Here is a 57,671-nt window from a genome sequence, read left to right as displayed (position 1 = left end):
CAGCAGGCAACCATACGTGATTTGAAAAACGCACCCAAGCCTGCCGCCGATTATAACGCACTTGACCGACGCCAACTGGAGGACATCGTTAAGCAACTGGAGTATAGCGTCCGCCAGCTAAAGGTGCGAGTACGCCCTGAAAATGACTATTTTCCGGAGTAAGGTGCAGTAAGCGCTGTGTCGGTGCCTCTCATTGTGGTATGATGGGACTATGCATATGTACACAAACATTTAATGAGGCACACATATAAAGGTGGTTAACATGAGTACCCATTTTTCCGTTAGTATCCATTGTCTGCTTTTTCTGGCTGAAGGAGCGCCGGAGCGGATGACTTCGACACTTGTCGCTTCCAGTATCAATACGAATCCGGTGGTTGTGAGAAGAATCATGAGCAGACTCAAGCAAGCTGGTTTGGTTGATTCCTCACCAGGAGCACGCGGCTTTCGTCTGAGCATGTCCAGTTCCAATATTAATCTTAAAATGATATATGAAGCGACCAAAGACGACGGCCCGCTGTTCGCTATCCATAGTGACAGCAATCATAATTGCGAGGTAGGCAAGAACATCGACGCTTTGCTGGACGGATTATATACCTTGGCAGAGCAGAAAATACAGGCGTTTTTCGAGACAGTAACGCTGCGGGATCTGGAGCAGGCGCTTCAGCAGCGGGTTGGGCAGCAGAGTTCATCCGTGTAAAGACGCCGGTAAGGAGAATTGCAATGAAAATCATCGTACTTTCAGATACTCATATGCCGCACCGAGGCAAAGCGCTTCCTGGTCGGCTTGTACAGGAGCTCAAAGGCAGTGACCTCATTCTCCATGCCGGAGACTGGACGGACTGGTTCGTGTATGAAAGGCTGTCCGAATTTGCACCTGTGCAAGGGATTGCCGGAAACAATGATGGAGTAGACATCGTAGAGCGTCTGGGCTATCAAAGAATCGTTGAAGTCGAGGGCAAACGGATCGGCATGGTCCACGGTCACGGCTGGCGCGGCTCGACAGAGAATATCGCGCTGAATACGTTTAAGGGAGAAATGCTGGATTGCCTGATTTACGGACATTCGCATATTCCGGTTGTCAAAAAGTTGGACGACCTGCTTGTCCTCAATCCCGGATCTCCGACAGACAAGCGCGGCGAGGACGAATATTCATTTATCGTGCTGACGATTGAAGCCGGGCAGATGGAAGCACAGCTTGTTCTTTATCCAGATAAGCATGAATAAACCAACAACCGTTGATTAAAGGGGAAGCTATGGCTATTTTTGAATTGGAACCGATGAAGCATCATGTGTTGATCTGTAATGGAGGCACGTGTATGCGGCATGAAGGTGAAGAAGTTACACAAGCAATTCGGGATGAAATCCGTGAACAAAACGCAGAAGCTTATATTCATACGACCAGAACTCGTTGTAATGGCCGTTGTCACGATGCTGCGGTTGTTATCGTATACCCTCAAGGGGACTGGTATGGTCAGATGACACCTGCTGCGGGCACAGAACTAGTGCAGAAGCTTGTTGCAGGAGAGAAGCTGAAACCACATCTTTTTCATGAGTGTACAGGGGAATCCAGTTCATAATAATTCAACAACAAACTATAAACAAGACGTGAGTAGAGAAAATCTTTGCGGAGATTTTCTTTTTTTTTTGCGTTTAATCCCTGACCTGAAAGGTAAAAATATACTGTGGACACCAATCCGACAGGGAGGGAAGCGAAATGACCTCATTTGACGATGACCTGCACCATCAGGATGAGAAGAAGGGACAAGCGGGAAAAGGACAAACGGCGCATGACGATCAGGAACAACCCGTAAATCGGGATCACGCTGAGCAGTATCCGACGGAGCAGGAGAGCTTGTTCGACCGATTTGAAAGTGAACAGACGGTAGACGCCATTCCCGTAGAGGATTTGAAGATGGAACGTCAGGAGGAAAAAGATAAGGATGTCACTAAGCATACCTCTTCCAGTGAGAAAAAATACAATGGCGGCCCATCATGAATCAAGGAACTGGTAATATTTAAAAATAAATCTCTTGACTTTAAGACAAATACAATATATATTTAGTTACGAAAAGTAATTAATTTTTCTCAGGAGGTAACAAAAATGGCTAAAGATTTCTTCACAGCTCTGAAAGAAAGACGCTCCTATTACGGTATTAGCAAAGAACAAGTAATTTCCGACCAACGGATTCAAGAGATTGTAGAGGAAGCTGTTAAATATACACCTACCTCTTTCAACTCTCAAACTTCACGTGCAGTTGTACTGCTCGGAGAGCATCACGACAAACTGTGGAATATTACAGAAGATATTTTGCGCGAAGTTGTAGGCAATGAAGAGCAATTTAAATCTACTGCTGAGAAAATGAACGGCTTCCGTAGCGGCTACGGTACTGTATTGTTCTTTGAAGACAACAATGTAGTGGCTGGATTGCAACAACAATTTGAAGCTTATGCGGACAACTTCCCAATCTGGTCTAACCAATCCAACGGAATGCTGCAATTGGTTGTATGGACAGCTTTGGAGCAAGAAGGACTGGGCGCATCCCTTCAGCATTACAATCCTTTGATCGACGAAAAAGTGAAAAATGAATGGAACATTCCTGAGCATTGGAAACTGATTGCTGAATTGCCATTCGGTAAACCGACATTCCAACCAGGTGAAAAAGAATTCCAACCTGTTGAAGAACGCGTAAAAACTTTTAAATAAGCCAGACAATGCAACGACGATTCAGGTTTGGCCTGAACAGAGCACTGTGGATATCCACAGTGTTTTTTCATTCCATTTTTAAGGTGTGAGCTTCTGGATATGCTTTTTTCTTTTTTGTGAACGGGATGGTTCAGGGGTTAATTCAGGCGTAAGCGGGTGATGCTACGTTTAGATTTGCATGAGAGGGTTACATAGGTGTTATTGCTGCTTTACGCGCTTGTTTGGGATGGGTAAGTATGGATGAGGGAGGATAAAACATATGACATTCGATTGCATTATTATTGGCGGAGGGATTGCCGGGCTGCAAGCAGCTATTCAATTGGGAAGATACAGTAGCCATCGGGTTCTGGTGATAGATTCGGGCTATGGTCGATCCACGTTGTGCCATCAGTATCATAATATTTTGGGCTTTCCTGACGGGATTTCAGGTGAAGAGCTGCGACGGCTTGGACGTAGTGAGGCCACGAAGCTAGGCACTGAATTTGTTCAAGGTAAGGCGGTAAAAGCCACCAAAAAAGATGAGCTTTTTGACATTCAAGTGGAAGAGGGGAAGGTGTATTCCTCAAAGACGCTGCTGCTGGCAACGGGGCTGACCGATCGCTTACCAAAGCTGGACGGGCTTCTGGCCTGCTTGGGCAATAGCGTGTATATCTGCCCGGACTGTGACGGATACGAGATTCAGGATCGCAGTACGGTCGTGATGGGGGCGGGAAAAGCCGGAGCTTCTATGGCTCTGATATTATCAGCGCGTACTGACCACCTGGTTTATGTGAACCATGAGCGTTCAGAGGTGCCGGACGAGCTGATGGTGAAGCTGTGCGAGAAAGGAATTGGATACAGGGAAGAATCCATTTCCAGAATCCTGACCGCGGAACCGGGACATTTTGAAGGAGTCCGATTGGCTAATGGAGAGGTTGTTGTGGCGGAGCGGGGCTTTGTGGCCTTTGGAGGCAACCATGTCCATTCAGAGCTGGCGGAGCAGTTGGGCGTGCATTTGCTGGATAACAAGCATATTGAAACTCACCCCCGCAGCAAAATGACAAATGTAGAAAATGTATGGGTAGCCGGAGATTTGGGGGCCCATGCCGAGCAAGCGACTGTCGCGATGGGAGAAGGATCGATGTCAGCGATTTGGATACACAAAGTATTATCCGGTATGAAAACAAAAGTACCGCAGCTCTAGGAGCTGCGGTTTAAAATGGTGGACGTGTGCCCGTGTGAAGATGAAGGCCGAAGCGTTCAAATTGCTCGCTCATGCCGTACTTGCGCAAAATTTCCGTTTGTTTGTTGCCGATCAGGTCAAAATGGGGATAGGGCTGACGCTGGTGAATATATTGGGGGTTCAATCCATTATTGCTGCACCATAAACGCAGCTTTTCCAAATTGGAACACCCCACCTTGGTTACGGTTGTAATACCTGGAAAGCGATCATCCAGCCAGTAATGCGTCAGAAAAGCAATTTCACCGCGACTGACCTCTCTTTTCCAGGCTGAAAGCTCCTGCCGGGTAATGCCAAATGCCATCGGTCTCATCCTTTCTTGGTTCGCTCCGAAATCATGATCTGCCGGTAGGCGTACCATTATTTTCACATTATAGCCTGTATTACGATTCCTAAAGGGTAACACAATAACAGGAGACCGTGTATGACGATCTCCTGTTAGCGGTTAGAGCCATCTTTCGGCCCAGCTCTCTACGCCATTCAATGCATCACCGAGCTCTTTACCCTTGCGTGTCAGCGAATACTCGGTACGCACAGGCCGCTCTGTAATGACATTGCGAAGGATCAGGCCGCTATGCTCCAGCTCCTTAATGCGTTCGTTCAGCATACGTTTGCTAAGATCAGGTATGGAAACATGAATTTCACTGAATCGTTTGGGATGTTCCATCAAAGTATGAATGATGAGAGCGGTCCATTTTTTGCTGATGATCTGAAAGGACTGTTCCACCTTGCCGCACAAAAGCTTAGGCTGCCTGTCGTCGCTCATCGGAATCCCCTCAATTTCATTGGTTGTTTTAAACAGTATACTAAAAGTAACTCTGTATACCAATAGTAACTATCTTGGTTTGTGTCAACTGTGACATTTTTAACAGTTTTTCCTCATTCCTTGCGTCAATCATACCACAGAAAACGTTATCATTACAGGAAATATCGAATGTTCACGATTTTGCTAAAATTTGATTGACTTGCCCCTTATTTTGGGTGTATTATAGGTTACGTTAATTCCTCAGGTAACTTTTAATAACCTCATCTTTTATAATGGGAAGAAGGAATAATTCATGGATTCAATGACTTTTGTCTTATTTGGAGCGACAGGGGATTTGGCTAAACGTAAAATCTACCCTGCCTTGTATAATTTGTTTGTAGAAGGTAAAATTCCGGCTTCCTTTTCTGTAATTGGTATGGGGCGTCGTGAAGTGGCTGACGAACAGTTTCAAAGTAACGTAGAACAATCCATTAAGGATTTTTCCAGACACGTGAATAATGACCGTGCACAGATGGATCAGTTCTTGAGCGCTTTCCGCTACAGTGCATTGAACGTCAATCACCCTGAAGATTATAAAAAGCTGTTACAGCTTGCTGAGCAACGTGAAAATGACTTGGGAATTCCGGGGAACCGCATGTTTTACTTATCGGTGGCACCGGAATTTTTTGATGTGATTGCCCTCAACATTCGGGAAAGCGGTTTGGCTGAAACGAAGGGCTGGAAACGGCTTATTATCGAAAAACCATTCGGACATGATCTGGAATCGGCACGTGAGCTGAATGATCGCTTAAGCAGAACGTTTGCCGAGGATGAAATTTATCGTATTGACCATTACCTGGGTAAGCCGATGGTGCAAAACCTTGAAGCCTTGAAATTTGCTAATCCATTGCTTCAGGGTGTGTGGAACAATCAATTCATTGCCAATGTTCAAATTACCGCTTCCGAAACTGTAGGCGTCGAGGAACGCGCAGGATATTATGATCACTCCGGAGCTATTCGGGACATGGTGCAGAATCACATGCTGCAAGTGCTGATGATGGCGGCTATGAATAAGCCGGGACATGTAACGGCAGATCAGGTGCGTGACGAAAAAAGCAAGGTTATGGAGGCGTTGCGTGCGCTTGATCCTTCCGATATTGCTTCCAGCGTGGTGAGAGGCCAATACACGAATGGTGAGATTAACGGAAAAGCAGTCCCTTCCTATAAAGAAGAGCCGGACATTGGACCGGACTCACAAAATGATACTTTCATTTCAGCTCGTCTGTGGATTGACAATGAGCAATGGTCAGGTGTGCCGTTCTATATTCGCACAGGCAAACGCATGAAGGAAAAATCTACACGTATCGTCGTGGAATTTAAAAAGGATAGCACAGACCCGTATGCGGCTCAAGGACAGCCTTCCGAGCCGAACTTGCTTACGATTCATGTGAATCCGGATGAAAAAGTAACACTGCGTCTGAACAGTAAGGACCCACTGAATAACGGTCAACTGGAGACGGTGCTGATGAATTACACATCAGAGGCCAAGGATGTACCGGAAGCTTATGAGCGCCTCATCTTTGATGCGCTGCGCGGCGACTCCACCTATTTCGCTCACTGGAATGAAGTTGAGCTTTCATGGATGTGGGTACAGCCAGTGCTGGAAGCTTTTGCTCGCGGCGAAGTTCCGCTTCATACGTATGCGGCAGGCTCCTACGGTCCAGAGGCTTCTGACCAATTGTTGGAGGAACAGGGCTTTACATGGTGGCTGGATCAAAAGTCAGAACGTTCTGAAAAAGCGGTTGTTCGTTCGTAAACATGTACACACCACTACGTTGAGAATATATTTTTGCTACGGCAGGAGGCCTTTACAATGCAAGTTGGATTAATCGGTTTGGGAAAAATGGGCTTGAATCTCGGAAAAAACTTGATCGATCACAAGCATGAAGTTGTCGCTTACGACGTCAATGCAGCGGCGATTCAAGAAATGAAGGATTACGGTGCTACAGGTGCTTCCACACTGGAAGAACTTGTGCAGGCAACCCAATCCCCGAGAGTACTGTGGATTATGGTTCCCCATCAAATTGTTGATTCCGTACTGGATCAGCTTCAACCGATTTTGTCCAAAGGGGACATTATTATTGAAGGTGGTAACTCTCATTACAAAGAGTCGATTGCCCGTCATGCTCGTCTGAAGGAATACGGCATCAGCTTCATGGATGCCGGAACCTCCGGAGGTATGGAAGGTGCCCGTAGTGGCGCTTGTTACATGATCGGCGGCGACCCGGAAGCATGGGCGTTTGTTGAGCCTATTTTCCGCGATACAGCGGTGGAAAATGGTTATCTCTATGCAGGTAAATCCGGTAGCGGACATTTTCTCAAAATGGTTCACAACGGTGTGGAATATGGCATGATGGCCTCCATTGGTGAAGGCTTTGAAGTGCTGGAGAAAAGCAGCTTTGACTTCGATTATGAGCAAGTGGCACGTGTTTGGAACAACGGTTCGGTTATTCGCTCTTGGTTGATGGGCTTGACCGAACGTGCATTTTCCAAGGATGCAAATCTGGATGAAATCCGCGGGGTTATGCACTCTTCCGGCGAAGGTAAATGGACGGTTGAGGAGGCATTGGACATTCAGGCGGCTACTCCGGTTATTGCGTTGTCCCTGCTAATGCGTTACCGTTCTCTGGATGCAGATACGTTCAACGGGAAAGTCGTTGCCGCGCTGCGCAATGAATTTGGCGGTCATGCAGTAGAAAAGAAATAGATATAACTTAGCATCGATCCCCGCAGCTTCAAAATTGCGGGGATATTGCTATATGTTCTTGCCATGCGCTTTTTTGCTTTATGCATATTTTTCCTTGTATAACCGCACAATAGATGAAAAAGAAGGCGGAAGGATGAATAGCATATGTGCAGAAGGTTTTCGTTATCGGCTGATTTGGACGAGGTAAGGGATCATTTTGGCATACAACGGGTGATGTATTATTATAAAACGCGTTACAATATGAGCCCTACCCAGCATGTTCCCATCGTGCTGCATCAGGAGGGGGAACGGGTGCTAGATGAATTTCGCTGGGGATTTATCCCCTACTGGGGCAAGGATTGCGTCAATGCTGATTTGAATACGGTCCGAGTAAATCCGAGCTATCGCAAAATGGCCGAAACCCGGCGCTGTGTCATTCCTTGCAACGGTTTTTATTATTGGCGAAAGCTCGGTAAACGTATGTGCGCAGTGCGGGTGGTGCTGCCGGGACAGAAAATGTTTGCGGTCGCGGGTTTGTATGAGGTATGGCAGGATAGCCGTAAGGAGCCGCTACGTACCTGTACGATGATGACGGTGCAGGCCAATTCGGATATTCGTGAATTTGACAGCCGTATGCCCGCCATTTTGGAATCCTCGAATATGGATTCATGGCTGGACCCGTCCATTAAGAACATCGATGAGTTGCTACCGTTGCTGTGCACGTATGAACAGGGCGATATGAGCATCTATCCGGTGACCCCGCTGGTCGCCAATGATGAACACGATAACCGCGAATGCATTCAGGAAATGGATTTGCAATGGTCCTGGATCAAGCCTTAAATGAATATGGAGAATTTTCATTCACTAAAGATCATAAGCTTCCCGCCGCCTGCATAGGTATGTATTGGGGAACAAGCGTCATGATCCGGGGAGAGGGGAAACGGCCGAAGGAGTATCTCATATGGGATGGAGGCGATTGGAATGAGCAACGATACACTCATCCAACTGCTGGTGCTCATGGTGACGATCATCGGCCTGGTCCAAAACCGGTAAGTGGCAGGTTCCAGAAGGCGGGAGAATTGCCCTAGGCAATCTTCCGCTTTTTTTCGTTTTCCTTTCAAGAGCGGCAACAAGAGATTTTTTTACTTTAAAATGCTCGCAGATGAAGGGAGCTTGCGGTACAATAGATGCTAAGCTACAGGTGACAAGACACCTGAATATACGGCTATATATGATGCATTTTTAAGGGAGAGCGAATCATGAGTGAATTGACTTCATTACCACCATCCAAAAAGCGAAAGCTGCTGTTTAGCGCAGGACTCAGTTGGCTGTTTGATGCCATGGACGTGGGGCTGCTTTCGTTCATAGCCGCAGCGCTGGCTAAGGAGTGGCATTTGGGTTCAGAGCAGATTGGTCTGCTGACTGCGATGAATTCAATAGGGATGGTGTTTGGGGCCGCTTTAGCGGGGATTTTGGCTGATCGCTATGGCAGGCGTGCGATATTAGTGTGGACGCTGTTGATCTTTTCCGTTGCAAGTGGTTTGTCGGCTTTGGCGACCGGGCTTGGTGTACTACTGGTGTTGCGTTTTATTGCAGGCGTAGGCTTGGGAGGGGAACTGCCTGTGGCTTCGACGCTGGTGTCGGAATCGGTGCCGGTTCAGGAACGGGGAAAAGCGGTCGTTCTGTTGGAAAGCTTCTGGGCGGCGGGATGGATTCTTTCTGCGCTTATTGCCTATTTTGTTATTCCAAAGTACGGCTGGCAGATGGCCTTTATTCTCGGCGCAGTACCAGCCCTGTACGCTCTTTATTTACGCAAAGCGGTAGAGGATTCACCGCGATACAAGCAGCAGAGTGTCAAGCTTCCACTGCGTGCAAGACTGGCTTCCATTTGGTCAGGGTCGAACCGCAAGTCCACGTTAATGCTGTGGATTTTATGGTTTACGGTTGTATTTTCCTATTACGGAATGTTTCTGTGGCTGCCAAGCATTATGTTTATGAAGGGTTTTGAGCTGGTTAAAAGCTTTGAGTATGTCCTGATCATGACGCTGGCACAATTGCCAGGTTATTTTACTGCCGCATATCTGATTGAAAAGCTGGGCCGCAAATTCGTGCTGATCGTCTATTTACTGCTAACGGCGGTGTCCGCTATTTGGTTCGGTACCTCGGAAACGGCAGGAATGCTGCTGGCTGCTGGTATCTGCTTGTCCTTTTTCAATCTCGGCGCGTGGGGAGCCATGTATGCCTATACCCCGGAATTGTACCCGACATCCGTCCGTTCTACCGGAGTGGGTATGGCGGCTGCGTTTGGCCGTATTGGTGGCGTAATCGGGCCTTTTCTGGTCGGAATGCTGGTCGGACAGGGCATGGCGATACAATCTATCTTTGTGATTTTCTTCGTAGCGATCCTGATTGGAGCGGCGGCGGTATGGTTGCTGGGTACCGAAACGAAAAATCGGGAGATCGACTAACCTTTACATTCACCTGTGTAAAGATTCATAATACAAGAGAGAGGAGTGACCTGAAATGGAGCATACCTTTCTGCTCAAGGCAGACTGGAACGGGGGGCGCAACAGCGACGGTCATATTGAGGCCGGACAGCTGCGGACAGCGATTTCGATCCCGGCGGAGATGGGTGGTCCCGGTGTGGGCACCAATCCGGATGAAATGCTGCTAGGCGCTGCCGCGACCTGCTATTTGATTACATTGGCGGCGATGATGGAGCGCGCTGGTCTTCCGGTGGCTTCACTGGCGCTGGAATCCGAAGGCATTGTCGATGTAACGAACAATATTTTTACATATCGTAAAATTATACATCGTCCGCGAGTTCATTTGGCCGCCGATGCGACAGAATCGCAGATCGAACAGGCCTTGCGGCTGGCAGAGCAGGCAGAGAGCTCTTGCATGATCTCGCGTGCCGTAGCGGGAAATGTGGCTTTGTCTACAGAGCCCGTCGTGCAACGCGCCTCTTAGCGCTATTTGAACCAGGAGCAATCATTCCAATTGCCCATTATTTTTCTAATTCGAGGAGGACACAACCATGACAGCACAACAAAAATTGCTCGTATTCGCAGGCTCTTACGCCGAATTGGAAGGCAGCGGAGTTTATGCGTACACTTTTAATGAAGAAACAGGGGTTCTTACATTACAGGATGAGTTCTCCGGATTGAAAAATCCAACCTTCCTGAACGTAGACGTGAAGAACCGGAAGCTGTATTCCATTGGGGAAACGACTTCTGCTACTGGAGCGAAGGTGGGCGAAGCTGCTGCTTTTGAAATTGATCCGGTCAAAGGGACATTTACTTTGCTTAACCGGGCGGAAAACGTTGGCGCAACAACCTGTCACATTCAGCGTGATCCATCCGATCGCTACCTGATCGTAGTCAGCTACCACGGAGGTATGGTGGGACTGGTGTCTCTAACCGAGGATGGTCGTATCGGCGAGTTGCTGGATGTTAAACAGCATGAGGGCAAGGGAGCGCATCCTGAGCGTCAGGATCGTCCGCATCCACACTCCAGTTTCTTTAGCCCTGACGGGCGTTTCCTGTTCGTACAGGATCTCGGTCTGGATCTGATCCGTGTCTATACTATTGATGACAGCAAAGGACAACTGGTGCTTCATGGCGAAACGAAAACCCATGCAGGTGCAGGTCCACGTCACTTGACGTTCCACCCGAACGGTAAGTTTGCTTTTGTCATTAATGAGGTGGATTCTTCCATTACTTCTTTTGCGTATGACGCAGAAGCAGGCAAGCTTACTGAGCTTGAGAGCGTGCCTACATTGCCGTCTGATTTTACGGGCGAAAATACAACCGCTGAGATTGCTATTTCGGAGGATGGTGCTTATGTGTACGGTTCTAACCGTGGGCATGACAGCATCGTAGTGTTCGCTGTAGACGCTGCAACAGGCAAGCTGAGCCTGGTAGAGCATGTATCTGCTGAAGGCGAGCATCCGCGCCATTTTGCTCTGACTCCAAACGGTGAGCACCTGCTCGTGGCAAACCGCGATACGAATAACATCGTTACATTTAAAGTGGACAAGGCTAGTGGACGACTGACCTACACGGGACAACAAGTAACTGTGTCCAAGCCGGTATGCGTGCAACCTTTTTACTTTTCTGTATAATAAGGGCGTTACGTCCTATTAAGATGCTGGATGACTGAGTAACGGTATGCGGTTAATGGCCGCTACGAGGACGGATCATTCTTCCGATCGCTGTTGCCCCCGGATTTCCTGATTATATGTTCAAGGGTAGAAATCCGGGGACAAAGGCGAACGCTGCGCTTCTTCAGAACGATTCCATCCTCTCCGCTGCTTTTGTGCTTCTGGGCAACTGTTCATAGAAAATTCTTGAGAATTACGGTCTGTAGGTTAAACCTGCGGCCCGTTTTTCTTTTTATAGCTGGCTATTTTTATAGAAATCATTTTCTATTTCATATGAATATATAACAATATGGATATATTGTAATATATAAACATAATTTGTTGAATTATGTTGAAAAGCGCAGAAAAACCTAGTATAATCATCATGAAAATCTTACATACATCCTTAGATCGCTCAAATACACCCTTAGAACTTCAGAATAAATTGTTTAGGTTGAACTGCTGGCCAGCATTCAATATACTCATTAATTATTCTAGGAGGCTACTGGACTATGAGAAAAAATCTTTTGACTTGTGCTTTATCTGCAATACTTTTATCTTCATTCGTAGTTGCACCTATCTCGGCTTTAGCTTCTCCTGTAGAAGCTTCCATAAGTGTTGTCGAACCTACTCAAACAGGGGAACAAGTTGTAGAGCCGCAGGCAAAAGCGAAGATAGCAGCTAAGGCTATTGAAGCATTAGCAGATAAACTTGATTCTAGCTATATAGATAATATAATTGACTATATACCTAGTCAGAAAGCAAAGGATGCCCTACTAGAAGGTCGTCACCATGTTGTAAATGAGCTTAGATTTTTATCTTCGTTAGGTGACGCTGTGGAGGACACGGTTAAAGACGTAATTGTACAAGCGCTAATGCAAGTACCTTGGGTAAGTAGCTCTGTAGCAAATACAGTGGCTAATATTCTGGTTTTTGTATTCTTATAAAATAAACAGAGAAGGTGGTCGATATCATGAGTGAAACCCTTCAGGAAAAGGTCGATCGCCTTGAACTGTATGTGGATTTGTTGAGACAGATTGCTGTAAATCCCGAAGAAAATGTAATATGGGATTGGGTGATTTCTAAAGGGCTCAACCGTGAACAGTACAACAATTTAAACTCTGTTTTAAAAGAAAACACCAGGATTCTTTTAAAACAAAAAGAGGGGGGGAATCCCACTGTTTTAAGCTTTCAGGAGTTCTCTAGTCAAGTCATCGGAGCTTTAGGCTTAAATGATGACGAAGTGGGCAAGAAAGCAGTTGCTCAAGTGTTAAGGAGTGCTGTTAGGATGCCTGCTTTTGCTATACTTAATCATTACGTAAACTTAATTGATAAATAGAAGCTTGATAGTTTAGGACTCACTTATGTGGGTCCCTTTCTTATTTTAATTAGACTAGGGGAGACTCTAACGAAAGAATAGAGCAAGCAAAGGAATTCTCCATGAAAAATAACAAATCATATGTATAAAATTTTAAGGTTACAAATAAGAAACGAATAATCTCGACAGGAAAAGGGTACATATGTTATAAGCGGGACAAGAATCCCTTGGGCGAATTTACGATGAGTACTGTAAGATCAACATAAGTTTTAGAAGGGAGAAACCATCTGTTCGCGTAGTGGGCCACACAGAGCAACAGCCATGAATTACACACATTTTACACAAGGAGGAGGAAGCGATATGAAAATTATTATTACACAAAAGGAAGCTGCCGACAAAGGAATCTGGACGGAAATCATGGGAATGTTCGCTGTAACCAAAGAGGACGAGGTATGGCAAAATGAAGAGTTTATTCTCACCGAAGAACAGGCACGTCAGGTCGGATTGATCAAATAGTGAGGCGTAAATAGGATATGTAAGCAAGTTTTAAGACCAAGTCTTAAAAAATCGTAACTTCTTTTTACGTATCTGATACACTTTTTAACCTTACAACGTTTATAGTAAGTGTATAAGGGTAATGAAGCTTACAGACACCGTGTACATACCCTAACGGTAAGGAGAGATCAGACATGATGAAACTAGCTTCGAAATGGACCGTATTGGCTTTAATGATGATGCTGATTACGACGGCAGGGGCAACAGCACAAGGCTACACGCCAGTAGCACCTGCTGAAAATCAGGAGACCGTTTATATAAACCAAATGGAGATTCGTAACGGACAAATCTATTTGTCGGCTGACCCGATTGAATGGTATGAAGGTGCGGCAGCAGATAAGGCATTTTTGGAGCATGAAGGAAACACAGGGTTGGACGGAGCACCGGATGGCTACTATATCGTGAATAATTCCGTGCAAAATGACGTGTACCAGGTTGCGCCAGATGCTTCGGTAGAGGTGCAAATTTATGATCATACAGGTCGTATAGAAGATACAGATGTAAAATGGAATGAATCGATACCTTTGGCACAGTTTGAAAAAGATTTTGCCAAAAAAGATGTATTGGATCTCAGCCAATTTCCATACCATGTGACGTTGCGTGACGGTAAGGTCGTTAAAATCGTGCAGCAGTTCATTCCTTAACATACAAGGTATTGCATAACAAACACGTGCTTTTCACTTGATTCATATCAGGGAAGCACGTGTTTTTTCATACGCTATAACAAAAAAGAGGATATCCATCCCAAATAGGGGCGGATATCCTCTTTTGTTCATATATATGGATTTAGAAGGATTTTGCAGCTTCTGTTGCACTTTGTACAGCAGCTTCAACAATGGCTTGTGCTTGATCTGGAGCTTGGTTATGTCCTTCCAGTACAACCTTCACGATGTCTTTCACACCGAAGAAGGATAAGATGTTGCTCATGAAGTTCAAAGACATTTCGGCAGCAGCAGCAGGGCCTTCGGAGTATACGCCGCCTCTTGCATTCAACAGGGCTACTTTAGTTTCAGTTACGAGACCAACTGGGCCCTCAGCAGTGTATTTGAATGTTTTACCAGCTTGGTTCAAGTAGTCAATGTACGTATGCAGTACAGCTGGAATCGTCATGTTCCAAAGCGGGAAAGCGAATACGACTTTGTCTGCTGCCAGGAATTGATCCAGATATCCGTTAGCAATATTTGCTAAGCGAGCTTCTTCTGCGTTCAACTCCAAGCCTCTAGCGGATTTGAACGTGCCGTTAATCATGTTGGCGTTCAAATAAGGAAGCTCGACGGAGAACAAATCCAGTTCAGTGATTTCATCAGATGGATGGGAAGCTTTGTAGCTTTCCACGAAGGCGTTATACAATTTAACGGTTGCGGATTCTTCGGCTGTACGATCATTAGCTTTGACAAATAATACTTTAGACATGATTTATTTCCCCCTAAGTAAGTTCAGTAAGTAAGTTACTTCGTAATATTACAATATAAAGATAATATCTGTCAACACTTCTATATTAAATTTACTTTAAAAAGCTACTTTATTTTTTACACTGTAAAATTTATGTGTTTCTTTTGCAAAATATCTGTTTTGCGGTAAAATTTAAATATGAGCCGATTAGAAGAATGGATTCAATAGGCGAAAAATGAAATTACCATGTAGTCAGCAGAATAGGTACAACAGATGAACGAAAAAAGGTGAGTAGCTTGAAGATTGGTTTTTTTGATTCAGGATTGGGTGGAATTACGGTATTATCTGAGGCCTTACGACGGCTGCCAAACGAAAATTTTGTATACTTGGCGGATACGCTTCATGTTCCTTACGGGACGAAAACACCGCAAGAGGTATGCGGATACGTCAAGGCTTCGGTACAAACTATTTTAAAAGAGGACGTTAAAGCGCTGGTCATTGCCTGCAATACAGCCACGAGTATCGCGGTTGCGGAGCTGAGAAACGAATACCAGATTCCGATCATTGGCATGGAGCCGGCCGTGAAGCCTGCGGTAGAGATGAATCGAGCGAATGGTAAAAGAGTGCTAGTGTTAGCCACGCCGTTGACGTTAAAGCAATCCGGTTATGCAGCACTGGTGTCCAGAGTTGATGATCATGGAAGTGTGGATTCGTTGCCTTTGCCTGAGCTGGTGCATTATTGTGAGCAGTTAAATTTTGACCGGACAGAAATGGCCGAATATTTTAACTGTAAGCTGGCTGCGTTCGATCTGGACTTATACGGTACGGTCGTTTTGGGATGTACCCACTATCCTTTTTATAAAGAGATCTTGAAGGGGCTGCTTCCTTCCCATATTCAGCTAATCGACGGAAGTCAGGGAACAGTCAGACGGCTAAAACAGGTGTTGTCTGATCGCAATTTGCTGGCATCTCCGGCAAAAGCAGGTCAATCGCAGGAGGGACACATTACGTTCCTGTGTACTAGTCAGGATGCGGACTATGTCCATAAAATGGAGCGTGCGCTTGAAATTTATGCGGAGCATGAGAAGATTTCTTTTTAAAGTAGATGCGGCTGGCGAACGGATTGAATCATAGCTATGAATTCCAGCGCCAGTCGCGTAGCAGATTAAAGACATGGAGGGGGCTTTTGATGGACGTTCAACTGATCCTAAAGGAGCTTCATGAAGTAGGTGTACTTGAAGGTCATATGCAAGAATTTAAGCCCTTGACTGGAGGAACTTCAAGCGAAGTGATTGCCGTCATGGACGGAGCCAAGCCACGATATGTGATCAAACAGAATGATCCGGTTATTGTAGAAGCGGAAGCGGAATTTTTACATACCTATTCACAGATTGAAAAATTAACGCGTCTGGTTTATGTTGATCCGCTGCATCGTTATTTGGTGTACATGTTCAAGCCAGGGCTGACCCGCTATCATGGAGGGAACAAGAGCTACCTTCTGCTCAATCTGGCGACGGAGCTGATCGCACAATACAAGCCTTTGGGAGAGAAACGTCATTATGGTTATCCAGACCATCCGTTTGTGGATTGGAGAGATTTTCTGCTGCACAGGACGAAGGAATCCGGAAAGATCATACAGGACGTTTTATCTCCAGAGGATCATCGGATTGTTCATGCACTTGTGGCAGGAATGCCTCAACGGAATCTTAAATATTTGCTCCATGGCGACTGTGGGATACATAATTTCGTGTTTGCCGAAAATGGTACTTTAACGGGCATTATTGATCCTGATCCGGTGGTAGGAGAACCGTTATATGATCTGATATACGCCTTTTGCTCTTCACCGGACATGCTGACTGTCGATACGATTTTGCCAGCGGTAGAGAAGCTTGAGCCAGGAATGACAGGGAGTTACGAGCTGAACACGGAGGTGCTACAGGGATTATATTTTCGAATAGCTACCTGCATTCGGCATCATCCAGAAAATCTCGATCAATATACAGAAGCGTGGACTTATTGGCTAAACAGGGTTTGCTGAAAGGAATAGGGAATATGAGTATACAAGGATGGAATCATATTTGCTTTTCAGTGTCAGATTTGGAGAAGTCGGTACATTTTTATCAAAATGTATTAGATGGAAAGCTGCTCGTCAAAGGACGTAAGCTGGCTTATCTGGACTGCCTGGGCATGTGGCTGGCTCTCAATGTGGAGGAGGATATCCCGAGAAATGAAATTCATCATTCCTATTCGCATATTGCATTTTCGGTAGCGGAAGCGGATTTTGAGGATATGCTTAACAAGCTGAGAGCTTTCAATGTCACAATTTTGCCCGGACGAGAGCGGAATGAACAGGACAAAAGGTCAGTCTATTTTACAGATCCGGACGGACATAAGTTTGAATTCCACACAGGACAATTGCAGGATCGCCTGGAATATTATAAAAATGAGAAAAAGCACATGACTTTTTATGATTGAGTAAGCGGTATCCATAATAATGTCTGAGTATATACAGGGTTCTCATCTGGGAGGAATACAGAAGTATGTCACTTTCGCAGGAAAGCGGCTCCAAGCAAGCACAAGTCGTGAGAACGATGACAGTTTTTGCAATCACTTGGCCGATCTTTATAGAAATGCTGTTTCATATTTTGATGGGCAGTGTGGATACATTCATGCTGAGTCATGTGTCGGACGAGGTTGTGTCGGCTGTAGGTGTGTCGAGACAGTTGATTGAATTTACGATTATTTTGTTCAATCTGCTTGGTCTTGGAGTCGGTGTCATCATCGCTCAACTATTGGGTGCACAAAAGCATGTGGATGCGAGCCGTGTTACGGCCTCGGCCCTGACCTTTAATCTGGTATTTGGTCTGGCGCTGAGTTTGATGTTTATCGTGAGTCGGGATTTGCTGCTGTCTTTTTACCATATTACCCCGACGATTAAGGAAAATGCCGAGATCTATATGATGCTGACAGGGGGCTCGCTGTTTCTGGAAGCGCTAATGCTAACCGCAGGTCCGGTTATTCGTTCTCATGGTTTTACCAAAGACACGATGATCGTGGGCATTGGTATGAACATTTTGCATATTGTGGGGAATGCGCTGCTGATTTACGGCTGGTTGGGTCTGCCGCAAATGGGCGTGGCAGGAGCAGCAATTTCAACGGTGATTAGTCGTGTTGTAGCCTGTGTCTGGATTTTTATTCTGTTATACAAACGTGTAAGTGCGCCGATCCGTATCAAGTATTATGTACGGCTTCAATGGAGCAAGTTGGTGGCCATCCTGAAAATCGGCATTCCGGCGGGTCTGGAATGGTTGTCTTATCAGCTCAGCCAAATGATGGTGACCCGGTTTGTCAGCTTCATGGGGACAACGGCGATTGCTACTCATTTTTATACGAATACGATTGTGTACTTTTTTATGGTGTTCGGAATGGCAGTGGGTGAGGGGACGGAAATTATTGTTGCTCGCCTGATAGGTGCAGGAGATAAGGAAAAGGCTTATCACCAACTACTGCGCAGCCTGAAATGGTCGCTGGTCATTACGATTGCGGTGATCGTGGTGGTATCCTTTTTCCGGTATGAAGTGATGGCGATCTTTACGGATGAGCCGGCGATTATTCAACTGGGAGCAGCGATTTTGCTGTTCTGTATATTGCTGGAGCCGGGCCGTGTGTTCAATCACGTCGTTATTAACTCCTTGCGGGCAGCGGGGGATGTACAGTTTCCGTTGATGATGGCGATCATCTCGATGTGGGGGATCAAAATTCCATTGGCATATGTGCTGGGTATTCATCTGGGATATGGTGTGCTTGGAGTGTGGATTGCGCATGCCTGCGATGAGTGGGTACGAGGCATTTTCCACTACCTGCGCTGGAAAGGTCGGAAGTGGCAGCACAAGTCGCTGTTGTCCAAGGCTGAACTTCAAGCGGATTCGTTGTCAGGCTGACACTTGAAGTTGTAGTTTCTCAGGCACCTCTATACATAGGCATTCTCCATGGATATGGGGGGATGTCTATTTTTTTACAAAAATAAGCAAAAGGGGGATGTTCAAACTTTTCAAAAATTGCTAGAATATAGTAACCTCGAAAGAGAGTTTCAGTAGAGGTTTTCAAAGTTTCGGTTTTGAAAGTTTTGGTTTTTGAAAGTTTCAAAGACGGATGGTTTCCGATTGAATCCATGAAGGAGGGAATAGGATGGAACGTAAAGTGCATATCATTCCTTACCAAGTGATCAAGCAGGAGCAACAGGTGAATGAAATACCGCGAGGGGTGGAGCTGATTCAGGCCCCTGCGGTGTGGAATCGAACCCGAGGCCAGGGAGTGAAGGTGGCTGTGCTGGATACGGGCTGTGATGCGGACCATCCTGATTTGAAGGAACGCATTATTGGTGGCCGGAACTTCACAGATGATGATGACAGTGATCCGAATATTTTCACGGATTACAACGGTCACGGTACGCATGTAGCAGGCACAATCGCGGCAGCAGAAAATGAGGATGGTGTGGTGGGTGTCGCCCCCGAGGCGGATTTGCTCATTATCAAGGTGCTGAACAAGCAAGGCTCCGGTCAATACGACTGGATCATTCAGGGCATTCATTATGCGATTGAGCAAAAGGCAGACATCATTTCAATGTCGCTTGGTGGTCCCGAGGATGTGGCTGAGCTGCATGAAGCGGTGCAGAAGGCAGTGGCAAGTCAAATTTTGGTCGTCTGCGCAGCAGGTAATGAAGGAGACGGTGACGACAGAACGGAGGAGCTGGGATATCCCGGCTGCTATAATGAGGTGATCAGCGTAGGTGCTGTGAACTTTGACAGACATGCTTCCGATTTCAGCAACTCCAATAATGAGGTAGATTTGGTTGCGCCGGGGGAAGATATTTTGTCTACTGTTCCGGGCGGCAAATATGCGACCTTCAGCGGTACTTCAATGGCTACCCCGCATGTAGCTGGGGCTTTGGCGCTGATTAAGCAGTTGGCGAACGCGAGCTTTGAACGGAATCTCACCGAGCCGGAGCTATACGCCCAACTGATCAAGCGCACCATTCCACTCGGCCATTCTGCTAAGCGGGAAGGGAACGGTCTGTTGTACTTGACGGCGGTTGAGGAGCTTTCCCGTATTTTCGACACTCAGCGTGTGGCAGGGATATTGAGTACAGGATCATTACATGTTAAATAAGCCGTAACTACGGTTATATAGCGGTTCTCCTGAAGGGGGAGCTGCTTTTTTTGTGTTTCAGAATTAGATAAACCTTATTTACAGCGTGTTCAAATGTCGGGTAAGATATATCTCAAAAATATGGGATGGATTATAAGCGGAGGAACTGATATGAACGATATTATTGCAAAAGCCAGCGAGCTAAGGCGCACAGGGCAGGCGGAGGAAGCTCGGAAGCTGTTATTGAAGGCATTGGAGCAGGAGCAGAATGATGCTGAGCTGTGGTATCAGACGGCTTGGACACATGATGCATTAGGATTGGAGAGGGAAGCAGTACCCTTTTACGAAAAAGGTCTGGGTATGGCGTTATCGGCAGAATCGAGGAAAGGGTCGATCCTGGGATTAAGCAGCACGTACCGTGTATTGGGAGAGTATGACAAGGCGAAAGCGTGGCTGGAAACAGGCATGAACGAGTTTTCGGATTACAGGCCGTTTCGCGTATTTTATGCGATGGTGTTATACAATCTTGGAGAACATGGGAAGGCCATGCAGGGCCTGTTAACGGAGCTGGCTGAAACGACCTCGGACTCACCAACACAAGCGTACTCACACGCGATTCAATATTATGCAGATAAGCTGGATCAGATTGAGACGTAAGTATGAAATGATGAGAAAAACAATAGATAATCATTATCGCGCATTTATTCGGAAGTGCATACTAAAAAAGATCGTAGCCGGAGAGCATCAAGTATCTCTTCCGGGCTGCGATCTTTGGTTTTTACTTGGGGTTGGCGGAGTGGCACGTCATGTACATTTCCAGTTCAATTTATATAGACTGTATCTTGTTGAATCATACACCGCGCTTATTGCGCACCCTCGGTAATGGCGATTTCCTTCTCCAGATTTTCTCTGGACAGGTTGGCGGTCAAATAATCCGGTGTTTCGGGTAGGACGAGGTGCAGATTGGATTTTTGACAAACACGAATCGTGCACTTGTCGACAACAAAATCAAAGACATGCCCGCCTCCGGTGCGTTCGTCGTTAATAAAGTGCAAATGAAACCCGGCCACTCCAATTCCTTGAGCATACGCAGGTGTCCAAAACCCGGTAATCACGCCGGAAGCGTCGTTAAAGGAGAACGTGGGCTGTGATTTGGTCGCTTCGATAAAAGGCTTGTAAGGCTTCACCTGGTGAGGCACGGTGCGTGTCTTCACTTCACGAAAAGTCCCGTCCATACGGAAGGCATAGAACAGATTACGGCTTGGAAACAGCTTTAGCAGCAGGGCTTCCAGCTCTTCACGATGCATGGGACGATCAATAGTATATGTGAAATCTTCACGGAAAAAGGTGACTGTGGAAAAGGGAGTTGTCTCTTCCGGTTTTACACGATGGGCCGTACCGTCTGGAAGCAAGTGATAAAACTCACCATCGAACGCAATCATCTCTCCATTCAGTTGATCAAAGGTACCGATCCCGAAATCCCCGTGCTTTTGCAGTTCCTTGAAGGAAACGACTCCGTCATAAAGACCATCCAATAAAGCGAGCATGGTGGACGTTTGGTAAATATCATGATCAGCTTCTTGCTTTGTTTCCAGTTCTGCAACGGTCATGGCAATACACTTCCTTTTGTGATTGGATACATTTATTTTCTTTCTTTTTCAATAATAAACGTAAAATTTCAGTAAATAACATGGATAACCCAAAAAACTCATAAAAAAAACGTTAAACTCCATTCATTGTCACGAAGCCGTCACGATTGGGCAACTGTGAAGTCAATTTAACTGATTGGGCAGCAGTTTACGTCCCAACTGGATATTATCCTGATAATCAATCGGAATATCGACGACCACGGGGCCATCGGTATGTAGTGCCTGTTGCAATACGCTTTCCAGTTCTTCAGGGGAATACACGCGCAATCCGGTTGCCCCGAAGCTTTCGGCATATTTCACGACATCCACATCTCCGAATTCTACGCCGGACGTTCTGCCGTATTTAATCTGTTGTTGAAAAGCGACCATGTCGTAGGTACCGTCTCTCCATACAATATGCACAAGTGGGGAATTGAGACGTACGGCAGTTTCAAGCTCCATGGATGAGAAAAGAAATCCTCCGTCGCCAGAAATGGAAACGACTTTTTGACCGGGATTGACTAGTGTGGCAGCAATGCCCCAGGGAAGAGCTACACCGAGCGTCTGCATTCCGTTACTGAACAGAAGGCGACGCGGCTCATAGGAGCGGAAATACCGGGCCATCCAAATGTAGTGTGAACCCACATCGCAGGTGACCGTGACGTTATCATCAATCAGGCTGCGCAGCGTACGAATGAATTGTAATGGATGAATCAGATAGTTGTGCTTGCGAACAGGAACGGCGGCTTGCTCGTTCAGCTCGTGACGAAGACGATTCAATTGGGCGCATGAGGCTTCAGACAGCTTTACTGTAGGCAATTCTTCTGCGAGACTGCGCACGATCAGGGCTATATTGCCGATCAATTCGTAATCCGGTTGATAATCATGGTCAATATCCGCCTGATGATCATCGAGATGAATGAGGGTCCGGTTTGCAGGAATGTTCCAGTTTTTCGGATCGTATTCAATGGGGTCATAGCCAATAGTCAGCACCAGATCAGCGGCTCCAAGGAGCATGTCACCCGGCTGATTGTGGAACAGACCGACTCGGCCAAAATAATGATCCTCCAATTCGCGGGAAATGGCTCCGGCAGCCTGGAAAGTTTCGACGACAGGCAAATCCGTGTTCTGAATGAGTGCGCGAATAGATGCTGTAGCTTCGGGAGTGCTCGCTTTCATACCAAGCAAAAGAACAGGCAGCTTGGCTTGGCTGATTTGGTCTGCTACTTGTTTTATAAGTCCGGCTGGTGCAGTTCCAAGCTGTGGAAGGGACAGCTTCTCAATGGCGGTCACTTCGGATGACGAAGTCAACACGTCCTGAGGTAGACTGACGAAGGTTGCTCCAGGCTGTGCTGAGGTCGCAATCCGAAATGCGTTGGTAATGGCTTCTGGTATACTATCGGGATGCTCTACTTCCACACTGTATTTGGTGATAGGCTCGAATAACCCGGCGTTATCCATGGATTGGTGAGTGCGTTTCAAACGCTCGGATCTTGGAACTGCGCCAGCGAGAGCGACGACAGGATCACTTTCCGCATTAGCGGTGACAAGTCCTGTAGCCAAATTCGACGCACCGGGACCGGAGGTGACGAGACATACGCCCGGTTTACCAGTTAGGCGACCGACGGCGGCTGCCATAAAAGCGGCATTTTGCTCGTGACGGCATAGGATCAGTTCCGGGCCGCGCTCTTGAAGGACATCGAAAACCGAGTCAATCTTGGCACCTGGAATACCAAAAATATGCGTTACACCTTGCTTAATCAAGCAATCAACAACGAGGTCAGCTCCTTTCGTACCGGTTTTAGCATGGATAGTTTGCACTTTTGTGCTCAACGCGATCACCTCTTCTTTGGATATGATTATGAAATACTTTCAATGTAAAACATTGGTTGTATATGACAATTATAATACAATAACTGGTACTTTCAAGAGCAAAATTTTCTGAAAAAGAGCAAAAATATATAAAAACGTTTTCAAAGCGCGGTTTAAGAGGGAAAATAAAAGTGCGGAGATTTGGGAATAAAGAATTTTCAAACAACGCTCCATGCCCAAAAATAAGTGAGGGTCATTTTAATGAAAATGACAAGATGAAGGGGAAGAGGGAGTGTAAGTTGAAACGTTTCATATAGTCTGAAATAAAGCTGGACGAAGAAAACAGATCTGCAGAGGTTGTGGCAGGTCTGTTTTTTTGTTCCTCCACATGATAAAAATCACTTTCCTCTGCAAAGGATAGCGGTTACAATGTAATTGTTGTTAACGTAAACATTAAATTTAAGGAGAAGTAATCAAGGGTGATTCGACATGCAGGTATCGTATTATAGCGGTATCATTTGATATAAGTAGGTAACCTGCTATACGTTATAGAATGCTATTACTGAATAGCAGCAAGATCGAATTCTTTTTTGTTCACGTTAACAATTATTCAGAAACATGATTATAGAAGGGACGAATAAGCCATGACCAAAGCATTTTTAGACGACAATTTTTTGTTGAGCAATCCAACCGCTGAAACTTTGTATCATCAGTATGCCAAGGATTTACCGATTATCGACTATCATTGTCATTTAAGTCCACAGGAAATTTACGAAAATAAAACGTTCAAAAACATTACAGAAGCATGGCTGTACGGAGATCATTACAAGTGGAGACTCATGCGGGCCAATGGAGTTGAGGAACGCCTGATTACCGGAGATGCGGAAGACTATGACAAATTTTTGGCTTGGGCCAAAACCGTACCTACACTGATTGGCAACCCGCTGTATCATTGGACGCATTTGGAGCTTCAGCGCTTTTTTGGTGTCCATGAGCTGCTGAACGAACAGAATGCGCCTGTAATTTGGGAAAAGGTGAACCAAAAGCTGCAAGGAAAGGGCTTTGGGGCACGTGATCTGATTGTGAATTCAAAGGTAACCGTTGTGTGCACTACCGATGATCCGACGGACCATCTCGAATATCATAAGCAAATTAGCAAGCTGACGGATTTTCCAGTGGCTGTACTGCCAAGCTTCCGCCCGGACAAAGCACTGGAAATTAACCGTGAAACATTCCAGCCTTGGGTGGCTCGATTGGGTGAAGTGAGCGGACTGGATGTTTCCGGTCTGGAAGGATTTTTGAACGCGCTGGCGAGCCGGGTTCGTCACTTCCATGCTGCTGGAGGGCGGGTGTCCGATCATGCACTGGATACTGTCGTTTATGAAGAAACAACACGTGAGGAAGCGGCAGCGATATACAACAAGGCGCTGGAGGAAGGCCATGTGACTCCATTAGAAGAGGCGAAATACAAATCGTACGTCCTGGTATTCCTTGGGAAACAGTATGCAGAGCATGGCTGGGCTATGCAGTACCATATTCACGCACTGCGTAACAATAACACAGCCATGTTCCGCAGCTTGGGACCGGATACAGGCTATGATGCAGTGAATGACGGCTCCATCGCTCGTCCGCTGGCAGCATTGCTGGACGCACAGGAGCTGGCAGGAGGTCTGCCGCGAACAATTTTGTATTCGCTCAACTCAGTTGATTATCCGGTGCTGGCAAGTCTTGCAGGCGGCTTCCAGTCCGGCGGAACACCAGGAAAAATCCAGTTTGGTACCGCTTGGTGGTATAACGACCATATCGAAGGCATGCTGGAGCAATTGAAGCTGCTCGCAAACTACGGTGTGCTGTCTCGCTTCATTGGTATGCTAACGGATTCCCGCAGCTTCCTGTCCTACACACGGCACGAATATTTCCGGCGGATACTTTGTGATCTGATCGGAACGTGGGTACAGGAGGGCAAGGCACCTGAGGATCTGGAGCTGCTCGGAGAAATGGTACAAAACATTAGCTACAATAATGCGAAGCAATATTTTAATTTCCCGACGGTTGTTCACAGCAAGTGATGATGTACAAGAGGAACTTGTAAATTCACATTTCAATAGATGCCCTTGCCGGGAGGCAATTCAAGCTCCGGGTAAGGGGGATTGAAAACAGAATACGTATCAAACAAGAATGTGAAAATAATTACAAAGATAGAGGAGTGAGCAGGCTATGGGAGTGCCTATCGTTCAGGAGAGCATCCAAACTGACAACAAGACAGGTGAGCATATCAGCCTGAAAGAAAAGATTTCTTACGGTATGGGTGACTTTGGAAACGGCTTTATGTTTGATTTGGGGCAGTTGTACCTGTTGAAATTCTTTACGGATGTAGCAGGTGTTTCAGCGGGAGCAGCCGCAGGCATTTTTCTGGTCAGCAAGCTGTTTGCTGCCATTTGTGATCCTATTGTCGGGTCCTTTGTGGATTATCGCAAACATATCGGTCCGCGTGGGAAATTCAGACCCTTTCTCATTGTTGGAAGCGTTATCCTTGCTATTCTTACGGTTCTTACCTTTATTTCACCGAATATTTCGCCCACAGGCAAACTCATTTACGCCTATGCGTCTTATATGATTTGGGGTGTTGGATATTCTATTGTAAACATTCCATACGGCTCGCTGGGTGCCGCTATTACGCAGGATACTATTCAACGGGCATCACTATCATCCTTCCGTCAGGCAGGCTCACTGGGCGCATTATTCGTAACCAGTGTCATCGTTATGCCGCTTATTTTGCTGTTTCCCAACCATCATGTGGGATATCCTGTAGTGATGGGAATCATGTCACTCATTGGTGTGATCGCTTTCATGGTATGCTATCGGGGAACGAAGGAGCGTATTGTCAGTCAGTCGGGACCGAAGGAAAAACTTTCTTTTGGCGTGATCGTGAATACCTTTACGACCAATAAGCCTCTGCTGGTACTCGTGTTGATGACGATTTTCACCATATCCGCGTACAATATCAAGTCCGCGTTACTGATCTATTTTGCCGAATATAATTTGGGACATGTAGAATTAATGGCTTATATGAATTTTATTATAATCGGTTCATCGTTGCTGGGTGTATTGTTCCTGCCCAAGCTAGTGCGGCGCTTCGGTAAACGAAAAACAGCCATGCTTGGGATGGTGGTCAGTGTCATTGCCGACTCCATGAACTTCTTTATGCCTTCGAATGTATATATTTTCACCATTCTGGCCAGTATTTCGTTCATTGGTATTAGTATTCCTAACGGGGTTACCTGGGCCTTTGTCTCCGATATCATTGACTACGGCGAATGGTCATCCGGGGAGCGGAAGGAAGGGATTACCTACTCGCTGTTTAACTTTTCACGCAAATTGGCTCAATCCTTGTCCGGCTTTCTGTCCGGTATCGGGCTGGCGTTTATCGGATATGTCCCGAATGTAGTTCAAACCTCTGGAACGCTGCTCGGAATCAAGGCGCTGCTGTGTCTCTATCCGGCTGTTGCCCTGCTCATTGCCATGCTGGTAATCGGTAAAATGTATAAGTTGACAGACAGCAGACACGCAGAAATGGTTCAAGAGCTACAGCGTCGGCATGCTGATAACCGCGTATAATTTGTGAAAGTCTTCTTTTCCGGGCGGCTCTTGTGGTATGGTGGGTATATAATTTTTTAGAGCCTCAGTAAAGAAAGGATACGTATATGGCAGCTACCATTAAAGACATTGCCAAATTGGCGAATGTTTCCCATACGACCGTCTCCCGGGCGCTCAACAACAGCCCGCTGATCAAAGAAGATACTAAACGCAAAATTATGGAGCTGGCGGAGCAACTCAATTACATTCCGAATTTTAACGCCAAAAGCCTTGTTCTCCAGCGCTCGCATACAATTGGCCTGTTTTTCACCAGTATTTCGGAAGGCACTAGCTCCAGCTTTTTTGCGGATACTATCCGCGGGGTTAATCATGTCATCGGGGTGGATTACAATCTGTTTGTGCGAGGGATTGACGATTACGCCGATTTTTCGGCCATTCACCGCAAGCGTTTTGACGGCATTATCCTGATGAGTCAGAGCGAGGCAGACAACCCGTTTATTTATCATGTGCTCGGTCAGGGTATTCCGCTTGTGGTACTGAATCGACAGGTGTCCGGGGCAGGTATAGTGAATGTCATTTCCAACGATAAGGAAGGGTCTTACGCGGCCGTTTCCTTTCTCATTGAAAGCGGACATGAACGCATCGCGATCATTGAAGGGGTAGAAGGCTTTAAGTCCACCCAGCAACGGCGCGAAGGTTTTATGAATGCGCTGATTGACAGCGGCAAGCCGATTCGGCACGAATACATCGTGCATGGTCATTATGACACCGAAAGCGGAAGCCAGGCGATGAAGCAGTTGCTTTCCCTGGAGGAACCGCCGACGGCGGTGTTTTGTTCTAACGATGACATGGCTATCGGGGCGATAAACGCGGTATTCGAGCACGGGTTAAAAGTACCGGACGATATCTCTGTCATTGGCTTTGACGATATCGGCTTTTCGATGTATACGACCCCGCCGTTAACGACGGTCAAAAGACCGATTGAGCAGATTAGCGCGCGTGGAGCCGCATGTATTTTGGAACGAATCCAGTCACCGTCAAACGAGGGCGAGCTCATATTTATGGAAACCGCGCTCATGAAGCGGAAATCGACGGCAGACAGGTAGCGTTAAGCTTAATTTTATTGGAAAAAGGCAGGCCAAAAAGGGCAGGTTCAGTGCATGACGCGCTGTTCCTGCCCTTTGGTATTCAAATCTGCGAGTGCGGCGGATTTCTATCTTAAAAGATTGGTTTTCGCCAGTTCAATAATTTCGTCACCGCGCCCGTTCAGCACAGCTTTCATCATCCACAGCGTAAAACCTTCAGCCTGTTTGAGATTAATCTTGGGTGGCATGGATAGCTCCTGACGGTTTACCACCACATCCACCACCACAGGACCATCGTGAGCCAATGCCTGTTGAATCGCGTCCTCCAGCATCGCCGGATCTTCGACTCGAATTCCCTTGAGACCCATAGCTTCCGCCACTGCGCCAAAATCAGGATTCACCAGCGCGGTGCCGTTTTCCAGAAAACCGGCTGCTTTCATTTCCAGCTCAACAAAACCGAGGGCGCCGTTATTGAAAACAATGACTTTTACAGGTAACTGATGCTGTTTCAGGGTGAGGAGATCGCCCATCAGCATCGTCAATCCGCCATCGCCAGAGAGAGCAATCACTTGTCGGTCAGGCTCAGTGGCTTGTGCCCCAATCGCTTGCGGCAATGCACTTGCCATCGTTCCGTGATTGAAGGAGCCGATCAGTCGGCGCTGGCCGTTCATTTGTAAATAACGTGCTGCCCACACGGTAGGCGTACCCACATCACAGGTGAAAATGGCATTTTCATGTGCGGCATCACTGACGACCTTGGTGAGATATTGCGGATGGATCGGTGTATGACCGGGTTTACCAACCGCCAGTTCATCCAGTTCCTGACGAACCTTGGTATAGTGGGAGACGGTTTTTTCCAAATGCTTGGTATCATGTTTTGTTGTTAAAAGAGGAAGCAGCATTTCGAGTGTTGCTTTTACATCCCCGCACAGCCCATACGTTAAAGGAGTGCGTCTGCCAAGGTGGGCAGGCTCTATATCCACTTGTAGCACAACTGCATTTTCGGGATAAAACTGTCTGTAAGGAAAGTCTGTTCCGAGCATAAGCAGGACGTCACAATCCATCATCGCATGGTATCCGGAAGAATATCCGATCAGACCTGTCAAGCCTGCATAATAAGAATTGTTATACTCCAGATATTCCTTGCCCCGAAGGGCAGCAACCATAGGGGATTTCAGCTTGTCGCACAGTTGCATGAGCAATTCGTGGGATTTAGCACAGCCGGAGCCGCATAACAAAGTGATTCGTTTACCTTCATTCAGGTACTCGGCCAGCCGGGAAATTTCCGAAGCTGACGGATGCACCACGGGTGCAGTTGGATGGTAGACATGTTCGGGAATAGGCGCCTTTTCCGCTGCTAAAGCTGCCACATCCCCAGGAAGAACAATGACGGAAACACCTGAACGTGAAACGGCCTGTTGTATAGCCATCGTAACGGTTCTTGGAATTTGTCGTGGAGTCGTAATGACTTCACAGAAGTGGCTGCATTCCCCGAAAAGATGCTCGGGATGCGTAGCCTGGAAATATTCGCTTCCAATTTCGTCGCTTGGAATATGGGCCGCAATAGCGAGTACTGGTACCCGATTGCGATGACAATCATATAATCCGTTAATAAGATGTAGATTTCCGGGACCACTGCTGCCAGCGCACACTGCAATGCTGCCAGTAAGATCAGCATCTGCCCCGGCCGCAAAGGCAGCCACTTCTTCGTGCCGCACATGAATCCATTCAATTTGACCGTTGCTTCGAATGGAATCGACCATATTATTTAAAGAATCTCCAACGATACCATAAATTCGCTTGACCCCTGCATTGACTAAAACTTCTACAATAGTATCTGCGATTGTCTTCATAGATGTTCCTCCTGCCTAGTAAGTAATATTATCCTACCCGTGCTATCTTGCATCTATTCTAATTAGCCTTAACCGTCTTGGTTCAGGTGCGAAACAGCGGGAAGATAATCATAGATCCGCGAAAGGTTGCATAGTTTATATGTTAACGTGTTCATATTATTGTCATTAATAATTTATAAAACCAAAAATATTGAGAAAACTATTTTGTTAACGTGTGCATTGTGATAAAATGTTGTTGAAATCATTAAGGTAATAATGGGAGGTTACTCCGGATGAAACAAGTAGATGAATTGGACCAATTAAACAGAAAAAGCTTTATCGTGACAGAACCGTATCCTGAAAGAGTGCTGCAATTCGGGGAAGGGAATTTCCTGCGTGCTTTTGTAGATTGGCAATTTGACAAAATGAATAAGCTGGCCGATTGGAATACGGGTGTTGTCATTGTACAGCCGCAGGCAGGAGGTCTCGTAGAGAAGCTTAATGAGCAGGATGGCCTGTACACGGTTATTCTCGAAGGGATGAAAGATGGGCAGGCCGTGAAGGAGCACACCGTTGTGGAATGCGTCACCCGCGGGCTTAACCCGTACGGCTCAGATTGGTCAGAATATGAGGCGTTGTCCCAAAAACCGGAGCTGCGCTTTGTCGTATCGAACACAACGGAGGCAGGAATCGCTTACGGACCGGAGGATCGGCTGGAAGATCGCCCGCAAAATAGCTTTCCAGGTAAGCTGGCTGCTTTGCTGTATAAGCGCTTTCAATTTTTCAATGGAGATCCAGGCAAGGGCCTGGTTATCATCCCATGCGAGCTGATCGACCGCAATGGAGATGCGCTCAAGGAAATTGTGTTGAAATATGCAGATCAGTGGAAACTTGGGGCTGAGTTTACAGCTTGGCTGGAGGAAGCGAATACGTTCTGCAACAGCCTTGTGGATCGGATTGTGCCGGGTTATCCCAAAGACCGGATCACAGAGATTCAAGCAGAGCTGGGTTACAAGGACAGCCTGGTCGTTGTCGGTGAACAGTATCACCTGTGGGTCATCGAAGGACCACAATGGCTCAAAAAAGAATTACCTGCTCATCTGGCTGGACTGAACGTACTGATCGTCGACGATATGGCCCCATACCGTACACGCAAGGTACGCATTTTGAACGGGGCTCATACAGCGCTTACGCCTGTCGCTTATTTATATGGTTTGGATACGGTAGGGCAGGCGGTCGAGCATGATGTCGTGGGTGCTTTTATCCAGTCACTCATTCGAGAAGAAGTTATTCCAACGCTGGATTCGCCAGCAACGGAATTGAATGTATACGCCGATGATGTTGTTGAACGGTTTCATAATCCGTATGTGAGTCATTATGTCATGAGCATTGCACTCAATTCGGTATCCAAGTTCAAGACACGTAATTTGCCTTCCCTGCTTCAATATGTGGAGCAGCATAAGGCATTACCTGCCAAAACGGTATTTTCGCTGGCGTCTTTATTCGTATTTTACCGTGGAAAGAGAGACGGCGAGCCGATTGTTTTGGCAGACGAAGCGGAAGTGTTGACCGCGTTTGGCGAGCTGTGGAGCGGATATGACGGAACACTTGCCGGAGCGAAGCAATTAACGGCGCAGATACTGGGCAAGCAGACCTGGTGGGGGCAAGACCTGAACCAGATTGCAGGATTGGCTGAACAGACGGCACAGTATGTGTATGAGATTACAAGCAGGGGAATGAAGGAGACGCTGGACTCTCTAACCGGGAACAGCGTGCCCAGAGCATAAGCAAGGAGGAGACTGGAATGCTGGAATTCATTCAAATTCATGATCAAGATAACGTGGCTGTCGCTTTGCGTGATTACAAGCAGGGCGAGACGCTGGCGTGGGGAGCGCAAGCAGAACAGCGCGTGGAGCTGGCTGAGGATGTGGCGCGTGGGCACAAAATTGCGTTGCAGGACATTCCTGAAGGCGGGAACGTGCTGAAATACGGATATCCGATCGGTCATGCCATTCAGCCCATTCAGGCAGGGCAGCATGTGCATACGCATAATACGAAGACGAATCTGACGGGCGTAGAGGAGTACACTTATAAGCCTAAACCAGCGCCTCATTTATATGAACAGGAGAGTCGTACGTTTCAGGGTTATCGACGAAAGGACGGCCGCGTTGGGATTCGCAATGAGTTGTGGATTGTACCAACGGTCGGTTGTGTGAACGGGATTGCCGAACTTATTTTAAATCGTTTCAAGCAGGAAGCGGGCGATATTTCGCCTTTTGAAAATGCACTTGTGCTCAAGCATAACTACGGCTGTTCCCAGCTGGGAGACGATCATGCACATACCCGCACGATTTTGATTGATGCAGTCAAGCATTCCAATGCGGGTGGCGTGCTGGTTCTTGGCTTAGGTTGCGAGAACAATGAAATGAAGGAGTTTAAGGAAGCCATCGGGGAATATGACCCGGAACGGGTGAAGTTTTTACTTTCCCAGGAAGTATCGGATGAAGTGGAGGAAGGGGTACGACTGCTTCATGAAATTTATGCAGCAGTACAGGAAGATCGGCGAGAGCCTGTACCTTTATCTGAGCTGAATATCGGATTGAAATGCGGCGGCTCTGACGGCCTATCCGGTATTACCGCCAACCCGCTGCTCGGTCGGCTGTCGGATTATATGGCCGCGCAGGGCGGAACGACGGTACTGACTGAGGTACCGGAAATGTTCGGTGCGGAGACGATTCTTATGGAACGTGCGGCAGACGAGGAAGTATTCGGCAAAATCGTGCATCTGATTAACGATTTCAAGCAATATTTTCTGGATTACAAGCAGCCGGTATACGAAAATCCGTCGCCGGGCAACAAAGCAGGAGGCATCACGACACTGGAAGATAAATCGTTGGGCTGTACGCAAAAGTCCGGCTCTTCTACGGTCACCGATGTCATTCAGTACGGGGAGCGTCTCAAAACCAAGGGACTCAACCTGCTCAGCGCACCGGGGAACGATCTGGTTGCTTCTTCGGCGCTTGCAGCAGCGGGCTGCCAGCTCGTTATTTTCACAACTGGACGCGGTACGCCTTTCGGTTCCTTCGTTCCGACGATGAAGGTTTCGACCAACTCGCCGCTGTATAAGGCCAAACCCCATTGGATCGACTACAACGCCGGTTCACTGGTGGAGGATGTTAGTATGGAGGATGCGCTCCGCAGCTTTGTGGATTACATTGTCGATGTAGCCAGTGGAACCTGGGTGAACAACGAGAAGAACAATTTCAGAGAGCTGGCTATTTTTAAAAATGGTGTTACGTTGTAAAGGATTACAACGAATGGGGAGGCGGAAGGATTCCGCTTCCTTTTTTGGGTTGGCGTGACCTGCTTCGGCATAATGCATAATTGGAATTTATTATCATAAAAAGCTTGCGGCATATTTGATTTTATGATATAACTTAATTAAGTAATAATTACGTAATTAAGTTATATCATCATTAAATCATATCATGAACGGTATTCAGTTCATTCTTTTGTTTGGCGAACTTCTATTTGGTGAATATGAAAAGTCGGACAAGGAGGTGGGGAGGGTGGATGATCTTGTTCACTCCGACATCACAGATTTAGACACACTTGTTAACATGATTAAGCTGTCATTTTCGTTTAACGACGGAGCCAATATGATTGCTTTATGTGATCATCTGTACGACCGTGCCAGCCAGAAGTATCAGGAGTTACAGTTCTACAAAGCGCACAAGAAATCCGTACAACCCATACATACCAAACGTCCACTAGTATATTACTATGGATACAGTCATCTGATGAAAGGAATGGCCTTCCAGAAACAGGGCAAATATGATGAAGCCCGAGATTGCATTGAAAAGTATGCGGAATTGGGCTGGTTTAATGGTCTTGATCCTCACGGGGAAGCGGAAGTCGAGTATTATCGCCATGCCGCCAAAGCCAATCTGTACGCCCTTGATATTTTGTCAGGCCGTTTTGAAGTGTTGCAGGAATACGTTCAATTTCTTCAGGACAATCCGGAAGAACTGTTACCCGGGCTTCTTTCCATCGTGGAGGGGGCATCCAGGCACGACTATCCTTTAGAGGCTGTGCTTGAACCCTTTGCTGAACAAATTGACGATTTCAAATATCTCGAAGAGCCTGTGAATGTGTCTTATTATTTTCGCTTTTGCTATCAATTGTCTCTCTACTACATCAAGCAGCAGCGGTTTACGGTTGCGCTGAACTATATTCTGCAATCCCTCATGCTATCAGATACCCTGGGTATGGAACATGAGCATGAGTTCAGGAAGTGTACCGCGATATTTGAGATTTTCAGATCCCAAGCTACGGCAACACAGCAAGACCAATATATAACTATTTTAAAAGGAGTGTTAAAGGATGAAAAAATTGATTTCACAGCCTCTGTCGCTCAGTCTGTTTAGCTTGCTGGTGTTTGTTACAAGTCATGACCTCATTTCCGTGTTTTATCATGGAGCAAATCATTAATTGGACAGAAGTAAGTAGAAAAGAAGCTCTCCGACAACTAGATAAATGATGTAAAAGTATGCTAAATCATGCCAAATAGCAAGCAAGCTCATTAGGAACCGGGCTTGCTTGCTATTTGGTGTTTCATGAATACTAAGCCGTAGTAGGCTTATGCAGAACACCCTGATCTGATGGATGCAATGAAATTTTCAACTGCTGGTAGGTCGGGAATGTTTCTTTCATTTGGTATGGACTGCTCTTTAAGGCCCCATCCAATGCTTGTAGCAAGGAGTTGACGAATTGCTCTGGAGAAAAGAAAATACTTTGTCCGACCATATGAACGTGAAGCTCGTTATGGTCACGGTTGCTCACTGACAAAAGCAATCCACGACCCTGGAAACCAGTGCCGATCGCTCGTACCTTGTTTATGCCCGAAAGCAGCATTTCCGTTTTCAACGCACGACCCTGTTCCTCTATAAACACGGAAATCAGGCGTTTATCTGTCACGATAATAATTTGGTTCCCCCGAAACGTATGGGTAAGATGCACAAAATCTTTATACACTCCAATTGCCTGCTCATCGGGAGAGATGATCCCCAAACGCACAAACTCTACTAACTCGGCAGCATCAGGCTCCTGATGATTTTTAATCCGTTTCTTGATACTAAATTGAATAGTGAGGATACACAAAATAGTTATGACAAAAGAAGTCAGTCGGGCATGAAACACGAAAAACATCAGGGCGATAGAAATGCCTACTACCCATTGTGCCCAGGTGAGATAACGCAGCTTTTGTTGAACCGTAAGGCGATAGTACCAGTGGCCCTTTCCTGGCTGATATTCCGAAGTAAACCGGGTCATACCGCGCAACAGCCTTAAAGCATAAGCGGATAAAACCGTTATTCCCAGGGAAAGAATCGTCAAAAGCCATTCTTGAGCCGCAACGCCGACTAAAGTACACAGGCCAAACAAAATGATTCCCGCCCAGCAGGCTACCTTTTTAATCCGTATCTGTTTTTGAATCGAACGAACCAATTCTTCCATTCTTCTTAATCCTCCTGATCTAGATGTATAGGTAATGATTGGAATAATATATAGGCATATCGTACCACTGGATAGTCTTCTTCGTAAATCAATAGATTGTAAAAAATTCGCAACAGGCCAAAAATATTCTGCGACTCGGAATGCTGCTACCTGAACTTTAGACACCAAAATCAAAAAAATCGGTACTTCTCATGAACAGCAGATGCCTCTAAAATAAGAAATGTAAGTGCTTACATTACAGAGAAGGGAGGTCTGTCGTATGAGTACAGAATGGAGGCCGCGACAACAGTCGCCGAGCCAACCCGGAAAAGGGAGAGCACTGGCTCGTAAATGGGTGCAACAAAGACATTTGCAGACCATGGCGCTGTTAGGTGTGGTATGGATGATTATTTTTCATTACATTCCGATGTACGGCATTCTAATTGCCTTCAAGCATTTTGACATCATTGGCACCATATCAAGCGCACACTGGGCGGGATTGGAGCATTTTCGGGCCTTTCTGGAGGATGATAACTTTTGGTATGTTGTCAAAAATACGCTGGGCATCAGTCTGCTCAAGCTGGCAATCGGGTTCCCGTTGCCCATTTTATTTGCTTTGTTCCTGAATGAAATCCGGTCTACCCGGTTTAAAAAGTCCATTCAGACCATTTCGTATCTTCCTCATTTTTTATCATGGGTTATTCTTGGCGGGATCTTAACGACGTGGCTGGCAGATACCGGGATGATCAATCATCTGTTGCTGGGTTGGGGCTGGATCGACCAGCCGATCAGTTATTTGGCGGAGCCGAGTTACTTTTGGGCCATTGTCGTCAGCTCGGATATCTGGAAGGAGCTTGGATGGTCAGCCATTATTTATTTGGCAGCCATGGCGGGTGTATCGACGGATATGTATGAAGCGGCGACCATTGACGGAGCTGGACGGTTTCAGAAAATGTGGTACGTCACGCTTCCTGCGATCAAGGGCACGATATCCATTTTGTTTATTTTGGCGGTCAGCGGGATATTGAACTCTAACTTTGACCAGATTCTCGTATTACGTAACTCACTGAATGAAAGCGCAAGTAATGTTGTGGATATTTATGTATATCAGGTGGGCATACAGCAGGGGCGCTTCTCATACTCGACCGCAGTGGGGTTGCTGAAATCGGTTCTTGCTCTTATTTTGCTGCTGATCGCCAATTCGGTCACCAAGCGGATTAATAATACATCCCTATTCTGAAGGAGGACGGCTGCATGCAGCTATTGCAACGCAAAACGACAGGCGAAGCGATATTCGATGTCGTGAACAGCGTCTTCATGCTGATCATTTGTTTTGTAACGTTGTATCCGGTGTGGTACGTGCTGGTGAACTCCTTTAACGAAGGAGCAGACGCCATGCGGGGCGGTATTTACTGGTGGCCGAGAGTATTTAGTCTGGGCAGCTATCAGGCCGTGTTTGCGAACAACGGTATTATGACTGCAATGGGGGTGACCATCGCCAAGACGGTAATCGGCACGATTGTACATGTGTTTTTTACCGCCATGATTGCATATGCATATTCCCGTAGGGAGCTGATTGGGCGCAAGCTGTATATGCTGATCGGTACGATAACCCTGTTTTTTGGCGGGGGATTGATTCCGACGTATTTGCTGATACGTGATCTCGGGCTGTTGGACAGCTTTTGGGTGTATATTATTCCGGCGATGTTCAGCTTTTTTGATCTTATAATTTTTATGGCTTTTTTCCGGGAGCTGCCGGATGCATTGGAGGAAGCGGCGAAAATAGACGGGGCGAACGATTTCAGTATCTTTTGCCGGATTGTGCTTCCCGTATCCATGCCCGTGGTAGCGACGATTGCGCTTTTTCATGGGGTGTACCAGTGGAACGATTATTTTACCGGAATGATCTATATCAATAATACGGACCTTCAACCGATTCAGACGTATTTGTACCGGGTTGTTGCTCAATCCAGCTCTAATCAGATGATGTCTGCTGCACCGGGGATTGTTGCCCAGTCCGTCACTTCGCAGTCGATCAAGCTGGCGACGATGGTCGTGACGACACTACCGATTGTACTGGTATATCCTTTTCTGCAAAAATATTTCGTCAAGGGTCTGATGATCGGCTCGATCAAAGGATAGCACATCATCCAAGGGGGAGATTTATGATGAACATTCGCAAATGGCAGAAGGGGCTGCTGGCTGCCGTTCTGCTGGCGGGTTCGCTTGCGGCATGTACGTCCGGAGGAGGCGGAGCTGTCACGGAATTGAAGGACGAGAAGACAAAGGCTACGGCAGATGCGCCGGGATGGAGGGCGGATACCGAGCCGATTACGTTTGACTGGTATTTGAACTTTTCCTGGTTCCCGAACAAGTGGGGCACGGATGAGACCTCGAAGTATGTTACGCAGAAAACCGGGGTCAGCGTCAATTTTATCGTACCTGCAGGGAATGAAAATGAGAAGCTTAATACCATGCTGGCCTCGGGCAAGCTGCCTGATTTTGTGACACTCGGTTGGGGAGAGGATGCAGTCAAAAAAATGATCGAGGGCAAAATGGTGCTTCCACTCAACAAGCTGGCTGAGAAATACGATCCGTATTTGATTAAAATGGCTGACCCGGCGAAAATGTCCTGGTATCAGCAACCGGACGGAAATGTATACGGCTATCCCAACGCTTCCTCTTCACCGCAGGATTATCAAAAATACGGGCAAAATTTTGTTTCTAACCAGACGTTTATGGTGCGGAAGGACATGTATGAGGCGATTGGTAAGCCGGATATGAGAACACCGGAAGGATTTTTGAAAGCGCTTCAAAAAGCGAAAGAGAAATTTCCTGATGTGAACGGTCAGCCGCTGATCCCGATAGGGTTTCACGAATTTACGGACAACGGGAATTACTCTTTTGAAGACTATTTACTCAATTTTCTAGCCATTCCTCATGAAAAGGACGGAAAGCTGTACGACCGCCGTTCAGACGAAGAATATATTCGGTGGCTCAAAACCTTCCGTCAAGCGAATGAGCAGGGGCTGATCGCCAAGGATGTATTTATCGACAAGCGTCCGCAAATGGAGGAAAAGGTAGCACAGGGACGGTATTTTGCCATGCTGTATCAGCGCTCCGACTTTGCTGGACAACAGGCTACATTGTATGCGAAGGACCCGAACTCCGTCTATATCGCGGTCGATGGGCCCTCGAACAGCAAGCTGGATCCGCCTGCGCTGGCTGGACCGGGTATTTCTGGCTGGACGGTAACGCTCATTTCCAAGGATGTCAAAGACAAGGAGCGGGCTATTGAATTCCTGACCTATCTGATTAGCGAGGAAGGGAACCGTGACCTGTACCTCGGGGAGCAGGGGAAGCTGTGGGATACGGTTAACGGTAAGCCAGCCTTCAAGCCGGAGGTGCTGGAGCAGATGAACAAGGACCGCGCTGCTTTTGATAAAAAATATGGTGCTGCCTTCACCTTCTGGATGCTGATGGACACGAATATGAATTTGCTGTGGGCACCGCCCAGTGTGGAGCCATACAAGCAGCCGGAGGATTGGACGAAGGGCAAGACGAAAGGCTTCTCCCAATACGACAACATCAAACCGACCGGAACATCGGCAGAAGGTATTGCGTCAGGGCGGATAGACCAAATCTGGGGCAAGGCATTGCCAAAGCTGCTGCTGGCTTCCTCGGATGAGGAATTCGACCAATTGTTTGCCCGCTTTTTGGAAGATCGCAGAAAAGCCGGATATGACAAGGTTATGGCCTATCAGCAAAAGGCCTATGAAGAAAACCTCAAGAAAATCGAAAAGTTCGACAAATGATCTGATTTATTGAACCGATAAGGATGTGATTTGATGCCAAGCCGTAGACGTTCACGAATAAAAAGACCGCTGCTCCGCGAAGTATGGCGGTGGCTGACGGATACGGCGGATCGGCTTGGTGGCTGCTCCCTTCAAGTCAAGCTCATTGTCGCATATATCGCCGTTATATTAATCCCGGTTGTATTATTCTCGCTATATACCTTTCACCAGCTATACGAGAACACCATGCAAGAGATTACCGCCCAAAATCAGTATGTGCTGGATACAGAGCTGGCCCATATTCACAGCAATATGGAAATTATGGAGCGAACCGCACAGCTTGCGATTTCAGATCGCAACGTACTCCGTTATTTGACTGAGGAACGTGAAATGAGCAGCGATGAGCTGGTGCAGTTCAACATGAACGTGTTTCCGAATTTGCAGCATTTGCTGTACAGCAATCCCAATGTGGCGAATATTCGGCTGTATACGAGCAATCCACACGTACGCGAAATATGGCCGATGATTTTCAACGAGTCACGATTGCCTGTGGCTTCCTGGCTGAAAATGGCTCAACATCAGCAAGGGAAAATCTGGTGGGAAATGTATCAGGGACCAAAAAGCTTGCTTCGAGGGCAAGCACGACAGGAAGGCGAAACGGTGCAGTATATGGCTTTGCTGCGTGAAATTTAGGCTGCAGGAAGTGCTGGAGAAAGACACACGGGCTTGGTGGAAACGAACATGAGGCTGGAGTTATTTTCGCCCAGAGTATTTGATACTCCGCAAGATAACCGTGCATCGTCACAAATGCTCATATGGGGCGGCAGCGATTCCAGCCCATGGAACAGCGGCAAGCCCATGTCTTTTAACGATATAGCAACAGCCTCCTCTCCATTCGATGCGATTCCCATACCTGAGTCCGATTTGCGCCATCTGTTTCAGTCCCGCGTTCAGGGACCGGGTGGTGCTTTTGATTTTACTTATGAAAATAAGCCTTATCTCGGTCTGTACCGTTCTATAGAAGGGCTGGACGCTTATCTGCTAAACGTGGTAGCGCTGGACGGTTCGCTGGGTGATCTCCGTCAGAAGCGCAATGCTATGCTGCTTATTATTTGTGTACTGATTTTGTTGATGTCACTTATTTCCTACACCTTGCACGCTTTTATCCTCAAACAGCTTCATACACTGCGGGAATCCATGAAGAAGGTACAGCAGGACGGAGACTTTCAGCTTCGGATTCCCGTGTATGGACAGGGAGAGGTGGCGGAGCTGGCCCTGTATTTCCGCAGTCTGCTGAGTCAGATTAACGGGCTTATTGCCGAGGCAGTACACAAGCAGGCTGCTGCTCAGGAGGCTGAATTGCAAGCACTCAAGCATCAAATTGATTCCCATTTTCTTTATAATACGCTAGAAAATTTAAAAATGATGGCAGAGCTGGAGCGTCAGTATCCGTTGTCGGATGCCTTGACCTCTCTTGGCTCGATGATGCGTTACAACCTTCAATGGTCCGGGCCATATGTTGCGCTGCGGGACGAAATCCGCCATATTCAGCATTATGTGGCTATTATGAACATTCGCCATGACAACCAAATTGGTCTGGAGGTTCATCTGCCGCCAGCGTATATGGAGCAGGAAGTGCTGAAAATGTCGCTACAGCCTGTGGTGGAAAATGCCATCAAGCACGGCTGGAGTGCATTACACAATGAAATGGATGGATGGGAACAGCCTGAACGGACATTCAGCATTACCATAGAAGCCTGCATGATGCAGGAACGATTTGAGCTGCGCATTCGGGATAATGGAGCAGGGATACTTGAAGAGAGAAGACAAGACATTATGTCAGGTCTGGCACAAAAAGATATGGATTCTCGTGAGCCGGGAGTGAATAGAGGGATCGGTTTGCGCAATGTGCATCGTCGCCTGAGTATGCATTATGGCGTCGGGTACGGCATCCGACTGGACAGCATCCTTGGACAATCTACGACAGTGACCCTGATTTTGCCCAGACGTCACATGATGAGAGGGGTGGACAATGGCGACCAGACTATTGATTGCGGATGACGAAAAGAACATTCGAATGGGCCTTCAGTCCATGATTGAACGGGAATTTTCCGGCTTATATGAATGTGCACTAGTCAAGGACGGAAGAGAGGCTTGGCAGCATGTACAGCACTATTCACCTGAGCTGGTCATTACGGATATCCGTATGCCTGTCATGGATGGCATTATGCTGATGCAGCATATCCGCGAGCTGGAGCCGGGACGCAGGCCTATGGTGATCATTCTCAGTGGATATGACGAGTTCCAGTATGCAAGAGAAGCGATTCGCTGCGGAGCACGGGAGTATTTGCTCAAGCCGATTGTCAGGGAGGAGCTGTTCGGTGCGCTGGCAACCTTGAACGAGGAATTGGAGCAGCACGCAGGTCAGGACAGACTGGAACAGAGGAACCCTATCATAAACGATAATATTGTCGGAGTGGAGAAGGATAGACGGACCGGAAGCATGGATAGTGTTAGTGTCATCGCCGATACAAGCGGTAGTATGTCGCGAGCTATCCAATACATCCATGCTCATTACAGCGAGGATTTGAATATGGCGGTAGTATCCAATTCGGTATCGTTGAATTACACGTATTTTAGTCAGGCGTTCAAAGCCTATACAGGCATGAGCTTTGTTCAATATGTAAAAAAATTTCGCATTGCAGAGGCCAAAAAACTGCTGGGGTGTCAAGGCGACAAGATTTATGAAATTGCGGCTGCCGTAGGCTTTGACAATGCAAAGCATTTTAACAAGGTGTTTCGTGAGCTGGAGGGGATGACCCCGCAGCAGTTTCGAGTGAAGAATCAAAGGGGTAATTAGACATAAGGAGGCAGAAAACTTCACTGCCTTTTTACCCTTATCCTGATATAATAAACGTAAGCATAACCATGGCCTTCGATCAGAGAGTTTGTACACAATCACACGAATCGCCGAACGGAAGGGGAGAGCATATGGTTATTTATGAAACGGACCAAGCTTATATCATGACGACGCAGCATGACCATGCCCATATTTCAGGTGAGTTGGCTTCACAATGGGAAGAGAGTGCCTTTAAGAATAGACGTCATAAGCAGGATTTTGTATATGCAGCAAGGGAGCATGATCGGGGTTGGATACAGTTAGACGCTGCTCCTTTCTGGAATGATCATGTGTCTGCACCTTATACGTTTATTGATTTTCCGCTCAGTCCACGTTTTGTTTTCTATCATCTTGGGATTGATGAAGTCGAACAAGGAAATACGTATGCGGCGTTGCTGTGCAGCTTGATGTACAAGGAGCTAGTCGGACGGACCGAGCATCAAAACGCTCAGGACAAGCAGATTACGCATGTTTATCAGGAGGCAGAGGAACAGCGTCGGCAGAGGCTCAAACAGGAGCTGGCATGTGGCGTAACTTTCGAACATCAAGTGCGGACGGATGTACGGAGAATGTTGTTTTGCGACGAATTGAGTCTGTTTCTGTGCAGCCGTGAGCCGGGTACACCTGCTGCAGATTATGAATGGTTTGCTGACGGATTGAGCTTTCCGGCGGTTCGCCATGAAAGCGGGCGAGTTCGGGCAGAGTGGTTATCGGATCAGACTGTAGGTCTTTCCTTTTTTCCTTTCAAGGGCAAGGTAGAGATTACTCATACCTTTAAGAAGGTGGACAAAGAGAAAATTCGTACCTTTGGTCTCCTAGAAGCCTACCGTTCCTCCGAATGGAAGCATCGAACCTTTACCATTGAACATATCATGGAAATAGAAGAACACAAGGAGAATGCCTGACCGTCTACTGATACAGCCTCGAACAGATATATTGTTCGTGGATGCAGAGAAAAGTCAGAGCAGAGCCTCCCTGAACAATGATTCAGAGAGGCTCGCTTTTTTCTTGCTTTAACATTTTACGATTTTGCAGATGTTTTTGCACGGTTGACAATAGTCTGTACCTTATTCAGTACCTTATCGCGTGCCCCTTTATTTTTCATCAGATACGTAACACCCATTCCTAATACTGCTACCACCCATTTTTTATTCTTCATGAATAACGCCTCCTTATGATCATGTTGTCATACACAAATGCTTTAAAAGCATCCAAAATGTGAAAAGATGAACGGGATTTTACGATTTAGTGATTCCTTGCGCCCGTTCCGCATAACTATGATTTTACCCTTTCCATCAAATCTTACCCGTTCCTTCGGCTATGAAACGATTACGACTGCCCATTCACGTTTAATGGATATTATCAAGTATCCTGCCGCAATTGCTTCAGATGCACATGACAGGGAGGTCTTTGTTATGAGAAAGAAGGAAGTAGTTGCCATGCTGCTCGCCGGCGGACAAGGCAAAAGACTCAAAGGACTGACCCGTACACTTGCCAAACCGGCTGTATTTTTTGGAGGAACCTACCGCATCATTGATTTTCCCCTCAGCAATTGCACTCATTCCGGTATTGATACCGTGGGCGTGCTGACCCAATATGAACCGCTGGTGCTTCATTCCTATATCGGTATCGGCAGCGACTGGGATTTGGACCGCCTGGACGGAGGAGTTTTCGTTTTGCCTCCCCACGAGAAGGAGAATGGAAACAATTGGTATCGAGGTACGGCGGATGCTATTTATCGGAACCTCCATTTTTTGGATCAATATGACCCGGAGCATGTACTCATTTTGTCTGGAGATCACATCTATAAAATGGATTACAGTCGCATGCTCGATTATCACAAGGAAAAGGGAGCAGACTGCACCATTTCCGTCATCGACGTCACAATTCAGGAAGCCAAACGTTTCGGGATTCTGAACGCCGATGATGATCTGAAAATATACGACTTTGAGGAAAAGCCGGAACAGCCAAAAAGCACGCTGGCCTCCATGGGCATTTATTTGTTCAAATGGGAGGTGCTGCGCCGATATCTGCTGGAGAGCGCGAGTGATTCTGAATCCTCGCATGATTTTGGCAAGGATATCATTCCGTTGCTGCTCCAGCATGGGCGGTCGCTGTATGCGTATCCGTTTGCCGGGTACTGGAAGGATGTAGGCACGATTCAGAGCTTGTGGGAGTCCAACATGGATCTGCTGGCTCAAGACCCGCCTCTGGATCTGAACGACCCTTTCTGGCGCATCTATACCCGTAGCCCCAATCAACCGGCCCAGTATATAACCCAACGGGCGATTCTGAAAAACAGCATCGTGAATGAAGGCTGCGTGGTGGACGGAGAGGTCAGGCATTCCGTGCTATTTTACGGAGTTGAGGTAGGAGAAGGGAGTGTTATTACCGATTCTGTCATTATGCCAAACGTCAAAATTGGTCGCAATGTTCGCATTCACCGGGCCATCGTGAGCGAAAACATAATTATTGAAGACAACGCGGTCATCGGATCTGAGGGCAGTTCGGATGAAATTGTTTTGTTCGATCAGGAAAGTCAGCTTCATGCACGAATATAACCCGGATAAGGACGGTGTCCGCTATGAGCCGACTCATTGGAGTCATCAACCTGGATCACGAACTGGATCAGTTGAAGGAGTTGACCTATTTCCGGTGCGGGGCCGCAGTACCCTTTGCCAGTCGATATCGGCTCATTGATTTTACCTTATCTAACATGATGCATGCAGGGGTGCATGATATTGCACTGTTCATCCGTCGCAAATACCGTTCGCTTTTGGATCATCTGGGTGAAGGACGGCCTTGGGATCTGGACCGCAGACGGGGCGGATTGTTCATTTTACCACCGGACTGGAATGATCCGACGGATGCATCACTTGGAGATTTGCAGCATGTACACAACAATCTGGACTTTTTTCATCGTTCATCGGGTCAGACCATTGTTCACGCCGGAACGCAGCATGTCAACAAGGTTGATATTGAGGATGTATACCGTTACCATCGGGAGAAGAATGCGGACGTCACCCTTGTGTACAAAGCAATAGATCAGCTCGAATCTGAGCACGCTCCCTGTGTTCGACTGGAGATTGATGAGGACGGACGGGTGACGGGCATTCATCAGGAGCAGGATCATCATAATATTTATCTGGAAATTTTCGTCATGGACAAAAGCCTGTATCTTGATCAGGTGAAGCATTGCATTGCTCATCAGGATAACCATTTTTTCCGGGATGCCATTCAGAAAAACCCTAGTGGTCTGCGCATTTATGCATATCCCTATGAAGGCTATCATGCCGTGATTAATTCTATTGAGAGTTACTATAAAAACAGCATGAAGCTGCTGGATCAGCAGCAGTATCAAGCGCTGTTCCAGAATCAGCCGGTGCATACGAAAATCAAATATGAAGCCCCAACCCGTTATACGGACACTGCCGAGGTGGATCATTCGCTTATCGCCAACGGCTGCACGATTGGGGGCAAGGTGGAGAACAGCATCCTTTTTCGCGGGGTACGGGTGGAGGAGGGCGCACGGGTAAGCAACTCGATCATTATGCAGAAATGTGTGATCCGTAAAGGCGCAGTGGTGGAGAATGTGATTTTGGATAAGGATGTGCAGCTTTCACCGGATCGTACTCTGATTGGAGACACCAGAGTACCCTATGTCATTGCCAAAAATAGCGTGATTTAAAAATATAATTGAGCATTTAAAACGGAAATAACAGGAGGTCACACCTTTGTTCAGCAATAAAGAAGCATTTAAGCAGGCTTTTCGAGAGCAACTGGTCGGAAGGTTGGGCAAGACGATGCAGGAAGCTCAGGCGGAAGACATATACAAGGTTTTGGGCGGTATGATCCGCGAACAAGTCGGCAGAAATTGGGCGGAAACGAACCAAGCCTATAAAGAAGGACAAGAGAAGCAGGTCTATTACTTTTCACTGGAATTTTTGATAGGCCGTCTGCTGGGCAGCAATTTGCTGAATTTGGGCGTGCTGGATATGGTCCGGCAGGCACTGGGAGAGCTGGGCTGGGATCTGGAAGAGATTGAAGAACAGGAGGCAGACGCGGGGCTGGGCAATGGCGGTCTCGGCCGTCTGGCGGCTTGCTTCATGGATTCGCTGGCATCCCTTGGCTATGCAGGACATGGCTGCGGCATCCGTTACAAGTATGGCCTGTTCGAGCAGCGTATTGTGGACGGAAACCAGGTGGAGTTGCCTGATTACTGGCTGCAAAAAGGGAACGTCTGGGAGGAGCGCCGCCCCGACAAGAAGGTCGAGGTTCAGTTCTGGGGACGTGTGGAAACTCGGGAGGAGAACGGTCGTCTTGTATTCGAGACGCAGGATGCCGAAACGGTCTGGGCAGTTCCGTACGATATTCCGCTTGTGGGCTACGGACATGCGCAGGTGAATACGCTGCGGATCTGGAGTGCGGAATCGGCGCTTGATCCTGTCCGAGGGCCGATTCGAGGCGAAGGCGGTTACTACCGCTTTCTTGACTACAATCGTTCGGTAGAATCCATTTCGGCGTTTCTGTACCCGGACGATTCGAATTATGAGGGCAAGCTGCTTCGCTTGAAGCAGCAGTATTTCCTCTGCTCGGCCGGCTTGCAAAGTATTTTGCGGACGTTTGAGAAGCTTCGGTTGCCCTACAGCCAGTTGCCTGACAAAATAGCACTCCATATTAACGATACACATCCGACGCTCGTAATACCGGAGCTTATGCGTATTTTGATGGACGTGAAGGGCTTGGGCTGGGATGAAGCGTGGGATATTACGACGCGGACGGTTTCGTATACGAATCATACGATATTGAGCGAGGCGCTGGAGCAATGGCCCGTCAATATGGTGCGGGAGCTGCTTCCGCGAGTTTCTCTTATCATTGAAGAGATTAACAAGCGTTATTGTGCAATGCTGCTGGAGCGTTATCCGGGACAGGACATCAAAATTGGTGAAATGGCGATTATTCATGGTGAGCAAATTCGCATGGCCCATCTGGCGATTGTCGGCAGCTACAGCGTTAACGGAGTGGCTGCGCTGCACACGCAAATTTTAAAGGAGCGGGAAATGAAGCCGTTTCACGAGCTGTACCCCGGCCGTTTTAACAATAAAACGAACGGAATTGCCCATCGCCGCTGGCTCATGCACGCGAATCCCGAGCTGGCAAGCTTGTATGATGAAACGATAGGCACACGCTGGAGAACCCATCCACGCGAGCTGATCGATCTGCTTCGTTACAGCGGGGACGAGTCGTTCAAGGAGCGGATACAGGCGATTAAGCGAAGTAATAAAGTCAGGCTCGCCGAGCATGTTTTTGCTAAACAGGGCGTGCGACTGGATACGTCCTCAATTTTTGATGTACAGGTCAAACGATTGCATGGATACAAGCGACAACTGCTTAATATTTTACATGTGATGAATGTTTACAACCAGCTCAAGCATAATCCTTCTCTGGATGTGGTACCGCGTACGTTTATTTTTGGGGCTAAAGCTGCTCCCGGCTATTATCTTGCCAAGCAGACGATTAAGCTCATTAACAACGTGGCGGACACGATCAATCGGGATGTGGATGTTAGGGACAAGCTGAAAGTCGTTTTTCTGGAAAATTATTCGGTTTCATTGGCCGAGCTGATTATTCCTGCGGCGGATGTCAGCGAGCAGATTTCCACAGCAGGTAAGGAAGCCTCAGGCACCGGGAACATGAAATTTATGATGAATGGTGCACTCACCCTAGGCACGTTGGACGGAGCCAATGTAGAAATGCATGAAATGGTGGGCGACGCCAATATGTTCATTTTCGGACTGAAGGTGGATCAAATCGAGGCGTATTACCGGGACGGACAATATTCAGCACGCAAAACAGCCAACAGTGACGAAAGACTGCGTGAAGTGCTGGATCAACTGGTGAACGACGCTCCTTTTACGCGGCATGAACGGGAGTTTGAGGCTATTTATCAATCCCTGATTGATCATAATGATGAATACTTTGTGCTCAAGGACTTTGCCGCATATGTAGATACTCAGGTGCAGATCGAGCAGGTGTACCGGAATCCGTCCGAGTGGACGCAGCGTGCCATTGTAAACATGGCGCATGCCGGCAAGTTTTCCAGTGATTGCACAATTCAGCAGTACGCGGCCGATATTTGGAACATTGTACCTCTCCAAAACGATGTCAACATGCGAATCTTGTCCTAATACGGCGAAACAGGCGGAATGGCATTGCTTTTCGAACGCTGAGGGTTATAATGACAGTATAGACATAAGTAAGGATGGGTAGCTGTATAACCTCATTCCTGAACTTGAATTGTACTGTTGAAGGAGTCCTCCTATTGATAAAGCTCAATCCGAACAGGCTCAAACCTAACCAATCAAAGAAGAAATATAATATGTTTCAAAATATATGGCGGGCAATTCGCCTGAATTTCATCAAGCTGTTGCGTGCGCCGGGTGGAGTGAAGAAAATCTCTCTGGGCTTTGCCATCGGCTTCGCTCTGGAGATGATTGTCATCTCCACGGCTTCACTGGTGTATCTCGTGTTTTACCCGGTTGTTCGGTTGTCCGGCGGTTCGCTGCCTGCGGCAATTGTGGGCAACGTTGTAGGTAAGCTGACCTTTTTGCCAATTGTGCTGATGCCGTTCGCCAAGCAACTGGGAGCTTGGATTTATCCGTCCCATTACCCGGTACATGTACGGGGAGGCAGGCTCCACGAGCATTCCTTTATGGAGCTGTTTCATGGCAATTGGTCTGTATTCAGAGACCTGCTACATGGAGGACTGCATATTCTGATCGGCATGTCGATTTTTGGCGTGGTCCTAGGGATTATTTCGTATTTTGTCATTCAATTTCTGTATAACCGTTCGCTGCACAAACGGCTGGAAAAGCGGAAACTGCGTCACGGCGCAGCCTTTTCAGGGGCCAGATTATTAAAAAACGGATAACGTAGCGATAAAGAAGCTCCTTGAGCCTATGAATTAGGTCTGAGGGGCTTCTTTTAGTTAGGATTGGGATTTTTCTGGCTGGAGGCTTTAGAGGTGATCAACAGTGAATCAATGAAAAAAAAGGGATTCTGTCATGGAAACAGCCACCGTTATATCGCTGCTTTTGGGATGGGCTCCAATTGAAGGAGAACTCCAAAACTATTGGGTACTGTGGGGGAGTGACCAAAGTCTCTATATTGATCTTGATCTTGAGCTTGGCATGGATTGGAACGGGGACAAGGATTTTGCCAAGGCGTTCGCTTTCACAATAATTGGCTTCATTCGCTCGAATCGTTTACAATACGTGTGCATACAACACTGGACGACAGGTTAATGTACATACAAGGAGTGGTGAAGTTGCGGAAGATATGGCAAATCTACTTAACAGACTGGAAAAATGTATTCAAAGTATCAACCGGGACTTTATTGGTCATAGGTATCATTCTTTTGCCTTCCGTCTATGCATGGGTAAATTTGAAAGCAATGTGGGACCCTTATGCGAATACATCTGGTATTAAAATCGCAGTAACGAGTCAGGATCAGGGCACTGAGGTGAACGGAAAGAAGATTAATATCGGTGACGAGGTTTTGCATAATCTTCAAAATAACAAGAAATTAGGCTGGACCTTTGTCAATGAAGCGGAAGCGCGAAAAGGTGTGCTGAACGGAGATTATTACGCAAGCCTGCTCATTCCAAAGGATTTCTCCGAAAAAATTACGAGCGTGCTCACGGAAAATCCGCAAAAGCCGGAGATTGATTACGCCGTCAATGAAAAAATCAATGCGGTTGCTCCCAAAATTACTTCTTCTGGAGCAACCGCTCTGACGAATCAGATTAGTCAAAACTTTATTGAAACCGCCAGTCAGGCTGTGCTGACCAAATTGAAGGAAGCCGGGGTGAAGCTGGAGGAGGAATTGCCGACCATTCGCAATATTGAGAACCGGGTGCTGGAGTTGAACAACCGATTGCCGGATATCGACAGATTAGGAAAGCAGGCTATCGAACTGGAACAGAATTTGCCGAAAATTAAGGCACAGGGACAAAAGATCATTGCATTAAAGGAGAAAATTCCTGAAATTAACCGCGCTGGCGAACTGGTGCTGAAAATTGAAAAAAACTTGCCCGAGCTGGACAAGGTGGCGGCGGTTATTTTAGATATACAAAAAAGGCTGCCGGACATTCAAAAGGCAGGGGATCGGATCGTGGAGCTGGACCAAAATTTCGGTAAGGTAGAAAGCGCATTGGCTACGGCTTTGGAGGATACACAAACGGCGCTCAAGGTCATTAATGCCGCACAAAAATCGTTGCCGGAAGTACAAAAAATTGCGGATACTGGCAAGGATTTTACAAACGGATTACTTGATTTTCTGGATAAAAATGATGGTGCGCTGGATTCAATCGGCACGGTGGTCAAAGAGGATTTACAGTTGGTACAGCAAATGGCGAATGGAGTTTCGGAGATCACAGGAATCATCCGTGGTGTTGACTTTGATCCTAAAGCAGCACAGGCTGCGGTGAATCGGGTTAGCGGAAGACTGACCACTGCCGTGGGAGTGCTGGATCGTATTTCTCAGTTGTTGACCCGTGTTAACGGATATTTGCCGAGTCAGCCGCTGGATTCGCTTATTTCCCGTGTGAGTGGGGTAGAGGATCGATTCCGTCGCTTGAACAGCACGGTTACCAGCATCGGTGATGCCATTCAGCGCGGCGAGAAGCCTGCACAAAATCTGCTGGATGACGCAGACCGCCTTGCTGGAGAAATCAGCAGCGGGATGGACAGCATTTTGGGCAATTATGATACGGAATATGAACCAGCCATTCAAAAGGCGCTGGATCAAATCAAGACCGTTGCCCGCAATTCTGCGAATGTGCTGAATACGGCCCAAGAGCAGCTACCGAATATTGAAAAAATATTAAACGATGCTCAGGCTGCCGCACAATTTGGTCAGGAAGAACTGACTCGACTTCAGCAGGACCTGCCACAATATCGGCAAAAGCTGCATGAAGCGGCTACGACGATTCAGGGCCGCATGAGCGAATTTACGAATGCCGTAAACAAGGCAGCGGACTTCGTAAATAACGATTTGCCTGGGGTTAAAAGCAAAATTCATCAGGCGGCGAATTTTGTACGTAACGATTTGCCGAAAGCGGAGCAGCAGTTTGTCAAAATGGCTGACCTGATTGAGAACAAGTTTCCAGAGGCCGAACACGCGGTGCATCAGGTAGCCAACTTTGTAAGAACGGATCTTCCTGCGGCTGAGGATTCCATACGTCAGGCAGCGGACACGATTCGCAAGCTAAAAGGTGAAAATGCCCTCGGACGGGTCATTGCGCTGCTCAAGGGGGATGTGAAAAAGGAGAGCGATTTTCTCGGCAGTCCGGTGTCGTTGAAACAGGAGCGGATTTATCCGATTCCGAACTACGGTTCTGCGATGTCGCCTTTTTATACTACATTGTCCATTTGGGTAGGTGCGATGCTGCTGGTGTCGATGTTCAGGGTAGATGTGGAGGACCCGGAAGGTAAATATAAAAGCTACCAAGTGTACTTTGGGCGACTTATGACCTTCTCCACCATTGGTATATTTCAGGCGCTTAGTGTGTCGCTTGGTGACTTGTTTCTGCTCGGTGCGTATGTGGATGCCAAGGTGGCATTTGTACTGTCCTCCATGCTGATTAGTCTCGTGTTCACAGCCATGACCTATACACTGGTTTCGGTGTTTGGCAATATTGGTAAGGGGCTGGCGGTTATCTTGCTGGTGCTCCAGTTCTCCAGTTCAGGTGGCACGTTCCCGATTGCTACAAGCACGCCGTTTTTTCAAGCGCTGAATCCGTTTGTACCGTTCACCTATGCGGTTAGTCTGCTACGGGAAACGGTAGGAGGAATGCTGCCTTCGACGGTGACGCGGGATGTGGTAATGCTGTTTGTATTTATCGGGTTTTGCTTCCTGTTTGGATTAGTGCTTAAGAAGCCGCTCAGCAAGCATACGAAGAAGATGGCTGAGCGTGCGAAAGAGACGAAATTGATTCCTTGATTGTTAAAAAGAGAGAGAGTTACGGTGTGGGGGCGGCTCCGCGAAGGATTTGATCTTACGATCGCTCCGCTTCTACAGATTCAAATCCTCCGCTCCGCTGGGGCTACCACCGTAAAGTCACTTTCTTTTTAACATACGGCGGGTAGTATGAGGGGGGATGGCCTCGCGCTGACTGCTTCGGCAGGGTGTGGGGCTTTTTTGTTTGCGCTAAATAATACATTTCTATTTTAGGGTGTTTCAAGGTGGTGTTTTCTGGTGAATAAAGTGGGTATGGTCTTTTTTGGCAGGGGATTTTTACGAAATTTTAAAATTCTTAGGCAAAGGCGGGAGGTAGTATGGAATATTCATATTTGGGAAAGTCAGGCTTGCAGGTTAGTCGGTTGTGTCTGGGGACGATGAATTTTGGACCGGAAACCGAAGAAAAGGAAGCGTTTAAAATTATGGATGCCGCGCTGGATGCGGGCATTAACTTCTTTGATACAGCCAATGTGTACGGACAGGCCCGTAAAGGGTGGACGGAAGAAATTATTGGACGCTGGTTCCAGCAGGGTGGAGGAAGACGCGAGAAGGTCGTGCTTGCAACGAAGGTATACGGGGATATGAAAAATGAGAACGACGGTCCGAACGCAGGATCAGGCTTGTCAGCTTACAAAATTCGCCGTCATTTGGATGCTTCTCTGAAACGTTTGCAGACCGATCATATCGAGCTGTATCAGATGCATCATGTTGACCGAAATGTGTCATGGGATGAGCTGTGGGGCGTTTTTGAGTCGGTTGTGGACCGCGGGCAAGTTGACTATATCGGTTCCAGTAACTTTGCCGGCTGGCATATTGCTGTGGCGCAGGCCGAAGCGAAGGCACGCCGTTTTTTGGGGCTTGTATCCGAGCAGCATTTGTATAATCTGAACGAACGTTCCGCTGAGCTAGAGGTATTACCTGCGGCTCAGGAGCTGGGACTCGGCGTTATTCCATGGAGCCCGCTGGCTGGCGGGCTGCTGGGACGTAATGCATTGGCAGGCACCGGCTCACGCAGCGCACGTTCCAAGGAAAAGATTGAACAGAATCGTGGGAAGCTGGAGCAATTTTCAGCGTTGTCTCGCGAGCTGGGCGAAAAGGAAGACGTGATTGCGCTGGCTTGGGTATTGTCCCATCCGGCCGTAACGGCTCCGATTATCGGTCCACGGACATTGGAACAACTGGAGGATGCTCTCCGAGTGCCTGAGGTCAAATTGAGCGAGGATGTGCTTGCCAAGCTGAACGAAATTTTCCCTGGTCCCGGCAAACCTGCGCCGGAAGCCTACGCTTGGTAAGTTGAACCCTTTCTATTCAAGCATCATTCCTATTTAGGCATCATTCGTGGAAGCGAAGTGAGCATTGACGGTGAGTGCCAAGGTGACAAGGAAGCGAATCGCAAAAAAGCAGCAGAGCAGGAGTAGCCTCCTGAGTCTGCTGCTTTTTTACTAGATTGCCCTGTCAGAACCTGAAAAATAAGCGATCATGACCAGAATAATCCTGCGCTAAACGTGATCTGTCTTTTTGGGCATTATCCGAGGGATGATTTTCTTATCATGTGTAACATAACTGTGCAGAACCATGCCAAGAATAACGATGAACATACCTATCCATGATAAAAGAGAGGGAATCTGTATGGATAAAAAGATCAGTTCTCCCATTAATGCGAAAAGCACTTCCAGAGATTGTGTTGCTTCCACCGTTGCTAACTTTTGCATATTTCCCCGAACCTGATCTGTTGCTTTAAAAAACAGGACTGTAGCAATCACTCCTGAAAACACGGCCACCAAAGCGGATTGCAGCGTCTGCTCCTGACTCGGCATTCCCACGCTAAAAACCCCGTATAACGAAAGGAATAACCAGAACGGCAAACTGGCTAATGTCATCCCGAGAACACGTTGATAGGCATCCAATCGCCCTGCACAAACTTCCATCATTTTACGATTACCTAGTGGATAGGCAAATGAAGCGAGTACGACAGGCAGAATGCCGAATACAAAATCCTGGGTGGAAATGGATTGCGACTGTTCGAATTGCATGAGAATAATCCCAAGTAAAATAACCAAAGACATCATAAGTCCCTGAATGGGGATTTTTCCTCGTACTTTTAAAGGGCCATTTTCTGTTTGCACAATTTCAGAAAATAACGGAACAAGCAATGATCCGGAAATAATGGTAATTTGCCATGTTCCCGCGATCAGCCAGCCTGGTGAATAAGCCGATGCGAAACACAATGGAGCATAAAACAGTCCAAACCCGACGAAGCTCCATAAAACCCAGATCCCCGGTCGTTCTCTCAAGACGTTCCAAAGAGGTTTAAGCTTGCGCTGAGTCAAAACGATGACGAATAAAACGGGGAGCATAAACAGATAGCGCAAAGAAGCACTCCATATCCAGCTTCCGCCTGATAACTCCATTGACCGATTGAGAACAAATGTAAAAGCAAAAAAGAAAGCCGCCAATATACCGAGCCAGATTGATCGCAAAACATTCACCTTATTCTTTAAGTGTCGTTATTACCATATATTAATAACTTTTTATGATTCATTACAAGGGTTTCTTCGTAGTTGACAAGGCGAAAGGGATACTGTATATTACTGAATGCTAATGATAATAGTAATGATTACTATTTAAATGACATGAAGATAATGAGTTTATATTAAAGGGAGCGTACCACCAATGAATAAGAAAGTAATACCGGTAACGGTGCTGAGCGGATATTTGGGTGCAGGGAAAACAACGATTTTGAATCATGTGTTAAACAATTGGGACGGAATGAAAGTGGCCGTGATCGTCAATGACATGAGCGAAGTGAATATTGATGCCGAGCTGGTCAAAAAAGAGGGGGGCTTGTCCAGAACAGAAGAAAAGCTGGTCGAGCTGTCCAACGGCTGTATTTGCTGCACATTGCGCGAAGACCTGCTGCTGGAAGTCAAGAAGCTGGCGGAACAAGGCGAGTTTGATTATATTTTAATCGAATCCACAGGGATCAGTGAACCTGTACCTATCGCTCAAACCTTTACGTACGCCGATGAAGGGACAGGCATTGATTTGGCTTCCCTGGCAAAGCTCGATTGTATGGTGACCGTGGTCGATGCGAACCGTTTCTGGCATGATTTTGAATCGGGAGAAACGCTGCTGGATCGCAGGCAGGCTACGGGAGAAGACGACACGCGTGATATTTCGGACTTGCTGATTGACCAGATTGAAACCTGTGATGTACTGATTCTGAATAAATGCGATTTGGTTCAGCCTGCGGAGCTGGACAAACTTGAGGGCGTTCTGCGCAGATTGCAGCCTGAGGCCAGAATCATTCGTACTTCCAAGGGACAGGTCGCTCCTTCAGACATTTTGAACACGGGATTGTTTAACTTTGACAAGGCCAGCCAATCCGCCGGATGGATTCGTGAGCTGGAGCTGGAGAACCATACACCGGAAACGGACGAATATGGCATCAATTCCTTTGTATATCGCCGCAGAAGACCGTTCCATCCTGCCAGATTGGCTGAATTTATGAGCTACTGGCCGGAAGAAGTCGTTCGAGCCAAAGGATTGGCCTGGATCGCCTCCCCTCAGGATTGGGCGGCCAGTATCAGCCAGGCAGGTCCTTCCATTCAATTTGGCCCTGCTGGAAGCTGGCTGGCGGCGTTGTCCGAGGAAGAACGTCAGGAGATCGTCGCGGCTGATCCTGAGGCATTAGATAACTGGGATGAGCAGTGGGGCGACCGCATGAGCGAAATTGTCATGATCGGTATCGGAATGAATCAACCGGAGCTGGAAGAAGAGCTGGATGAATGTCTGCTAAACGATAGCGAAATGGACATGGACTGGTCCGGCTTTGAAAATCCGTTACCATGGCCGACAACGGATGAATCCTCGTCTATAAATTAAAAGGTGTATTTAATTTATAGAAAGAGGATGTAGTTTATTGTCACATGGACCTATTGATCCATTCAGCAATGAAGTCCATACATTTTTTGGCCGCTGGAGAAACATTTTTTAATGAAGCGGTAGCGATACCAATAGTGCGGGAATGTTTTCCTTCCAAAGGTCGAATAGAGATGTCATAAGGAATGTGAGATAAAATCATTTCAGGAAGAATGCTCACACCTAAGCCGTTCTGTACCATGGCCATAATGGCATGGTCATCTTCTAATTCATATTTGATTCTTGGTGAAATGTTATACTGTGAAAAAATATTTCGCACATCGGTGTCACAGCCTGCAACAGGCATAATGAAAGGCTCATCTATGAGCTGATCCACACGAATAGCGGCTTGTTCACCAAGAATATGATTGGAAGGAAGCAGGCAAAGCATTCTTTCTTCTTTTAGTGGTAGCGCCTCTAATGTGTCTAACGTGGGTAGGTTTACGAAGCCAAAATCAGCCTCGCCGCTGACTAACCAACTCTCAATTTCATGGTAGTTCCCATCGAGCAGTTTCATCTCAATGAGAGGAAACTGCTCGTTGAATTTTTTTATAATACGCGGCAGCCAATGAATAGATACACTTGAGAATGTACCTATTTTTACGGTTCCGATTTCCAATCCTTTAATTAAAGCTACCTCTTGATAGAGCTTTTCGTCCATTTGTATAATCTCTCTGAAGTGCTTCATTAATCTCTCTCCGTTGTTGGTCAATTTGATGCCTGAACGAGCCCTGACCAGGAGTGTTAACCCTATTTCATGTTCTAAAGCAGAAATGGCATGGCTGATTGCTGATTGTGTAAGATTTAGAACTTCCCCTGCCTTTGTGAAACTTCCCATTTCAATACGCTAAGAAAAACCTTATATTTAAACAACGTGTACTCACTCCTACCTTCTATGAAATATATTCTTCATGGGCAGCGTCAAGATTTTTGTGTAAATGAAATAACCTTTTCTTATGTAGATTGGCGTTACTCTTTTGTGGTGAACATGGCTAGCAGTTCTGCACGTGCTTGATCGAAGCCATTATGACAACGGGTAGCAAAACGTTGGTTGTAGCTTTCAAACTGGGAAACCAAGAACTTTTCTAATGCTTCTTCATGGGGGAATTGTTCTTTTCGGTTCGTGTATTTCTTGATTTGCTTGTTAAACGATTCGATCAGATTCGTTGAATACAGGCTTCTCCAGACCGATTTAGGAAAGCTGTAAAACGTAAAGATATAGGGATTTTCTTTCAGCGATTGAACCACTTTGGGGTAGCTGGTTTTCCACTTGTCACAGAAGGTGGTCAGGGCGGTTCTACCTGCTTTTTCATCCTCAGCGCGATACACAGATTTGAAGTCCTCACAGATCTCTGCTCGATCCGTCACACGAACTTTATGGGCGATGTTACGAGATAAATGAACACAGCAGGTCTGGTACTTCGCTTGAGGATAAACCTCCTGGATTGCATTCACAATACCTGTCAGTCCATCCGAGATAAAGAGGAGGATCTGTTCTGTGCCACGCTGTTTGATTTCCTGAAGCAGTTCTTTCCAAATATACGCCGATTCGGTCGGTGCAATAGCGTACGTAAGCACCTCTTTGGAGCCATCTTCACGAATGCCCACGGCAATATAAACG

Annotated in this window: 55 protein-coding genes and 1 pseudogene (1 of these 56 running past the window's edge); 45 read left to right on the top strand and 11 right to left on the bottom strand. The window is 46.9% G+C overall.

Annotated elements, in window-relative coordinates; translation table 11 throughout:
* From E0698_RS02120 to E0698_RS02090, 7 genes are all read left to right on the top strand, one after another.
* Nucleotides 1–162, top strand: the end of a protein-coding gene (locus E0698_RS02120) for a DivIVA domain-containing protein (RefSeq protein WP_014281231.1). The gene continues 216 nt to the left of window position 1, outside the view; only the last 162 of its 378 coding nucleotides appear in the window; the start codon falls outside the window, past its left edge; it ends in the stop codon at nucleotides 160–162.
* A 100-nt stretch (nucleotides 163–262) separates the two neighbouring features.
* Complete coding sequence (locus E0698_RS02115; RefSeq protein ID WP_192510471.1) at nucleotides 263–697, top strand: Rrf2 family transcriptional regulator; 435 nt, start codon at nucleotides 263–265, stop codon at nucleotides 695–697.
* 23 nt (nucleotides 698–720) lie between these two features.
* Entirely contained in the window at nucleotides 721–1,224 is a 504-nt protein-coding gene (locus tag E0698_RS02110) for a metallophosphoesterase family protein (RefSeq protein WP_192510470.1), read from the top strand.
* Nucleotides 1,225–1,253: 29 nt separating this feature from the next.
* On the top strand, nucleotides 1,254–1,577 hold the full coding sequence (locus tag E0698_RS02105) for a (2Fe-2S) ferredoxin domain-containing protein (RefSeq protein WP_134909965.1): 324 nt from the start codon (nucleotides 1,254–1,256) through the stop codon (nucleotides 1,575–1,577).
* Between the two features lie 137 nt (nucleotides 1,578–1,714).
* Nucleotides 1,715–1,996: a hypothetical protein gene (locus E0698_RS02100; protein ID WP_134909963.1), complete on the top strand. Its 282-nt coding sequence runs from the start codon at nucleotides 1,715–1,717 to the stop codon at nucleotides 1,994–1,996.
* A 105-nt stretch (nucleotides 1,997–2,101) separates the two neighbouring features.
* Nucleotides 2,102–2,704, top strand: coding sequence for a nitroreductase family protein (locus tag E0698_RS02095; RefSeq protein ID WP_134909962.1), 603 nt, complete (start codon nucleotides 2,102–2,104; stop codon nucleotides 2,702–2,704).
* A 259-nt stretch (nucleotides 2,705–2,963) separates the two neighbouring features.
* Nucleotides 2,964–3,887, top strand: coding sequence for an NAD(P)/FAD-dependent oxidoreductase (locus E0698_RS02090; RefSeq protein ID WP_192510469.1), 924 nt, complete (start codon nucleotides 2,964–2,966; stop codon nucleotides 3,885–3,887).
* A 10-nt stretch (nucleotides 3,888–3,897) separates the two neighbouring features.
* Here E0698_RS02090 and E0698_RS02085 read toward each other — a convergent pair whose 3' ends face one another.
* Nucleotides 3,898–4,227, bottom strand: a complete 330-nt coding sequence (locus E0698_RS02085; protein ID WP_192510468.1) for a hypothetical protein — start codon at nucleotides 4,225–4,227, stop codon at nucleotides 3,898–3,900.
* A gap of 141 nt (nucleotides 4,228–4,368) precedes the next feature.
* Nucleotides 4,369–4,689, bottom strand: coding sequence for a winged helix-turn-helix transcriptional regulator (locus tag E0698_RS02080; RefSeq protein ID WP_044645595.1), 321 nt, complete (start codon nucleotides 4,687–4,689; stop codon nucleotides 4,369–4,371).
* Nucleotides 4,690–4,981: 292 nt separating this feature from the next.
* Between E0698_RS02080 and zwf the strand changes: the two genes are divergently transcribed.
* The 11 genes from zwf (at nucleotide 4,982) to E0698_RS02025 (ending at nucleotide 14,072) form a co-directional block, all read left to right on the top strand.
* Entirely contained in the window at nucleotides 4,982–6,484 is a 1,503-nt protein-coding gene (gene zwf, locus E0698_RS02075) for a glucose-6-phosphate dehydrogenase (RefSeq protein WP_192510467.1), read from the top strand.
* A 57-nt stretch (nucleotides 6,485–6,541) separates the two neighbouring features.
* On the top strand, nucleotides 6,542–7,435 hold the full coding sequence (gene gnd / locus E0698_RS02070; protein WP_192510466.1) for a phosphogluconate dehydrogenase (NAD(+)-dependent, decarboxylating): 894 nt from the start codon (nucleotides 6,542–6,544) through the stop codon (nucleotides 7,433–7,435).
* A gap of 144 nt (nucleotides 7,436–7,579) precedes the next feature.
* Nucleotides 7,580–8,254 carry an SOS response-associated peptidase gene (locus E0698_RS02065; protein WP_192510465.1) on the top strand — a complete coding sequence of 225 codons (675 nt, stop codon included), beginning with the start codon at nucleotides 7,580–7,582 and terminating at the stop codon, nucleotides 8,252–8,254.
* The gene (locus E0698_RS02060) at nucleotides 8,233–8,502 is read left to right on the top strand and encodes a hypothetical protein (protein ID WP_192510464.1); all 270 of its coding nucleotides are present in this window, start codon (nucleotides 8,233–8,235) and stop codon (nucleotides 8,500–8,502) included. The genes E0698_RS02065 and E0698_RS02060 overlap by 22 nt, the downstream gene beginning before the upstream one ends.
* A 171-nt stretch (nucleotides 8,503–8,673) precedes the next feature.
* The gene (locus E0698_RS02055) at nucleotides 8,674–9,882 is read left to right on the top strand and encodes an MFS transporter (protein WP_192510463.1); all 1,209 of its coding nucleotides are present in this window, start codon (nucleotides 8,674–8,676) and stop codon (nucleotides 9,880–9,882) included.
* Between the two features lie 55 nt (nucleotides 9,883–9,937).
* The gene (locus E0698_RS02050) at nucleotides 9,938–10,384 is read left to right on the top strand and encodes an OsmC family protein (protein WP_192510462.1); all 447 of its coding nucleotides are present in this window, start codon (nucleotides 9,938–9,940) and stop codon (nucleotides 10,382–10,384) included.
* A gap of 67 nt (nucleotides 10,385–10,451) precedes the next feature.
* Nucleotides 10,452–11,537, top strand: coding sequence for a lactonase family protein (locus tag E0698_RS02045; RefSeq protein ID WP_192510461.1), 1,086 nt, complete (start codon nucleotides 10,452–10,454; stop codon nucleotides 11,535–11,537).
* A 530-nt stretch (nucleotides 11,538–12,067) separates the two neighbouring features.
* Nucleotides 12,068–12,502, top strand: a complete 435-nt coding sequence (locus E0698_RS02040) for a hypothetical protein (RefSeq protein WP_192510460.1) — start codon at nucleotides 12,068–12,070, stop codon at nucleotides 12,500–12,502.
* Between the two features lie 26 nt (nucleotides 12,503–12,528).
* Nucleotides 12,529–12,894, top strand: a complete 366-nt coding sequence (locus tag E0698_RS02035; protein ID WP_192510459.1) for a hypothetical protein — start codon at nucleotides 12,529–12,531, stop codon at nucleotides 12,892–12,894.
* Nucleotides 12,895–13,233: 339 nt separating this feature from the next.
* The gene (locus E0698_RS02030) at nucleotides 13,234–13,389 is read left to right on the top strand and encodes a hypothetical protein (protein WP_170970838.1); all 156 of its coding nucleotides are present in this window, start codon (nucleotides 13,234–13,236) and stop codon (nucleotides 13,387–13,389) included.
* A 173-nt stretch (nucleotides 13,390–13,562) separates the two neighbouring features.
* A complete protein-coding gene (locus E0698_RS02025) occupies nucleotides 13,563–14,072 on the top strand; it encodes a hypothetical protein (RefSeq protein ID WP_149094157.1) in 510 nt (169 codons plus the stop codon).
* Nucleotides 14,073–14,214: 142 nt separating this feature from the next.
* Here E0698_RS02025 and E0698_RS02020 read toward each other — a convergent pair whose 3' ends face one another.
* Complete coding sequence (locus E0698_RS02020; protein ID WP_134909945.1) at nucleotides 14,215–14,841, bottom strand: FMN-dependent NADH-azoreductase; 627 nt, start codon at nucleotides 14,839–14,841, stop codon at nucleotides 14,215–14,217.
* A gap of 275 nt (nucleotides 14,842–15,116) precedes the next feature.
* On the opposite strand from E0698_RS02020, the gene murI reads away from it, so the two are divergent.
* The 6 genes from murI to E0698_RS01990 all read left to right on the top strand — a co-directional run bounded on the left by murI (nucleotide 15,117) and on the right by E0698_RS01990 (nucleotide 20,625).
* Entirely contained in the window at nucleotides 15,117–15,920 is an 804-nt protein-coding gene (gene murI / locus E0698_RS02015) for a glutamate racemase (protein WP_134909943.1), read from the top strand.
* A gap of 89 nt (nucleotides 15,921–16,009) precedes the next feature.
* On the top strand, nucleotides 16,010–16,858 hold the full coding sequence (locus tag E0698_RS02010; protein ID WP_192510458.1) for a phosphotransferase: 849 nt from the start codon (nucleotides 16,010–16,012) through the stop codon (nucleotides 16,856–16,858).
* 14 nt (nucleotides 16,859–16,872) lie between these two features.
* A complete protein-coding gene (fosB, locus tag E0698_RS02005) occupies nucleotides 16,873–17,295 on the top strand; it encodes a metallothiol transferase FosB (RefSeq protein WP_044645583.1) in 423 nt (140 codons plus the stop codon).
* Nucleotides 17,296–17,360: 65 nt separating this feature from the next.
* Complete coding sequence (locus E0698_RS02000) at nucleotides 17,361–18,761, top strand: MATE family efflux transporter (RefSeq protein WP_192510457.1); 1,401 nt, start codon at nucleotides 17,361–17,363, stop codon at nucleotides 18,759–18,761.
* Between the two features lie 247 nt (nucleotides 18,762–19,008).
* Nucleotides 19,009–19,989 (top strand): S8 family peptidase, encoded by a 981-nt coding sequence (locus tag E0698_RS01995; protein ID WP_192510456.1) that lies wholly within the window; start codon nucleotides 19,009–19,011, stop codon nucleotides 19,987–19,989.
* Between the two features lie 150 nt (nucleotides 19,990–20,139).
* Nucleotides 20,140–20,625 (top strand): tetratricopeptide repeat protein, encoded by a 486-nt coding sequence (locus E0698_RS01990; protein WP_192510455.1) that lies wholly within the window; start codon nucleotides 20,140–20,142, stop codon nucleotides 20,623–20,625.
* 206 nt (nucleotides 20,626–20,831) lie between these two features.
* Here the strand turns inward: E0698_RS01990 and budA are convergent, their stop codons facing one another.
* Entirely contained in the window at nucleotides 20,832–21,578 is a 747-nt protein-coding gene (gene budA / locus E0698_RS01985; protein ID WP_134909934.1) for an acetolactate decarboxylase, read from the bottom strand.
* A 162-nt stretch (nucleotides 21,579–21,740) separates the two neighbouring features.
* The gene (gene alsS, locus E0698_RS01980; protein WP_189338210.1) at nucleotides 21,741–23,438 is read right to left on the bottom strand and encodes an acetolactate synthase AlsS; all 1,698 of its coding nucleotides are present in this window, start codon (nucleotides 23,436–23,438) and stop codon (nucleotides 21,741–21,743) included.
* A gap of 614 nt (nucleotides 23,439–24,052) precedes the next feature.
* Here alsS and uxaC point away from each other — a divergent pair.
* The 3 genes from uxaC (at nucleotide 24,053) to E0698_RS01965 (ending at nucleotide 28,111) form a co-directional block, all read left to right on the top strand.
* Nucleotides 24,053–25,477, top strand: a complete 1,425-nt coding sequence (gene uxaC, locus E0698_RS01975; protein ID WP_134909931.1) for a glucuronate isomerase — start codon at nucleotides 24,053–24,055, stop codon at nucleotides 25,475–25,477.
* A gap of 148 nt (nucleotides 25,478–25,625) precedes the next feature.
* Nucleotides 25,626–27,026: an MFS transporter gene (locus E0698_RS01970; RefSeq protein ID WP_192510454.1), complete on the top strand. Its 1,401-nt coding sequence runs from the start codon at nucleotides 25,626–25,628 to the stop codon at nucleotides 27,024–27,026.
* Between the two features lie 86 nt (nucleotides 27,027–27,112).
* Nucleotides 27,113–28,111 carry a LacI family DNA-binding transcriptional regulator gene (locus E0698_RS01965; RefSeq protein ID WP_192510453.1) on the top strand — a complete coding sequence of 333 codons (999 nt, stop codon included), beginning with the start codon at nucleotides 27,113–27,115 and terminating at the stop codon, nucleotides 28,109–28,111.
* A gap of 107 nt (nucleotides 28,112–28,218) precedes the next feature.
* Here the strand turns inward: E0698_RS01965 and poxB are convergent, their stop codons facing one another.
* Nucleotides 28,219–29,943, bottom strand: coding sequence for a ubiquinone-dependent pyruvate dehydrogenase (gene poxB / locus E0698_RS01960; RefSeq protein WP_192510452.1), 1,725 nt, complete (start codon nucleotides 29,941–29,943; stop codon nucleotides 28,219–28,221).
* Between the two features lie 272 nt (nucleotides 29,944–30,215).
* On the opposite strand from poxB, the gene E0698_RS01955 reads away from it, so the two are divergent.
* The 3 genes from E0698_RS01955 (at nucleotide 30,216) to E0698_RS01945 (ending at nucleotide 34,349) form a co-directional block, all read left to right on the top strand.
* Entirely contained in the window at nucleotides 30,216–31,709 is a 1,494-nt protein-coding gene (locus E0698_RS01955) for a tagaturonate reductase (RefSeq protein ID WP_192510451.1), read from the top strand.
* A 17-nt stretch (nucleotides 31,710–31,726) separates the two neighbouring features.
* On the top strand, nucleotides 31,727–33,226 hold the full coding sequence (locus tag E0698_RS01950) for a UxaA family hydrolase (protein WP_192510450.1): 1,500 nt from the start codon (nucleotides 31,727–31,729) through the stop codon (nucleotides 33,224–33,226).
* A 265-nt stretch (nucleotides 33,227–33,491) separates the two neighbouring features.
* Nucleotides 33,492–34,349 (top strand): DNA-binding protein, encoded by an 858-nt coding sequence (locus tag E0698_RS01945; RefSeq protein WP_134909919.1) that lies wholly within the window; start codon nucleotides 33,492–33,494, stop codon nucleotides 34,347–34,349.
* A gap of 196 nt (nucleotides 34,350–34,545) precedes the next feature.
* Here the strand turns inward: E0698_RS01945 and E0698_RS01940 are convergent, their stop codons facing one another.
* Nucleotides 34,546–35,436 carry a hypothetical protein gene (locus tag E0698_RS01940; protein ID WP_192510449.1) on the bottom strand — a complete coding sequence of 297 codons (891 nt, stop codon included), beginning with the start codon at nucleotides 35,434–35,436 and terminating at the stop codon, nucleotides 34,546–34,548.
* A gap of 259 nt (nucleotides 35,437–35,695) precedes the next feature.
* Here E0698_RS01940 and E0698_RS01935 point away from each other — a divergent pair, with 259 nt between their 5' ends.
* The 7 genes from E0698_RS01935 to E0698_RS01910 all read left to right on the top strand — a co-directional run bounded on the left by E0698_RS01935 (nucleotide 35,696) and on the right by E0698_RS01910 (nucleotide 43,013).
* On the top strand, nucleotides 35,696–36,655 hold the full coding sequence (locus E0698_RS01935; RefSeq protein ID WP_192510448.1) for an ABC transporter permease: 960 nt from the start codon (nucleotides 35,696–35,698) through the stop codon (nucleotides 36,653–36,655).
* A gap of 14 nt (nucleotides 36,656–36,669) precedes the next feature.
* Nucleotides 36,670–37,557, top strand: a complete 888-nt coding sequence (locus E0698_RS01930) for a carbohydrate ABC transporter permease (RefSeq protein ID WP_192510447.1) — start codon at nucleotides 36,670–36,672, stop codon at nucleotides 37,555–37,557.
* A 26-nt stretch (nucleotides 37,558–37,583) separates the two neighbouring features.
* Nucleotides 37,584–39,230 (top strand): extracellular solute-binding protein, encoded by a 1,647-nt coding sequence (locus E0698_RS01925; RefSeq protein ID WP_192510446.1) that lies wholly within the window; start codon nucleotides 37,584–37,586, stop codon nucleotides 39,228–39,230.
* A gap of 33 nt (nucleotides 39,231–39,263) precedes the next feature.
* Nucleotides 39,264–39,902, top strand: a complete 639-nt coding sequence (locus E0698_RS26555) for a hypothetical protein (RefSeq protein WP_238353834.1) — start codon at nucleotides 39,264–39,266, stop codon at nucleotides 39,900–39,902.
* Between the two features lie 36 nt (nucleotides 39,903–39,938).
* On the top strand, nucleotides 39,939–41,270 hold the full coding sequence (locus E0698_RS01920) for a sensor histidine kinase (protein ID WP_337916051.1): 1,332 nt from the start codon (nucleotides 39,939–39,941) through the stop codon (nucleotides 41,268–41,270).
* Complete coding sequence (locus E0698_RS01915; protein ID WP_192510445.1) at nucleotides 41,242–42,069, top strand: response regulator transcription factor; 828 nt, start codon at nucleotides 41,242–41,244, stop codon at nucleotides 42,067–42,069. Before E0698_RS01920 ends, E0698_RS01915 begins: the two co-directional genes overlap by 29 nt.
* Nucleotides 42,070–42,200: 131 nt before the next feature.
* Complete coding sequence (locus E0698_RS01910) at nucleotides 42,201–43,013, top strand: DUF3891 family protein (protein WP_134909907.1); 813 nt, start codon at nucleotides 42,201–42,203, stop codon at nucleotides 43,011–43,013.
* A 116-nt stretch (nucleotides 43,014–43,129) separates the two neighbouring features.
* On the opposite strand, the gene E0698_RS01905 is transcribed toward E0698_RS01910, so the two are convergent.
* The gene (locus tag E0698_RS01905; protein WP_187644830.1) at nucleotides 43,130–43,267 is read right to left on the bottom strand and encodes a hypothetical protein; all 138 of its coding nucleotides are present in this window, start codon (nucleotides 43,265–43,267) and stop codon (nucleotides 43,130–43,132) included.
* A gap of 256 nt (nucleotides 43,268–43,523) precedes the next feature.
* Here E0698_RS01905 and E0698_RS01900 point away from each other — a divergent pair, with 256 nt between their 5' ends.
* The 7 genes from E0698_RS01900 to E0698_RS01870 all read left to right on the top strand — a co-directional run bounded on the left by E0698_RS01900 (nucleotide 43,524) and on the right by E0698_RS01870 (nucleotide 53,421).
* Complete coding sequence (locus E0698_RS01900) at nucleotides 43,524–44,669, top strand: glucose-1-phosphate adenylyltransferase (RefSeq protein ID WP_192510444.1); 1,146 nt, start codon at nucleotides 43,524–43,526, stop codon at nucleotides 44,667–44,669.
* A 23-nt stretch (nucleotides 44,670–44,692) separates the two neighbouring features.
* Complete coding sequence (gene glgD, locus E0698_RS01895; protein WP_192510443.1) at nucleotides 44,693–45,796, top strand: glucose-1-phosphate adenylyltransferase subunit GlgD; 1,104 nt, start codon at nucleotides 44,693–44,695, stop codon at nucleotides 45,794–45,796.
* 46 nt (nucleotides 45,797–45,842) lie between these two features.
* The gene (locus tag E0698_RS01890; protein ID WP_192510442.1) at nucleotides 45,843–48,296 is read left to right on the top strand and encodes a glycogen/starch/alpha-glucan phosphorylase; all 2,454 of its coding nucleotides are present in this window, start codon (nucleotides 45,843–45,845) and stop codon (nucleotides 48,294–48,296) included.
* 191 nt (nucleotides 48,297–48,487) lie between these two features.
* A complete protein-coding gene (locus tag E0698_RS01885; protein ID WP_189338209.1) occupies nucleotides 48,488–49,039 on the top strand; it encodes a DUF2062 domain-containing protein in 552 nt (183 codons plus the stop codon).
* 133 nt (nucleotides 49,040–49,172) lie between these two features.
* The gene (locus E0698_RS01880; protein WP_192510441.1) at nucleotides 49,173–49,412 is read left to right on the top strand and encodes a hypothetical protein; all 240 of its coding nucleotides are present in this window, start codon (nucleotides 49,173–49,175) and stop codon (nucleotides 49,410–49,412) included.
* A gap of 23 nt (nucleotides 49,413–49,435) precedes the next feature.
* Nucleotides 49,436–52,111, top strand: a complete 2,676-nt coding sequence (locus tag E0698_RS01875) for a YhgE/Pip domain-containing protein (RefSeq protein ID WP_192510440.1) — start codon at nucleotides 49,436–49,438, stop codon at nucleotides 52,109–52,111.
* Nucleotides 52,112–52,446: 335 nt separating this feature from the next.
* Nucleotides 52,447–53,421: an aldo/keto reductase gene (locus E0698_RS01870; protein ID WP_192510439.1), complete on the top strand. Its 975-nt coding sequence runs from the start codon at nucleotides 52,447–52,449 to the stop codon at nucleotides 53,419–53,421.
* Between the two features lie 207 nt (nucleotides 53,422–53,628).
* Here E0698_RS01870 and E0698_RS01865 read toward each other — a convergent pair whose 3' ends face one another.
* Nucleotides 53,629–54,609 carry a DMT family transporter gene (locus tag E0698_RS01865; protein WP_192510438.1) on the bottom strand — a complete coding sequence of 327 codons (981 nt, stop codon included), beginning with the start codon at nucleotides 54,607–54,609 and terminating at the stop codon, nucleotides 53,629–53,631.
* 193 nt (nucleotides 54,610–54,802) lie between these two features.
* Between E0698_RS01865 and E0698_RS01860 the strand changes: the two genes are divergently transcribed.
* Complete coding sequence (locus tag E0698_RS01860) at nucleotides 54,803–56,014, top strand: GTP-binding protein (RefSeq protein ID WP_192510437.1); 1,212 nt, start codon at nucleotides 54,803–54,805, stop codon at nucleotides 56,012–56,014.
* A gap of 40 nt (nucleotides 56,015–56,054) precedes the next feature.
* On the opposite strand, the pseudogene E0698_RS01855 reads toward E0698_RS01860, so the two are convergent.
* A pseudogene (locus E0698_RS01855) lies at nucleotides 56,055–56,923 on the bottom strand (LysR family transcriptional regulator).
* A 96-nt stretch (nucleotides 56,924–57,019) separates the two neighbouring features.
* Nucleotides 57,020–57,671: IS256 family transposase (locus E0698_RS01850; RefSeq protein WP_192510435.1), on the bottom strand; the 652-nt coding region annotated here is incomplete at its 5' end.

The sequence above is a fragment of the Paenibacillus sp. 23TSA30-6 genome (genome assembly GCF_014858585.1).
Taxonomy (GTDB): domain Bacteria; phylum Bacillota; class Bacilli; order Paenibacillales; family Paenibacillaceae; genus Paenibacillus.
The sequence above is the reverse complement of the archived record's forward strand: the minus strand, read 5'-3'. Positions and strand labels throughout refer to the sequence as shown.

What these genes read in the sequence shown, in the direction of transcription:
- E0698_RS01930 (WP_192510447.1), top strand. Translation starts at nt 36,670, where the DNA reads ATGCAGCTATTGCAACGCAAAACGACAGGCGAAGCGATATTCGATGTC.
- E0698_RS02025 (WP_149094157.1), top strand. Translation starts at nt 13,563, where the DNA reads ATGATGAAACTAGCTTCGAAATGGACCGTATTGGCTTTAATGATGATG.
- E0698_RS02060 (WP_192510464.1), top strand. Translation starts at nt 8,233, where the DNA reads ATGGTCCTGGATCAAGCCTTAAATGAATATGGAGAATTTTCATTCACT.
- E0698_RS01990 (WP_192510455.1), top strand. Translation starts at nt 20,140, where the DNA reads ATGAACGATATTATTGCAAAAGCCAGCGAGCTAAGGCGCACAGGGCAG.
- fosB (WP_044645583.1), top strand. Translation starts at nt 16,873, where the DNA reads ATGAGTATACAAGGATGGAATCATATTTGCTTTTCAGTGTCAGATTTG.
- E0698_RS01970 (WP_192510454.1), top strand. Translation starts at nt 25,626, where the DNA reads ATGGGAGTGCCTATCGTTCAGGAGAGCATCCAAACTGACAACAAGACA.
- E0698_RS02105 (WP_134909965.1), top strand. Translation starts at nt 1,254, where the DNA reads ATGGCTATTTTTGAATTGGAACCGATGAAGCATCATGTGTTGATCTGT.
- E0698_RS02020 (WP_134909945.1), bottom strand. Translation starts at nt 14,841, where the DNA reads ATGTCTAAAGTATTATTTGTCAAAGCTAATGATCGTACAGCCGAAGAA.
- E0698_RS01900 (WP_192510444.1), top strand. Translation starts at nt 43,524, where the DNA reads ATGAGAAAGAAGGAAGTAGTTGCCATGCTGCTCGCCGGCGGACAAGGC.
- zwf (WP_192510467.1), top strand. Translation starts at nt 4,982, where the DNA reads ATGGATTCAATGACTTTTGTCTTATTTGGAGCGACAGGGGATTTGGCT.
- E0698_RS02040 (WP_192510460.1), top strand. Translation starts at nt 12,068, where the DNA reads ATGAGAAAAAATCTTTTGACTTGTGCTTTATCTGCAATACTTTTATCT.
- E0698_RS01905 (WP_187644830.1), bottom strand. Translation starts at nt 43,267, where the DNA reads ATGAAGAATAAAAAATGGGTGGTAGCAGTATTAGGAATGGGTGTTACG.
- E0698_RS02110 (WP_192510470.1), top strand. Translation starts at nt 721, where the DNA reads ATGAAAATCATCGTACTTTCAGATACTCATATGCCGCACCGAGGCAAA.
- E0698_RS02030 (WP_170970838.1), top strand. Translation starts at nt 13,234, where the DNA reads ATGAAAATTATTATTACACAAAAGGAAGCTGCCGACAAAGGAATCTGG.
- E0698_RS01885 (WP_189338209.1), top strand. Translation starts at nt 48,488, where the DNA reads ATGTTTCAAAATATATGGCGGGCAATTCGCCTGAATTTCATCAAGCTG.
- E0698_RS02010 (WP_192510458.1), top strand. Translation starts at nt 16,010, where the DNA reads ATGGACGTTCAACTGATCCTAAAGGAGCTTCATGAAGTAGGTGTACTT.
- uxaC (WP_134909931.1), top strand. Translation starts at nt 24,053, where the DNA reads ATGACCAAAGCATTTTTAGACGACAATTTTTTGTTGAGCAATCCAACC.
- E0698_RS26555 (WP_238353834.1), top strand. Translation starts at nt 39,264, where the DNA reads ATGCCAAGCCGTAGACGTTCACGAATAAAAAGACCGCTGCTCCGCGAA.
- budA (WP_134909934.1), bottom strand. Translation starts at nt 21,578, where the DNA reads ATGACCGTTGCAGAACTGGAAACAAAGCAAGAAGCTGATCATGATATT.
- gnd (WP_192510466.1), top strand. Translation starts at nt 6,542, where the DNA reads ATGCAAGTTGGATTAATCGGTTTGGGAAAAATGGGCTTGAATCTCGGA.
- E0698_RS02090 (WP_192510469.1), top strand. Translation starts at nt 2,964, where the DNA reads ATGACATTCGATTGCATTATTATTGGCGGAGGGATTGCCGGGCTGCAA.
- E0698_RS01995 (WP_192510456.1), top strand. Translation starts at nt 19,009, where the DNA reads ATGGAACGTAAAGTGCATATCATTCCTTACCAAGTGATCAAGCAGGAG.
- E0698_RS01965 (WP_192510453.1), top strand. Translation starts at nt 27,113, where the DNA reads ATGGCAGCTACCATTAAAGACATTGCCAAATTGGCGAATGTTTCCCAT.
- E0698_RS02085 (WP_192510468.1), bottom strand. Translation starts at nt 4,227, where the DNA reads ATGGCATTTGGCATTACCCGGCAGGAGCTTTCAGCCTGGAAAAGAGAG.
- glgD (WP_192510443.1), top strand. Translation starts at nt 44,693, where the DNA reads ATGAGCCGACTCATTGGAGTCATCAACCTGGATCACGAACTGGATCAG.
- E0698_RS02050 (WP_192510462.1), top strand. Translation starts at nt 9,938, where the DNA reads ATGGAGCATACCTTTCTGCTCAAGGCAGACTGGAACGGGGGGCGCAAC.
- E0698_RS02065 (WP_192510465.1), top strand. Translation starts at nt 7,580, where the DNA reads ATGTGCAGAAGGTTTTCGTTATCGGCTGATTTGGACGAGGTAAGGGAT.
- E0698_RS02035 (WP_192510459.1), top strand. Translation starts at nt 12,529, where the DNA reads ATGAGTGAAACCCTTCAGGAAAAGGTCGATCGCCTTGAACTGTATGTG.
- E0698_RS01950 (WP_192510450.1), top strand. Translation starts at nt 31,727, where the DNA reads ATGCTGGAATTCATTCAAATTCATGATCAAGATAACGTGGCTGTCGCT.
- E0698_RS01935 (WP_192510448.1), top strand. Translation starts at nt 35,696, where the DNA reads ATGAGTACAGAATGGAGGCCGCGACAACAGTCGCCGAGCCAACCCGGA.
- E0698_RS01870 (WP_192510439.1), top strand. Translation starts at nt 52,447, where the DNA reads ATGGAATATTCATATTTGGGAAAGTCAGGCTTGCAGGTTAGTCGGTTG.
- E0698_RS01880 (WP_192510441.1), top strand. Translation starts at nt 49,173, where the DNA reads ATGGAAACAGCCACCGTTATATCGCTGCTTTTGGGATGGGCTCCAATT.
- E0698_RS01940 (WP_192510449.1), bottom strand. Translation starts at nt 35,436, where the DNA reads ATGGAAGAATTGGTTCGTTCGATTCAAAAACAGATACGGATTAAAAAG.
- E0698_RS02000 (WP_192510457.1), top strand. Translation starts at nt 17,361, where the DNA reads ATGTCACTTTCGCAGGAAAGCGGCTCCAAGCAAGCACAAGTCGTGAGA.
- E0698_RS01910 (WP_134909907.1), top strand. Translation starts at nt 42,201, where the DNA reads ATGGTTATTTATGAAACGGACCAAGCTTATATCATGACGACGCAGCAT.
- E0698_RS02100 (WP_134909963.1), top strand. Translation starts at nt 1,715, where the DNA reads ATGACCTCATTTGACGATGACCTGCACCATCAGGATGAGAAGAAGGGA.
- E0698_RS02045 (WP_192510461.1), top strand. Translation starts at nt 10,452, where the DNA reads ATGACAGCACAACAAAAATTGCTCGTATTCGCAGGCTCTTACGCCGAA.
- E0698_RS02115 (WP_192510471.1), top strand. Translation starts at nt 263, where the DNA reads ATGAGTACCCATTTTTCCGTTAGTATCCATTGTCTGCTTTTTCTGGCT.
- E0698_RS01955 (WP_192510451.1), top strand. Translation starts at nt 30,216, where the DNA reads ATGAAACAAGTAGATGAATTGGACCAATTAAACAGAAAAAGCTTTATC.
- E0698_RS02095 (WP_134909962.1), top strand. Translation starts at nt 2,102, where the DNA reads ATGGCTAAAGATTTCTTCACAGCTCTGAAAGAAAGACGCTCCTATTAC.
- E0698_RS01915 (WP_192510445.1), top strand. Translation starts at nt 41,242, where the DNA reads ATGGCGACCAGACTATTGATTGCGGATGACGAAAAGAACATTCGAATG.
- E0698_RS02080 (WP_044645595.1), bottom strand. Translation starts at nt 4,689, where the DNA reads ATGAGCGACGACAGGCAGCCTAAGCTTTTGTGCGGCAAGGTGGAACAG.
- E0698_RS01925 (WP_192510446.1), top strand. Translation starts at nt 37,584, where the DNA reads ATGAACATTCGCAAATGGCAGAAGGGGCTGCTGGCTGCCGTTCTGCTG.
- E0698_RS01860 (WP_192510437.1), top strand. Translation starts at nt 54,803, where the DNA reads ATGAATAAGAAAGTAATACCGGTAACGGTGCTGAGCGGATATTTGGGT.
- E0698_RS02055 (WP_192510463.1), top strand. Translation starts at nt 8,674, where the DNA reads ATGAGTGAATTGACTTCATTACCACCATCCAAAAAGCGAAAGCTGCTG.
- poxB (WP_192510452.1), bottom strand. Translation starts at nt 29,943, where the DNA reads ATGAAGACAATCGCAGATACTATTGTAGAAGTTTTAGTCAATGCAGGG.